A 57,671-nucleotide genomic window follows, 5' to 3' on the forward strand; every position below is an offset into this window, starting at 1 on the left:
GGCATCCAAGCGCTTTACGCCGCTTTTGCCTCCGGAGAACACCAGGTCATGGTGGCAGAAGGCGACGAAAAACGGATCCGCAGCCATATTTTCGATCTGGGCGAAGAACAAAGCGCCGCCGGACAAGCTCCGGCAGTGGCAGATGCAAGAGATCTGAAAGATCAGGTTCAAGAGAAACTAAAGCGGCATGTATCAGATCTTTTAAAGGTAAGCATGAAAGATATTGAGGCTGACAGCGAACTGACGGAATACGGATTTGATTCGATCATCTTCACTGAATTTACCAATCTATTAAATCGGTCTTATCAGCTTGAGCTCAGCCCGACTATCTTCTTTGAATTTCCGACATTGCGCAAACTGAGCGGCCATTTGATATCTGAATGGAAAGAAGCATTCAGCGGCTTAGAAGGAGAGCGTTTAAAAACCGCTCCAAAAGCCGGAATAAGAAAAGCTGAAGCTCCGGCGGCCGTTCATGTCAAGCGGGAAACGCCCGTATCCGTAAAAGGAAGATCAGAAGAAAAAACCGAACCGATAGCCATTATCGGAATCAGCGGTATTTTTCCGCAAGCGAAAGACATAGATGAATTCTGGACACGTTTACAAAAAGGAGAGCATTGCATCACAGAAATTCCACGAGATCGCTGGGATTGGCGCGAATATTACGGCGATCCGGCAGCGGATGCAAATAAAACGTCAATTAAATGGGGCGGTTTTATAGATGGAATCGCCGGGTTTGACCCGCTGTTTTTCGGGATATCTCCGAAAGAAGCTGAAATGATGGATCCTCAGCAGCGTCTATTAATGATGTATGTGTGGAAAGCCATTGAAGACGCGGGGTACTCAGCAAAACGGATTGCCGGAACAAAAACCGGCATTTTCACCGGCACACTGGGAAGCGGATATCAAACTTTAATCAATAAGGCGGGTCTTCCTGTCGAGGGGTATACGATGACCGGAATCGTGCCGTCCGTCGGGCCGAACCGAATGAGTTATTTTCTTGATATCCACGGGCCGAGCGAGCCGGTAGAAACCGCTTGTTCAAGCTCTTTAGTCGCCATTCACCGCGCGGTAAAAGCCATTGAAACGGGAGATTGTGATATGGCGGTCGCAGGGGGCGTCAACACGATCGTCACGCCTGAAGGGCATATCGGTTTTCAAAAAGCAGGCATGCTCAGTGAAGACGGGCGCTGCAAAACATTTTCTGATCAGGCTGACGGTTATGTCAGAGGAGAGGGTGCCGGCATGATTGTCTTGAAAAAGCTTTCAGAGGCTGAGCGTGACAGGGATCACATCTACGGCCTCATCCGCGGTACAGCGGAAAATCACGGCGGACGCTCAGCGTCACTTACCGCGCCGAATCCGCAGGCTCAGACGGATGTGCTGAAAAGCGCTTATCAAAAAGCCGGTATTCACCCGTCAACGATCACTTATATAGAAGCGCACGGAACAGGAACGGCACTCGGCGATCCGATTGAGATCAATGCATTGAAAAAAGCTTTCCAAACAGACGGGGCGCCGGGCGGATATTGCGGGATAGGCTCAGTGAAGACAAATATCGGACATTTGGAGCTCGCAGCAGGTATTGCGGGCGTTATCAAAGTATTGATGCAGCTGAAACATCGGACGCTCGCCAAAAGTCTGCATTGCGAGAACATCAATCCCCATATCAAATTGAAGGACAGTCCGTTTTACATTGTGACAGAAACAAAGGAGTGGGAAGCGCTGCGTGATGAAAACGGCCGGGTCCTGCCCCGCCGGGCGGGTGTAAGCTCATTCGGTTTCGGAGGTGTCAATGCGCATATCGTTATTGAAGAATACATGGGCAGAAGTGAGACGGAACAGCAGGAAACCCGTGAGAAAGCGTCATCTCTTTTTGTTTTGTCGGCTAAAAATGAAGAGCGGCTGAAAGAAAGAGCGCGTCTCCTTCGCGATTTTATCCAAAACGGATCATCCCGCGATATCGATCTTGCAGATGCCGCATACACACTGCAGACCGGACGGGATGCGATGGAAGCGAGGCTGGGAATCATTGCAGGCTCCGCAGAGGAACTGACTGAAAAACTGAACGCGTTTCTGATGGGAAAAAACAGCGAAGATATCATCAGCGGCCGTAAAAAACGCGAGAATAACACGATCTCCATGTTCTCAGACGATAAAGACGCTGCTGACCTCGTCAGCGCCTGGCTTGAGAAAAAGAAATACAGGAAAGTGCTGCGGCTCTGGGCAAACGGATTTGACACGGATTGGGAGCAGCTGTATACGGACAGTAAGCCGCGCCGCATCAGCCTGCCCTCCTATCCGTTCAGAGCCGACCGCTATTGGGTGCCGAAACGGGAGCAGCTGCCGCTTTCGAATCAAAAAACAGTATTATTGCAGAAAACATGGGAACCGTGCGAGGCAGTGTCTTCATCCGAGCCGTTCAACAACAAAATAGCGCTCATCGTCTCTGAAGATACAAAAGACCTTGCCGCCGAGGTGAAAAAACAGCTGAATGATGCTGACATTGTGCAGGAAAATCAGCTCATCTCTTTCTTACAGGGTCCGAACGCGGCCATCTATTCCGGGTTTATTGACTTCACCGGCTGCGGCTCCCGACAAAAGCGGCAGGACATCAGCTGGGTGGCATCGCTGCAGCAGCTGATTGAATACGGCCGCGGACTAGAAAACATGAAAATGCTTTATCTTACAAAAGGGCTTGAAGCCTTCAAAAATAAGGCTGCCGTTATGCACGGTATTGAAAAAGCGGGACTTTATCGCATGCTGCGGCATGAATACAGCCAAATTCTCACCTGTCACGCCGATATTGATCCTGAAGAGCCGCTGGAGCAGACAGCCGCTTTTATTAAACAAGAAATTGAATCAGACTTAACGGAGTCTGCTGTTTGCTATAGGGACGGCATGCGCTTCAGCTATGTTCTTCGGCAGACTGATCAGATTGAACCAGAAGCCGTGCAAACAGACCGGACTGCGTTTCCAAATGACGCCGTCCTGATGATAACCGGAGGAACGCGCGGACTCGGCGCTTTATGCGCCAAGCATTTCGTTTCCGCATACGGTGTGAAGAAACTGCTTCTGACAGGCAGAAAGGAGCTGCCGCCGAAAACCGAGTGGGATCTTGAGCAAACAGACCCTGTCGTTTCGGAAAAAATACAGCTTATCCGGCAGCTGGAATCACAAGGCGTAAAAGTGTGCGTCTCAGCAGTTGATCTGACGGATAAGCAGGCCGTCGGACGGCTTATAAAAGAGGTAACCTCAACGCTCGGACCTGTCGGAGGCATTCTGCATTGCGCGGGAATTGCGGACCGTGAAAACCCTGCTTTTCTCCGTAAATCCAAAGACAGTATTGCGCGGGTGCTCGCGCCGAAAGCAGACGGCCTTCACAGTCTGTATGAGAGTGTAAAGGATGATACGCCGGCATTTTTCGTTCTGTTTTCATCTGTCTCGGCATCCGTCCCGATTCTTGCGGCGGGTCAGAGCGATTATGCGATGGCTAATTCTTATATGGACTATTTTGCAGAAAACAATGAGAGCGGCATCATTAGCATACAATGGCCGGCATGGGATGAGACGGGCATGAGCAGGGATATAAAAAGCGGGATTTATGAGCAAACGGGATTGCTGCGGCACTCTGACGCTGAAGGTCTCAAGATGCTTGATTACATTTTAAGAGAAAGACCCGGAGCTGTCGTGCTGCCGGCACAAGTGAAACATGATTGGGACGCCAAAGCGCTGGAAAATGCCAAGCCAGCCGCCCATAAAGGAATGAGAACAGCTTCCAAACCTCCTGAAACAAAAAAACGGGAACATAACCGGATTGATATTCAATCTTGGCTGAGGTCGCTTTTGGCAAAAGAGCTGAGTATCGATGAAACGCATATGGATATCGATGTGCCTTTTCAGGAATACGGAATGGATTCTATCTTTCTGGCGCAAGTGCTGACAAAGATCGATCAAAAACTGCCGTCCGTTTCAATTGATCCGACTGTCCTTCTGGAACACCCTACCATAGAACAGCTCGCGGATTATTTAGCCGCACATTGTCCGGAAGCTTTTTCGGCAGATGCAGCAGTTCCCGCGGAGAAGGTCCCTTTGCAGAAGACGCCGAAACGGAGCAAAAAAACGGCAGATAACCCCGGGAAACGGGGAAAGGTTGCGATCATCGGCATGGCCTGTCATTTTCCGAAAGCGGGGGATATAAAAGAATTTTGGAAGAATCTCCGCAGCGGAACGGATGCCGTCACTGAAGTTCCGCCGGACAGATGGAACGCCGGGGAACACTATCAGCCGGGTGAATATCAAGAAGGAAAAAGCATCAGTAAATGGGGCGGTTTTATTCACGATATTGATCAATTTGACCCGGAGTATTTCAATATTTCAGAAACGCTGGCACCGATGATAGACCCGCTGCAAAGGCAGTGGCTCGAAGTGAGCGCGGAAGCTTTGGCCGATGCCGGTTATCAAAAAGAGGATCTCTGGGGCCGCCGTATCGGCGTTTTTGCCGGTGCAAGGGCAGGTGCGTTCCATCAGAAATTTCAATATTTGCAAAAAGACGCGATTATTGGCGCGGGGCAAAATTTTATTACCGCACACATGGCGCACATTTATAACTTTACAGGGCCCAACCTGGTCGTGGATACGGCCTGCTCCAGTTCGCTTACGGCAATTCATTTGGCCGTACAGGCTATTCAAAATGGAGAAGCGGAAGCGGCCTTTGCGGGCGGGGTTGACATTTTGCTTGATGAAAAACCTTTTCTCACAATGAGCGCGGCGAGAATCTTATCGCCAAATGGCCGTTCAAAATCTTTCGATGCCGATGCGGACGGAACAGGAATCGGAGAGGGCTGCGGTGTGCTGGTGCTGAAGCCGCTTGAAAAAGCGATAGAAGACGAAGATAAAATATACGGCGTTATTGACGGCTCTGCGATTAATAATGACGGCAGCACAATGGGCGTGACGACGCCGAATCCCCGGGCGCAGCAGGACTTGATTGAGCAGGCGGTTCAGTCAGCGGAAATCGATCCGGACACCATGACATACGTAGAGACGCACGGGACCGGTACATTGATCGGCGACCCGATTGAATTAAAGGGATTAACCAACGTCTTGTCTGCTTATTCCGATGAAAAACAATTTTGCGGTGTAGGAAGCGTCAAAAGCAATATCGGCCACTTGCTGAGTGCGGCGGGCGCGGCGGGAATCATCAAAGTTTTGCTGGCGATTGCCAATGAAGAACTGCCGCCGACTTTGCATTGCCATAAACCGAACCCCCGCTTCCAATTTAAAGATTCTCCGCTTTATCCTGTGCTTGAGCTGAAGCGGTGGAACGGAAAAAAAGAGATACTCAGGGCCGGGGTCAGCGCGTTCGGTTTGGGCGGGAATAACGCCCATATCATTGTCAGCAACGAAGGAATTCCGAAAGAGCGAAAAGCGGCCATGGAACCGAAAGGCGGCCAGACAGTATACCGAAAACAACGGTATTGGCCTGAAAAAGCACAGTTGTCCGAAGCGGAAGAAAATGAGGCGGGCACAGAAGCAATGTTTGAAATAAGCGAGGTGTGATAGATTGGCAGTTGCCACCGATCAAGTCAAAACGTTCCTGCAGAAAATCAGCCATACGAATTATATCGTCCGGGATCATCGCGTTCATCAAATCCGCGTCCTCCCGGGCGTGACTTTAATAGATATGCTGTATCGGCTCGCCGCCGGGTATCTCGGTGAAAGGCCTATAGAATTAAGACAGATTATTTTTAAGCAGCCTGTTGTAACATCTGAAGAGTTTGATAAACACCTGTATGTGACCTTTACGCCGGCGCATAACAGCTGGAAAGTTGAGATTACTAGCGAAAAAGCAAAAAACGGCACACCGCTTGGCGGAAACCGGGATGAGAATATGGAATGCCAGCTTTATTTGCAAGAAGACACGCCCCGGGCAAAAGAACTGAATATTGAAGCGTTCATGAAAAACGCAAGCCGAAAATGGGACATGCATGACATTTACGGAATTGCAAGAAGAAGCCATATTGAGCATGGCGAGTTTATGAAAAATGAAGGGGCCGTTTATCAGCTTCAGGATAAAGAAGAATTAATGGAGCTTACTCTGAGTGATTTGGCTGAAGGATTCCGGGAGAAATTTAAGGCGCATCCGGCTTTTTTAGATGCGTCCACCCTTGCCGGCTCTTCCTTTGCATTGTCGGCCCAAAAGCAGAATGACACACCTTATATTCCTTTTATGATCAATCGTTTTTGCATGTATCAGCCGTTTCCGAAAACGATTTACACTTATTCTGCGAAAAACAGCCGCACTGAAAGCGGCGCATCAGATAGCGAACCTGATGTTTATTCGGCCGACTTCACGATTTACGACAGGGCAGGGAACGTATTGGCCGAATGTGAGAAACTGACAGTAAAAAGGGTCAGACAAGCGAATATGATTACCCATCTGATAGACAAAGAGAAGCCGCCTCAGCAGAACAGAAGCGGCCGTGGTGAGTCGGAAAATTCTGTGGCCGCAGAAGACGTGTCTGAACAGCAAACGCCGGAACAAAACATGGTGACTTACATAAAGTCGGAAATCGCCAGGTTGATCAATCGTCCGGCACAGGATATTGATGTGCGGAAAGGCTTTTATGATATGGGGCTTGACTCGGCGCATTTGCTGAAGCTTGTAAAGATATTAGAGCAGACTTTTCAGCAGCAGTTTTATCCGACACTGCTTTTTGAATATTCCTCTGTCCGCCGCCTTGCGGATTACCTTATCAATGAAGCGGGCTGTGTGCTGAAAGATTCGGCCGAAGAACGGCATACATCAGACGCTGACATTGCTGAAGAGGTTCTGTTTTTTGAACCCGCCTGGAAAGATCATCCGCTGGAAACGGCGGTGCAGAACGGGCAAAAACACACCCGTCATCTCATTATCGCTGCCGATGCAGGACCCCGTCTCACCGGTGAACTCGGCATACATTGCCCGGAAGCGGAAGTGATAGAACTGAAAAGGGAGCATGAGGCTGCAGATGAGCAGTTTGGAGCAGATGCCGAGCGCATATTTCGTATGCTCAAACGGGAACTGACAGACCATCCGAAAGAACATACATTGATTCAGCTTGTATGCGCCGTTGAGAATGGAGCGGCATTGTCTTCCGCTCTCGGGGCTATGCTGAAAACGGCACATCTGGAAAATCCGGCTCTTCGCATTCAGGTCATCACCTTCTGTGAAAAGAATGAGAGATTGCCAAGTGAGACGGCCGCAATCATTAGAACAGAAGCAGACTGCTCTCATGCAGGATGCACAGACATTCGGTATAAAGACAATATGCGGCAGATCAGATTGTTCGAACGTATTGAGAAACTGGACGGGCAGACACAGTCTCCCTGGAAACAAAACGGCGTATATGTCATTACAGGAGGCCTCGGCGGTCTTGGATTTCTGCTTGCCCGTCACCTTGCAGAAAAAGAAAAAGTGAAGCTCGCACTCATCGGCCGTTCGCCGGAACAGTCTGAGAAGATCAGCAGACTGAAAGCATTGGGCGCAGAAGTTCTTTACGTTCAAGCGGACATCGGCAGCAAAGCCGAAACAGAGCGGGCATTTGCTCAGATTACAGAAACCTTCGGCCGGCTGACGGGTATTTTTCATTGCGCCGGTGTTTTAAAAGATCAATTTATCATCCAAAAAGACAGTTCTGACTTGAAACAGGTGTTCCTGCCGAAAATCAGCGGCCTGATTCATGCGGACGAAGCTTCACGGAATGAACCGCTTGAGTTTTTCGCCGTATTTTCCTCATTCTCGGCGTTGGCCGGAAATGCGGGCCAAATAGATTATGCCGCAGCGAACGCTTTTATGGATGAATATATGAAATATCGCGATTGCAGAGCGGAAAAAGGCGAACGGACCGGGGCTTCTATGACGATCAACTGGCCGCTTTGGGAAGATGGCGGCATGCAGGTTGACAGCTTGATGAAAGAGATCATGAATGATACAACAGGCACCAGCCCGCTACCGGCCGGGGAAGGGATGGCTGCACTTGAATATATGCTGCGTCTCGGCAAGCTGCAATCCGTTATTTTATACGGGAAAGAGCCGGCTGTAACTGAAAGCATGGGCCGATTGGGTCCAAAGGGAGACAAGAACGGATCTTCATTATCCAACGCAGCTGTCAAGAGAAGAAGCCGAAAACAAGAGAGACATACAGAAGAGCACGATATTGCGGTAATCGGATTGGCGGGAAGATATCCGCAGGCGGGAAGCATCGATGAATTTTACCAAAATCTGCGCTCAGGGAAAGACTGCATCACAACAATGCCGAAAGACAGATGGAAAGGTTATCCTTTCTCATATGAAGCAGATCAGTTCTACCGTTACGGAGGATTTTTAGATCGCATAGACAGCTTTGATCCGCTGTTTTTCAATCTGACTCCGCGCCAGGCTGAAATGATGGACCCGCAGGCGCGGCTGTTTTTAGAGACGGCTTGGGAAGCTTGTGAAGATGCCGGTTTTTATCAAGACAGAACGGCGCGCGGGCCATCTTCACAAAAAAGAAAACGCGTCGGGGTATTCGCAGGTGTGTTTTGGAGCCATTATGAGCTGTTCGGCGCTGAAATCACACAGCGGGGCACACCGCTGTCTATGGGCGTGACGCCTGCCTCTGTTCCGAATATCGTGTCTCACTGCCTGAACTTTACAGGGCCGTCAATGGCTGTTGATACGATGTGCTCTTCTTCGCTCACATCCATACATTTGGCATGTGAAAGCATTAAAAGGGGGGAGTGCGAATTCGCCCTTGCCGGCGGTGTGAATGCGGTCACACACCCGCATAAATATGCGTTTTTGGCGAATGCCGGATTTCTGTCTTCAGAAGGCGTCTGCAAAAGCTTCGCCGACGGCGGTGACGGTTATGTGCCGGGAGAAGGCGTCGGCGCGGTGTTACTGACAACCGTTCAAGAAGCGGAAAGAATGGGCTGTCCGATATATGGCGTCATAAAAGGCTCCGCTTTAAACCATGTCGGAAAAACATCCGGTTTGACCGTGCCTGATCCGGCATCACAGGCGGAAGTCATTACAGATTCTTTTCAGGGTGCCGGCATTGATCCGGAGACACTGAGCTATATTGAAGCCCACGGAACAGGCACGTCTTTGGGTGATCCGATTGAAATTGAAGGGCTGAGCCGCGCTTTCCGCAAATGGACAAACAAGAAGCGGTTTTGCGCCATCGGCTCTGCCAAATCAAATATCGGCCATTTAGAAGGAGCAGCCGGAATCGCCGGATTAACAAAGGTGCTTTTGCAGCTGAAGCATGGAGAAATCTTTCCGTCATTGCATGCGGACACGCTGAATCCCCATATTCCATTTTCGGACACGCCGTTTTATGTGGCGGACCGGCTGGAAGAATGGGAACGGCCGTCACATCCTGACCAGCCGAGAAGAGCGGGTTTAAGTTCTTTTGGCGCCAGCGGGAGCAATGCCCATTTTGTCATAGAAGAATATCTGCCGCCGCAGGCTGAAAAGAAACCGGTGAGTATACGGGAAGACGAGCCTGTTCTGTTTCTGCTTTCGGCAAAAAATGAAGAACGGCTATTGGAATATGTCAAACGGTATGACCGCTTTTTACGGGAAAAAGAAGTCAACCTTAAAGACCTGGCCTACACGCTTCAAGCTGGCAGAGAAGCGATGCCTGAACGGCTGGCATTTATCGTTACATCCGTTTGCGGCCTGCAAGCGAAACTGAAGGATGTGCTTGAACGGAAAACAGAAATTGAAGGGTGTTTCCGCGGACATGCTCAAAATGATATTTCATCAGCAGGAATGGCCGAGCTGTTGAAAAACAAGCAATATTCCAGATTGCTCACTGAGTGGGCAAAAGGAGCCGCCGTTGACTGGAGCCTGTTATACGAAGGAGAGAAGCCGAAACGGGTCAGCCTTCCTGTATATCCGTTCGCGAAGGAGCGATATTGGGTGCCTGTGCCTGCGGATATCCGGAAACAGACAGACGAACCGGCGGAAAACCAAAAGATCATTCTTCAAAAAGACTGGAAGCAGCAAGATCCGGCGGAGTCTGAAGCATTATCAGGAACAGTAATGATACTTGCAACTGATAAGACGAGCCGATTGGCCGATGCTCTTTTTAAAGGAAACGGCCATATTGAAACGATCCGCTTCATCCATCAGGCAAAAGACGGCGCCGATTATTACGCCGCCGCATCGGGGCGAAACCTTTACGGCAGAGTGCGGGAGTCTCTTCAAAACAAACAGATACTCGGGGTCGTCGACATAACCGCATATGACGCGGAATATGAACGGCAGGAAGAGATAGAACACGGAAAGCTTGCCTTTTTACAGCAGGCTCTTGAATCATTCCGTCATAGCGGCGCTGTGTTCAGCCAAGTGACACACCGCCTCCAGCCTTTCAAGGAAAGTAAACCTCTGATGCAAGGGGCGAAAACGGCGGGGCTGTACCGGATGCTGGGCGCTGAGTATGCCAACATTCATTCTTTTACGATAGATAGCGATTGTGAGATTGAGCATACAGAAGAATTAAGCAGACAGATTGAGACTGAATTTTTACAGCCGCGGGCCAAAAGCGGCAGTGAATGCTGCTACAGGCTGAATCGCCGTTATGTGCCGTTTCTGAAGCAGGGTATGAATGTTTCGGCGGCGCCTGAGCTTTCCTATTCGTCTGATGATGTGCTGTTAATAACGGGCGGATCGCGCGGGATCGGCGCAATTGCGGCGGAGCATGCCGTTTCACGCGGATGCAGGAAACTGGTCATCATGGGGCGGGAGCCGCTTCCTGATTCCTCAGAGTGGGCAGACATGAAAAAGGACGGCATTCTCCCGGAAAAAGCCGAGCGGATGCAGAGGTTAGCCGAGCGGGGCGCGGAGATCCGTTATTACAGCGTTTCTCTTACGGATCAAAAGGGGCTCCGGAACATGACGGACGGCATCCGCGGCACGATGGGGCCGATTACCGGCGTTTTTCATTGCGCGGGTGCAATGGGAGAACACCCCGCTTTTTATAACAAAACCGAAACTGAAATCGAAAGCGTTTGCACGCCGAAAGTAACAGGGCTTCGCGGTCTCTATGAAGCTGTTCAGAATGAGCCGCTGTCGTTTTTTATTTTGTTCTCATCCGTTTCGGGTCTGATCCCTTCGCTTGCTGCGGGGCAAAGTGACTACGCGATGGCTAATTCATTTATGGACTCTTTTGCAAATCATCAAGCAGGTAAAGGAAACGTGTTTGTTAAAGCCGTTCAATGGCCCGTCTGGAAAGAAACCGGCATGGCTGAAGGCCTGCCGGAAACACCTGCTTATCAAAAATCAGGACTTTCCAGGCTGTCTGCTGAAGACGGACTGAAGTTTTTAGATTACATCATTTTAAACGGACAAAGCTGCGGAATTCCTTATGTTCCCGAAGACAGTGAGGCTGATTTTGGTGATCTTCTGCAGGTGAAGAAATCTGAAGCTCCCGTGAAAAAAAGCACTGCCGGTGACCAAAAGGTGAAGGACATGATTCGTCAATGGGTGCGCACCGTTTTCAGCGAAGAACTGAAAATGACGGATGAGCAGATAAAAGATGATATGCCGTTTGATGAATACGGGATTGACTCAATACTCTTTGCGGAATTGGTTCAATCATTGCAAAAACGGATCAGCATTAAGTTAACACCGTCCTTAATGCTTCAATATCAAACGATTACAGAAATGGTTGACTATTTCGCAGCGCATCATGAAGCCGATTTTGTGACAAAAGAAAATGGTTTCGTTCAAGACAGGGACGTAGAGCCTGATTTAACCGCCGCCGCTGAAGAGAGAACATCCACGAAGCCGAAAGCGGATACCGAAGACGATATTGCCGTCGTCGGCATGTCCTGCCGTTTTCCGGGGGCGGGCGGAACGGATGCTTTTTGGGAGCTGCTGATGAAAGGAAACACCGCCATCCGGCCTGTCCCCGCATCGCGCTGGCATGCAACAGCAAATGCAAAGGATTATGCGGGGTGGATTGATGATATCGACATGTTTGATGCGGGATTTTTCGGCATCTCTGAAAAAGACGCGGCAATTATGGACCCGCAGGCGCGGATCATATTAGAAGAAGCGGTTCATTCCGTTTATGATGCCGGGTACGGCCAAAAGGATTTATCGGGCCGGAAAGTCGGCGTGTACATCGGCGGCAGGGCGCAGCCTTCAGCCGGTATGGAACATATCCTGCAGGCGCCTAACCCGATTTTGGGGGCGGGGCAAAACTATTTGGCGGCCAACATTTCACGATTTTTGAATGTCACAGGGCCGAGCCTTGTCGTGGATACAGCATGTTCCTCAGGGCTGATCGGGCTGTCCTTTGCAAAAGACGCCCTTTTGGCCGGAAGGATTGACGCGGCCTTAGTCGGTTCGGTGAGTCTGCTCTTATCTCCGTCCGCGCACCGGTTATTCGGAGCGCGCCATATTTTAAATGAGAACGGCGTGTTTCATATATTCGACCGTGAATCAGCGGGAGAAGTGCTCGGAGAAGGAGCGGGGGCGGTTTTTATCAAACGATTGAGCGATGCGGTGCGGGACGGAGACCGTATTTACGGCGTCATAAAAGCCGTCTCGGTAAACAATGACGGCCGGACGCTCGGTCCCGGTTCACCGAATATAAGAGCGCAGAGAGACGCCATTCAAACTGCGCTTGACATGGCGGAAAAGTCGCCCGAAGACATTGGATATATAGAAGTGAACGGAGGCGGTTCCCCAATCGTTGATTCGGTGGAAATCAAGGCACTCTCAGATGTCTATCAGCTGAACCGGAAAACGCTTCTGCCCTGCCGGATCGGATCGGTGAAACCGAATGTAGGGCATTTGCTTCTGTCTTCAGGTCTTGCGGGCTTCATCCGTTGTGTGCTGAGCGTCTATCACAAGCGGATTCCGCCTTTCTTATCAGCGCGTGAGCCATTTGAACATTATGACTTTAAAGCGTCGCGTATTCATTTTAATCGTGAACCCGTTGATTGGCATTCAGAGAAGAAACCCCGCGTCGCAGCTCAGAGTTCATTTCCTGACGGCGGGACAAATGCTCATATCCTCGTTGAAGAATACAGAGGTGAAAGGCAGCGGGAACATCACCTGGCGCCTCAGCCGCCGGAATTCAGAAAAAAACACTACCCGCTTTTGGGCGGCTGGAACAGCACGGAGAATGAAGCGGAAAAAACAAGTAATGAAAAAACAGACATTGCGGATCTTTTAAAGAAATATGAGAAAAAAGCAGAGACAAGCACTGCACCTGCAGACTCGTTTTGGCAGGTGACAACGTGACGTTTTTAAAAGGGGACTAACCATGAAAAAAACAGTGAATCTGCGCCTGACGGCAGAACATCCCATTATGAAACACCATCTTGTTCACGGAGAATCTGTCATGCCCGGTCTGGCCTATATTGATATGCTGTATCAGCTGGCAAAGCAAAGCCTTGATCTTTCATTCCGTTCCATCTGTCTGAAACGGGTGACCATTTATCATCCTTTATCAGTGAAACGGTCAGAGCGGCTTGATGTGAGTGTCATGTTCAGTAAAGAAAAGGAGTTCTGGACTGCCTCGATTTGCGGGGCGGATTCCGGGACGGTTTTCTTATCAGCGGAGGTGCATGAAGGGGTTTTCTCATCAGATAAGCGCCTTGACGCGGAAGAGAAAAAACAAGTTGCGCTTCCATCAGTCTCCTTGCATACGGTTTACGAAGACGCGAGAAGCCGCGGACTGTCGCATGACGGGCTGATGAAGCCGGAGGGAGAGATCTATGCAAATGAAGAGGAATGTTTCCTTGATATTCGGCAGTCTGATTCATGCCAGGAAAATCTCCCCGGCGCTCTCTTTCATCCCGCGCTGATGGACGGTGCCGCCATGGCCTCCGGCGTATTGCAGACAGCTGCAGGCGCCGGTTTGTTTTTACCGATTTATTATGATTCGTTTAGTGCCGCTGAAACCGTTACGGAGCGCTGTTACGCGGTGATTTCGAAAAAATCCGGCATGCCTTCTGAAATGGTGAAAATGGATATTGACTTTTACAACCTCAGCGGTGCGCATATTGCTTCACTGCTCGGCCTGACAGCCAAAAAGGTGCGGACAGACCGGCAGCTGATACCAGGCGTTCAGCAGATGGAGGAAACCTTATACCGCATTTTCTCAACATACGTAGGCCGTCCTGTCACAAGAAATGATGCGCACACCGTGTTTTTTGAATTAGGTCTTGAATCGTCACAGCTTCTGGCCATTATTAAAGACATCGAAGGGGCGTTTGATCTGCGGCTGAATCCGACTCTTTTATTTGAGTGCAGCAGCATATCCGAACTGCTTGAAGACATAAAAACAAAAGGAACAGATGAATCTCCCGGCCTTGTCGAGGATGCAGCACCGGTCTCTGAAACACAATCGGGCAGTCAGACATTTACTTTCTATGAACATGAAGCATTCCTTCAGGATCATCTGGTTTTCGGCAAACCGGCACTGATGGGTGTAGTGTATCCGTGTCTGGTGCTTGAAGCGTCCGGAGCGTCTCATTCCGGCACGTATCCCGCCGAGCTGAAAGATATCCGCTTTACGGGCGGGCCCGTCACGCTGGAGCCGGGAGAGGCCGCACAGATTGACATTTCATTTGCGGCAGAAAAGAGTGCCGAACGCTTTACCGCAAGCTGCACTGTTTCCGGTAAAGAAAGCCGGAAGACGTGTGCCGAAGGAGAAATAAGCAGATATACAGAGGCACCCGTAAAAAAATCGTATGACGTTGAACAAATGAAGGCGCATGCACAAAAGGTGGCGCCGGATGTTATTTCCCGTCTGTACGATTCGGTTGCCGGCTTCACGATAGGCCCGATGCTGAAAACGGTAACGGCGGGATACAAAATGAGTGAGAGCTCCTTTTTATTGCAGCTGGACTTATCAGGAAAAAAAGAAAAAGGCGATCTGCGTCACTTTGCATTTGACCCGCTTATATTGAATTCTTGTTATATGTCGCTCGGTGAAGAAGAATTGCAGCTGAAAAAGCGGATTCACGTCCCGCTCATGATTGAGAGGCTGACGCTGTACGGACCAGTCATGTCTGATACCGCCTATGTGGTGAATACAATCAAACATAAAAAAGACGGGTTTCTCTCATTTGATGCCGCAGTCCTCAGTCATACCGGGGAACAGCTGGCGGAATTGAAAAACGCGTCTGTGAAAGAAGTGCTTCAGCCAAATCGGCTTGAAAATGCGTCTTTTGCCCCGTCCGGGAATCAAAGCCGTCAGAAAACGAAAGGAAAACCGCTGGATATTGCCATTGTCGGGATTTCCGGCAAGTATCCGCAGGCCGATGATATCAATGCGTTTTGGGAAAATCTCAAACAAGGAAAGGATTGTATTACCGAAATTCCGAAAGACCGCTGGAAATGGGAACATTACTTTTCCGAGGACCGGACGGCGCCGGGAGCGATTTACAGCAAATGGGGCGGATTCATTGACGGGATCGCCGATTTTGATCCTGAGTTCTTTAAGATTTCCCCCCGTGAAGCGGAACACCTTGATCCTCAGGAACGGCTGTTTTTAATGCATGCGTGGATGGCCATGGAGGATGCGGGATATACGAGGACATCACCTGAACTTGGCCGTCAGGTAGGTGTGTATGCCGGTGTCATGTATCAGGAATACCCGCTATTCGCGGCTGAAGCGGGAGTGAAAGGACGGCATATCGGGCTCCCCGGCGGGATTTCATCCATTGCTAACCGTGTCTCCTATTTTTGTGATTTTCAAGGGCCGAGCATTTCGGTCGATACGATGTGTTCGGGTTCGCTGACTTCATTGTACATGGCGTGCCGGGATCTGCGGGATCATCGGATTCGCGCGGCGCTTGCCGGCGGAGTGAATCTCACCGTTCATCCTAACAAGTACTTCATGCTGAGCCAGGGGCAGTTCATCTCATCTAAAGGACACTGCGGGAGTTTCGGCGCCGGGGGTGACGGCTATATTCCGGCAGAAGGGGTCGGGGTGCTGCTTCTTAAACGTTTAGAAGACGCCGTACAAGACGGAGATCGGATTTACGGCGTCATTAAAGGAGCTGCCATTAATCATGGCGGGAGAGCGAGCGGTTACACCGTACCGAACCCCAAGGCGCAAAGCGAAGTCATTTCTCAAGCTTTACAGGAGGCGGGGGTATCTCCGGGCCAGATCAGCTATGTGGAAGCGCACGGGACAGGGACGAAATTAGGCGATCCGATTGAAATCCGGGCTTTAACCGATGCATTCGGTGATGTTTCTGAAACATGTCTCATCGGGTCTGTCAAATCAAATATCGGACATGGGGAATCTGCAGCGGGCATCGCCGCTGTCACAAAAGTGCTGCTGCAGATGAAGCACAAACAAATCGCCCCATCTTTGCATGCGGATGTTTTAAATCCGAATATCCAATTTGACGAAGGGCCGTTTTCCGTCTGCCGGGAATTAACAGATTGGAAACGGATTTCAGCAGACGGAGCAGAACAGCTGCTCAGGGCGGGGGTCAGCAGCTTTGGGGCGGGCGGTTCTAACGCGCATATCATTATTGAAGAATATGAGGCTCCTGTCAAACAAACAATCAGCAGCCAAGAGCCGGCTGTCATTCTGCTGTCTGCGAAAAATGGGGAGCGTCTGACAGAATATGCGGAGCGCCTTCTTGCTTTTCTTCAAAAGAAGCATACGGATAAGCCGGACTTATTTGATGTCGCGTACACTTTACAAGCGGGGCGGGAAGCGATGGACGAGCGGCTGGCTTTCATTGCGGACTCTCTTAAGGAGCTGGAGGACAAGCTCAGATCGTACTTGGAAAATGAAAACGCACCGCATCTTTACAGGGGGCGGGCGAAGCGAAATCATGAGACAGTGGCTGTGTTTGAATCTGATGAAGATTTGCAGGAAGCCATGGTCAAATGGCTGAAAAAGAGAAAGTACGGTCATTTGCTGAACATGTGGGTGCAGGGAGTCGATGTGGACTGGAACTTGTTATATTCGGGACAAAAACCCCGGAGAATCAGCCTTCCCGCCTATCCGTTTGCAAAGGTCAGATGCTGGATTCAAGATGAAGCCGAGGCGGTTTCAAAACGGAATGACGGCAAAACGGTGATCCATCCGCTGCTTCATGAAAACACATCCGATCTGTGGGAGCTGAAATTCACCTCTGTTTTTACCGGACGGGAATTCTTTTTCACTGATCACACAGTCAATGGACAGAAGGTGCTCCCGGGAGCCGCCGTGATCGAAATGGCCAGGGCGGCCGTTGAGCGTGCCGCATACGCTGTGCCGGACGGACGTAAAGGAATGTATTTGAAAGATCTCATATGGATGAGGCCTGTCGTTCATAAGGGGACGGATGTAGAAGTCCATATCAGCCTTATTCTTAAGGGAAATGAAGACATTGAATTTACGATTTACAGCCTATCGGAAGAACCCGGGGGAGAACGGATTATATACAGTAAAGGCACCGCGGTATCAGGAGAGATAGCAGCGGTTCCGTCAGTTCACTTAGAGGGCTGGCTGTCCGGCTGCAGCCAATCGGTTATGACGTCTGATGAGGTTTATCAGGCTTTCCGGCATGCGGGTATGATATACGGGCCGAGCCATCAAGGAATTGATCAGCTGATGATCGGAGAGAGGGGAGCTGCAGCCCGGCTGTCGCTGCCGGAATCGGCAGACAGTACCGCCGATCAGTTTGTCATCCATCCGAGTCTTCTGGATGCCGCGTTTCAGGCGTCACTGGGTGCCGGTTCAGATACTGCCGGAGACACTCCGATGCTGCCGTTTTCCCTGCGGCAGGCAGAAATATTTCAGCCGACTCAGAAAACGATGTGGGCGCTTGTCCGCAAACAGAGCGATCGGTCAGATAACGGAGCGCTGACGCTGGATATTGATTTATGTGATGAAAACGGCGCTGTTTGTATGAGATTAACAGGCTTCTCCTGCCGGGCTGTCCGGCAGACAAACCAAACCGAAAGCAAACGGCAGGAAGTTCAGACGGCGATGCTTGCCCCTGTTTGGGACAAAACTTTCTTTTCTCTGGAAGAAAATCGAGCGGTTGAGGAACAATTGCTGATCATCGGAAAGCCGGGAAATACCATAAAGGCTGCGGCAAAAATGTGGCCCCGCGCCCATCTGGCGGAGACGCCGGATCATTCAAGCGAGCAAACATTACGTGAATTGACAGCCGGGTATCAGGATATCCGCCATTTCTTATGGATTGCGCCGGATCGTTTCGCACCCGCATCCGTCAGTCAGGAAATGCTTGATGAGCAGGAGAATGGGGTGATTCAATGTTTCCGTTTCATCAAAGCGCTGCTGTCACTCGGGTATGGAAACCGAAACATCAGCTTTACGGCGGTGACCCGGCAGACACAGTCCGTGTATCCGGGTGATCTGCCGCAGCCTGAGCATGCAGGCGTACACGGTTTGATCGGTTCATTGGCAAAAGAATATCCGAACTGGGACATCAGGCTGATTGATGCAGAAGAAGGCAGTGATTCGTCTGAGATGAAAAACATCTGGCGCCTTCCTCCAGATCCGGACGGAAATGCTGCCGCGTACCGTAACGGAGCTTGGCACAAGCAAAAAACAGTCCGGGTGCTGACAAGTTCCGCTCCGCGTATGTCGTACAGAGAAGGCGGTGTTTATGCTGTCATCGGCGGAGCGGGCGGCATCGGAGAAGCATGGAGCAAATACATGATCACCCGTTACAAGGCACGGATGATATGGATCGGCAGGCGGCCGAAGGATCAGGAGATTCAGAGCAAAATAGACAGGCTGGCGCTATCAGGCCCTGCGCCGCATTATATACAGGCTGATGCCCAAGATGCCGCAGCGCTTAAAGCGGCCGTCCGTTCCGTAAGAGAGCAATACGGCAATATAACGGGAGTCATCCATTCCGCGATAACGCTTGCCGACAAAAGTATAGCGAATATGGATGAAGCTTCTTTCAGAAACGCTTATTCAGCTAAGGTGAATACGAGCGTCCGAATGATCGAAGCTTTTAAGGAAGAACCGCTTGATTTTGTGCTGTTTTTCTCATCCGTAAATTCTTTCACAAAAAATGCCGGGCAAAGCAACTATGCGGCAGGGTGTACATTTCAAGACGCCTTTGCCCGCCATATCGCTTCCTTGCTTGATTGTGAAGTGAAAGTCATGAATTGGGGATATTGGGGCAGTCTGGGTGTTGTATCAGACCCGTCTTACAGAAAACGGATGGAGGCGTCAGGGATCGGTTCTATTGAACCCGATGAAGCAATGGAGGCGCTGGAAGTCTTACTATCAGAACCGTTCAGCCAAGCGGCATTCATCAAAGCTGCTCCGCACGGCTTAGCCGCGCTGACGGATCAAGATGCAATGTCGGTTGTATCCGGCCCGAAGCCTTCATTTATGGAAAGCGTCAAGCGGCAAAATCCGGATCGGAATGAACGGCTTGAGACTTTAAAACGAGAAATGGAGTTGCGCATATGAACAGCCTTCTTTGCAAACTGCTCTTTTACCAATTACAGTCAATCGGTTTTTTCAGCGAGCCTGTCACTACACCTGCAGCATCCATGCGGAGCGCCGGCGTGATCGGCACATACGGCAGATGGCTGGAAGAAAGCTTGAATCTATTAAAAGAAAACGGATATATCGCGTATGACGGATACACGGTCACTCTTCTCACGGATCAGCGCCCGGACGGCCGCACAGTCTGGAATGAGTGGAATACCCATAAACGCCTGCTTCCCAATGGGGAGCTTGCGCAAGCTGAATTGGCCGAGGCGACGATAAAAGCGATGCCTTCCATTTTAAAAGGAGAACGTCCGGCTACGGATATCGTATTTCCCGATTCATCAATGCGGCTCGTTGAAGGTGTTTATAAGCATAATCCTGTCGCGGATTATTTTAATGAAGTGTTAGCAGATTCCGCGGCCGCTTACCTGAAAGCCTATCTTACAGAACACCCCGATGCCCGCATCAGGCTGATAGAAGTAGGGGCCGGGACGGGCGGAACGAGCGCCATGCTGTTTACAAAACTGAAACCATTTGCAAAACAGATTGCGGAATATTGTTATACGGACGTTTCTAAAGCTTTTTTAATGCATGCCGAACAGGAATACGGACCTGATGTGCCGTATTTGACAACAGCCTTGTTTAATGCGGAGGAGCCTTGCGAATCACAAAATATCAAAACGGGTGTTTACGATATTGTCATCGCCGCCAATGTGCTTCACGCCACAAAAAATATCGGTTTGACACTGCGCCGTCTGAAAGCGCTCCTGAAATACAACGGGATGATTTTGATAAACGAAATCAGCGATCGTTCTGTTTTTACCCATTTAACCTTCGGGCTGCTTGACGGCTGGTGGTCCTATGAGGATGCTGAGCTTCGGATTCCGGGAAGTCCCGGCTTATATCCAAAATCGTGGGAGCGTGTGCTGCATTCGGAAGGATACAGAGCGGTTTGTTTCCCTGCTGAAACGGCTCATGATTTAGGCCAGCAGATTATCGCAGCTGAGAGTGACGGACTCGTCCGGATGCAAGGGATCAGAGACGGCAGAAAGCCATACGCCGCCCCGGCCGAAGTTTTCCGAAAGCCCGCACAGCCTGTTTCCCGCAGCCGCGCGCCAGAGGAGCATCAAGCTGTTAAGGCTGATGGGGAATCGGTCGTTTCCCATGTCCGCTCTGTCATCAAAACAAGTATTGCCGATGTATTAAAAATGAAAGAAGAGGATATTCAGGAAGAACTGAATTTCTCTGAATACGGCATTGATTCCATTTTGGCCGTCAATGTGATTAACGAGATTAATAAGCGATTGAATCTTACACTGCAGACAACGATTTTATTTGATTACTATCATGTGAAACTGCTGACCGGTTATATCTCGGCAGAATATGAAACCATCATAGCCTCATCTCTGGAGACCGAAAGAGCGAAAATCCGCCCGGCGCTTCAGGAAGAACGGCCTGCTGAAAAACCTCTGCAGCCGGAAAGAAAGGAAAACGGTTATCAGAAACCGAAACAAGAACGTATGCCGCCTTCTTTCGCAAAGTCCGATGACTCGGGAATGTTCCGGGTTGTGATTGACCGTCCGGGCGGCATTGAAGATCTGACGATTGCCCGCAGTGAAGTGCCCGAGACAAAAGATGACGAGGTTCAAATAGCCGTCCGCGCCTTTTCTTTAAACTTCGGAGACTTGCTTTGTGTCAGAGGGCTGTACCCGACGATGCCGCCTTATCCGTTCACTCCGGGATTTGAAGCAAGCGGCGTCGTGATCAAGACAGGGAGGCATGTAACATCCGTCATTCCGGGTGATGAAGTGATTGTCGGCATGGGAGAGGAATTTGGATCTCAGGCGAATCTCATCACATGTAAAGAACATCAAGTCTATCATAAACCGGCCCGGCTGACCTTTGAAGAAGCATGCGCTCTTCCCACCGTGGCGGTGACCATGATAGACGCCTTCCGGAAAGCCGGACTTAAAAAAGGCGAAAAAATATTAATTCAGACCGCGACGGGAGGAACGGGGCTGATCGCGGTGCAAATGGCCCGGCATATCGGCGCGGAAATATATGCCACGGCCGGATCACAGAAAAAAATTGAGTATTTGCATTCGCTCGGGGTCCGTAATACCATTTGCTATTTAGAAGAAGATTTTGAAACGGAAATCATGCGAATGACCGGCGGCCGTGGGGTGGATGTTGTCATTAATACCCTGGCCGGTGATGCCTTGCAAAAAGGAATGAATTGCCTGGCGCCGGGCGGAAGATATATCGAAATTGCCATGACTGCGCTGAAATCCGCTAAATCAGTCGACTTGTCCGTCCTTCATAACAATCAATCGTTTCACAGCGTGGATTTGCGGAAGCTGTCCCTTCAAAATCCGGATCAGGTCAAGGACTATCAATTGGAACTGCAGCGGCTGGCGGAAGAGGGAGTCATTCAGCCTGTCATCTCAAAAATCTTTTCCTTTGAAGACATAAAAGAGGCGTATCACTGTCTGGATGACCGCGGAAATATCGGGAAAATCGTCATCAGCGTTTCTGAGCCGTATCAAATGACGTACCGCCCCGAACAAAAGGATCCGGCCGATACAGTAAAATCAGCAGCTGTGTTACATGAAAAAGAACCGATCGCGATTATCGGGATGAGCGGGCGGTTTGCTGAATCGGAGAATCTCCATGAGTTTTGGGAACACTTAGCCGCCGGACGGGATCTGATTAAAAAAGCAGACAGATGGGATGTCTCTGACAGCCAATGCCAGTATGGCAGTTTTATAGAGGACATTGAATGTTTTGACCCCGTTTTCTTTCATATATCGGGACGTGAAGCGACCTATATGGACCCTCAGCAGCGGCTGTTTTTGGAAGAATCATGGAAAGCGCTTGAAGATGCGGGATATGCGGGAGACTCGGTAAGAGGCCGGGAATGCGGCGTGTATGCCGGCTCCTGCGGCGGAGATTACCAGGCCATTTTTAAACAGCAGGGGCCCGCGCAGGCTTTTTGGGGCAATCACAATTCCGTCACTCCGGCAAGGATCGCCTATCACCTTAATTTACAAGGGCCGGCGATCACTGTTGATACAGCATGTTCCAGTTCACTGACAGCCATTCATTTGGCATGTCAGGGGCTCTGGACGAAAGAAACGGAAATGGCGGTGGCGGGCGGGGTTTTCATTCAATCCACTCCCGCTTTTTATCAGTCGTCAAATAAGGCGAATATGCTGTCACCGACCGGACGCTGCCATACGTTTGATCAAAGCGCGGACGGGTTCGTGCCGGGTGAAGGCGTGGGAGCGGTGGTGCTGAAACGTCTTAGCGACGCCGTTAGTGACGGAGATCATGTGTACGGCGTCATAAAAGGATCTGCAATGAATCAGGACGGCGCTACAAACGGAATCACCGCTCCAAGCGCGCTTTCTCAAGAACGATTGGAACGTCATGTCTATGATACTTTTCACATTGATCCGGAAACCATTCAAATGGTGGAAGCTCACGGAACGGGCACTGCACTGGGCGACCCGATCGAATTCGGCGCCTTAACGCGCGCTTTCCGCCGCTATACGGATAAAAAAGGATATTGCGCCATCGGCTCTGTGAAAACCAATCTCGGACATGCCGCTGCGGCCGCGGGGATGGCCGGACTGTTTAAAATCCTGCTGTCGCTGAAGCATCGGCAGATTCCGGCTTCCCTGCATTTTCACCAAGCCAATCAGCATATTCAATTTGCGGACAGCCCGTTTTTTGTGAATGAAAAGCTGATACCGTGGGAACGGAATCCGGATGCACCGCGCAGAGCCGCCATCAGTTCATTCGGATTCAGCGGAACAAATGCCCATCTTGTGATTGAAGAGGCGCCGCAAACCGTGCGCCGGTCGCCGGCAAAACCGGCCTGCTTCATTCCTTTATCTGCGCGGACGGAGCGTCAGCTGGAAATTCAGGCAGAACGCCTGCTGGATTCACTCAGCAAGAACAAAGACAGCGATCTGGGAAATATAAGTTATACGCTCCTGCTCGGCAGAAAGCATTTACATCACCGGTTTGCCTGTATCGTAAGCAGTGCGGACGAACTGAAGCGGGTATTGTCGGAGTGGCTTGTAAAAAGAGAGCTTCCGGGTGTGTTTGTGTCCAATTTGAAGGATCAGAAGCCGGCAGAAGAAGCCGGAATGAAAACATTCGGAATGGAATGCATTGAACAGTGCCGCTCAGCGGCTTCGCCAGCACAGTACAGAGAAAGCCTGGCACATATCGCTGACCTTTTTTGCAGAGGGTATGATCTTCCTTTTACACGGCTTTTTGACGGAGGGCAATATTATAAAACGCCGCTGCCTGCCTACCCGTTTTTAAAAGAAAGGTATTGGGCGGCTGATGTAAACAGTTCTTTACCAGGACAGGCCATGAAAAAGTCTGAAACGCAAACCGTTCTCCCGTCTTCGCCGCAGCCTGAACATGAAGGGCTGATTTCTCTGAGTCCTTTAACTGAGATCGAAATGACAGCGTTTGAACCGGAGACATTGCAAAAACCGATCGTGTTACAGCCTTTGGATTGTACTGTTTCTGTCCAACAGCCAGAAAAAGCCGTTTCCGAAGACAATAGAACATTGCTTGAAGAATTGAGGACAAGCCTGGCAGATATTTTATTTTTGTCACCGGAAGATATTGATGCTGATGAGCCTTTCAACGACATGGGTCTTGACTCCATTATCGGGGTTGAATGGATACAAACAGTAAATAAAACGTACCACACTGAGATTACTGCCAATAAGGTGTATGAACACCCGACGCTTGAAGAGCTTGCGGAATATATAGCGGGACAAATAAAGAAACCCGAGTATGCTGAAGCGGAGGAAACAGCAGTACGTCCGCAAATCCCGGAAGCAGAAACTCCCCTTGCCGGCATCTCTGACGGCACTTTGCGCAAAGAGCTCAAAGAAAGCCTTGCGGACATCCTGTTTCTGAAGCCGGAAGATATTGATGAGCATGAGGCATTCATTGAGATGGGGCTGGATTCTATTATCGGTGTGGAATGGGTTCAGTCCATTAATAAAACCTATCAAGCGTCTATTACGGCAAATCTGGTCTATGAATATCCGACAATCGCAACATTAGCCGGGTATCTGACCGGTTCTGTCCAAAAAGACACCGAGGAAGTACATGGGGAACATACGAAACAAAACGATATATCAGAAGAGACAGATGATCAAGAACCGCCCGAGCTGATCTGTCTTAACCCGGGTGGAAAGGGAAGACCGATTTTCTGGTTTCATTCCGCGCTGGGGGCAGTGGAGCTGTACCAGCCTGTTGCCGAACGGACCGGGCGTCCTTTTTACGGAATTCAGGCAAGAGGGTGGATGACAGACCGGGAACCGATCCGCGGCATTAAAAACATGGCGGAATATTACGTTAAGCTCATACGTACCGTGCAGCAACGGGGTCCTTACGATGTAGGCGGCTATTCATTAGGGGGCATGCTCGCTTATGAAGTCACCCGGCAATTGCAGCTGGCTGGAGAAACCGTTGAGTCAATCGTCATGCTCGACTCCTTTGACTCGGCGGGTGCGCGGGAAATAAACATTCCTGATGAATTATTTGATAAAAATATGATGCTGCAGACGGTGAACATGGCTTTATTTGCACCAATCTATCAACATCCGGAACGCATTTCTAAAACCTTGATTCACCGTGATGAACTAGATGCCGATCTTCATGAAGACATATTTTTAGAGCAATTAATCGCAAAAGCCAAACAGCGGGGGTTAACGAAGACGGACGCGTTGGTGAAAAATCTGATCAGGCAGAATATAAATGTTCAGGACGCTTACGAAATCACTGATTACGAACTCCTGCCGCTTCCGGATCCGAACGGGGTGACATGCTATTATTTCCGAAATAAAAACGGTATTTTCTTGGGTGAGCTTGATCCGTATTTTACAATCAGGGCTGATATTTTATCCGCTGATTTCGTCAACTATTGGAGCCAGTGGGAAGAGCATATGACAAACATCGCCATCATGGATGTGGCGGTATCCAATCATATGACGTTATTGGCTGAAGACAGCGCAGCCGAAACGATTTCTGAATTTTGCGGCGTTTTATATTCGGCAGACGGAATGACAGAATACAGCTTTCTGCAGCTGCAGGAAAAGATACTGAACGTGCATGGTGAGATGCTGAAGCAGCCCGCCAAAACAAGACCGTAAATTCACATATCCGCCCGCCGGGTTTACTCGTAAGCTTTGGCGGGTCATTTCAAATCTTGAACACATCTTGGAGGAATGAAAATGACCAGTTTAACAAAAATCAGACAGCAGCAGCCGTACAAGTGGTACCAAACGATGAGAGAAACCTCTCCCGTTCATTACAATGAAAAGGAAGATTGCTGGGAAATCTTCACCTATGATGAAGTGAAGCGGGTGATTTCTGACTACAGTCATTTTTCTTCCGATCATAAATACTTAAGTGCGGACAAACAGGAAAAAATGATCCGGCATATTAACAAAGACAGCCTTTTGAAAATGGACCCGCCCGAACACACCGTCTTCAGAAAATTGGTCAATCAGCCGTTCATGCCGAAATCGGTTGAGTCTCTTGCACCGCGTATAGCCGCTATCGCTGATGACCTGCTTCAGGCCGTCCGTTCAAAAGGCAGGGTGGACATTATTGAAGATTACGCATTTCCGCTTCCGATTATCGTGATCGCAGAGCTTTTAGGATTCCCTCCGAAAGACAGAGATATCTTTAAAAGCTGGGTCGACCAAAGCCAGAATGTAAAAGATGAAAAGAAAATGAATGAAGTGCAAAAGCAGATGATCGGATACTTCATGCAGTTTATTTTACAGCGGAGAAAACAGCCGCAAAATGATTTAATCAGCCATTTAATTTCAGCTGATTTAGATGGAGAGCCGCTGTCAGACAAGCAATTAATCGGTTTTTGCGGCTTGTTGATTGTCGCGGGGCACGTAACGACGGAAAATGTGATCGGAAATTCATTTCTCAGTCTCAAGGAGTTCCCGCACATTCTGCCCCGGCTGCTTGAAAATAAGGCGCTCCTTCCTGACTTTATTGAGGAAGTCATCCGCCTCAGACCTTCCATTCAGCGGGTAACCCGCTACACTGCGGTTGAGAGCGAGATTGGCGGAAAAACGATTCCGACCGGAGAAAAAGTGTATGCGTGGATTGGATCGGCGAACAGAGATGAAAAGAAGTTTGAAAATGCCGATCAGATTGACTTGGGACGAAAGCCGAATCAGCATCTGTCATTCGGTCAGGGCAGCCATTATTGTTTAGGAGCGCCGCTGGCCCGGCTTGAAGCGAAAATCGCGCTTTCCCACTTTTTTGAACAGATGCCCGCATGGCGTTTTACTGAGGATCAAGAGCCGAATCTGGTTCCGAGCCCTGTATTTCACGGCGTTGACAGGCTGCTTGTTGAGTTTTGAACGGAAAAATAAAAGAGGCTTCCACAGGAAGCCTCTTTACTCTGGGGGCTTGGAGAAATGAATGTAGGAATCGAAGCAATGAACGTGTTTGGCGGAACCGCGTATGTAGACGTCATGGAGCTTGCGGAACATCGGAACTTGGATAAAAAAAGGTTTGAGAACCTGCTGATGAAAGAAAAAGTGGTGGCGCTTCCGTTTGAAGATCCGATTACGTTCGCCGTAAATGCCGCAAAACCGATTATCGACTCTCTGTCAGAAGAGGAACGGAATCAGATTGAAATGGTGATCACCTGTACGGAATCCGGGATTGATTTTGGCAAATCCATCAGTACATACGTCCATGATTATTTGCAGCTGAAGCGGAATTGCCGGTTATTTGAGGTGAAACAGGCTTGCTATTCTTTAACGGCCGGGTTTCAAATGGGCGTGAATTTCATCTTATCGCAAACATCGCCGGGAGCGAAAGCGCTCATCATCGGAACGGATATTTCCCGCTTTTTGGTGGCTGAAGGCGGTGACGCGTTGACGGAGGAATGGTCCTATGCCGAACCGAGTGCGGGGGCGGGAGCTGTGGCGCTTTTAGTCAGCAGCACCCCTCATGTCTTTTTGCTTGATCAAGGCGCAAGCGGGTATTACGGGTATGAAGTCATGGATACCTGCCGTCCGATTCCGGATAGTGAAGCGGGGGATGCTGATCTGTCGCTCATGTCTTATTTGGACTGCTGTGAAAAATCATTTCAGGAATACCGAAAGCGTGTGAGCGGGGCGGATTATAAGAATACATTTCAATACCTTTCTTTTCATACTCCGTTTGGCGGAATGGTAAAAGGAGCGCATCGGACGATGATGAGAAAATTGGCAAAGGCTACGCCGCAAGACATTGAAGCGGATTTTCAGCAACGCGTGCTGCCTGGGATTCAATACTGTCAGCGCGTCGGCAACATCATGGGGGCCACCGTATTTTTATCTCTTGCCAGCACGATTGATAACGGCTCTTTTGAAACGCCGAAACGAGTCGGCTGTTTTTCATACGGTTCGGGCTGCTGCTCTGAATTTTACAGCGGTGTCGTTATGCCGCAAAGCCGTACGCGGCAGAATCAATTTCAGATCAGCCGGCATTTGGATGAACGCGTCCGTTTATCGATGGCTGATTATGACCGGCTGCTCCAAGACAGCGGCATCGTAAAATTCGGCACAAGAAATGCCGCGCCCGCAGCAGACATCCCGAATGCGCATCAAGGAAAAACGCGATTGGTGCTGACTGAAATAAAAGAGTTTCACAGAAAGTATGAATGGACGACCTAGTATAAGAGCCGGAAAGGCTTGAGTATTTTTAAAGAAACGGAGAATAAACATGAATCCAATGATTGATGTACAGGAAACAGAACCGGGCATTGTGCAGGTCACAATGCAGGATACGGCCGGGAAAAACGGGCTGTCAGAAGAGTTTGTCAGAGAGCTGCACCGGGTATTCCAAGACATCAATGCCCATCCGTCCTATAAAACCGTCCTTCTGACGGGTTACGGAAATTATTTCTGCACGGGAGGAACGCAGGAGGGGCTTTTGACCATTCAGAGCGGAAAGCTCCAATTTACAGATTTAAAGCTTCACAGTCTTTTATTGGATTGCAGGATCCCTGTGATTTCCGTCATGCAGGGGCATGCGATCGGAGCCGGCTTTACGATCGGTCTGAGCGCGGATTTCGTGATTTTAAGCAGAGAGAGTTTTTATTCTTGTAATTATATGAAGTACGGATTTACACCGGGAATGGGCGCGACGTATATTGTGCCTGAAAAACTGGGAATTGTCCTCGGGGAAGAAATGCTGTTTACTGCCGCGAATTTCAGCGGCGCCGCTCTGGAAAAACGGGGAGTTCCGTTTGAAGTGCTGCCGAAAAAAGACGTCCTTCAAAGAGGCCGCGAATTAGCCCGGCTGCTGGCGGATAAACCGAGAGCCTCACTGGTTGCGCTGAAAACCAATGTGACCGCACGGATCAAAAGAGAGCTGACAAAAGCGGTTGAGGAAGAGGTGAACATGCACGAAGCCACATTCCATCTTCCTGAAGTAAAAGAGAGAATCAGCCGCTTATACGGCAGTTAAACAGAATGAAAAAAGCATGGGAAGCCCCATGCTTTATCACTGGTCCGTCTTTTGCAGAACGGAGCCTGCGAATTGTTCTTTAATTTCGGCGCTCCGTGCTGCGGTTTCTGCGATGCAGTGCATGATGGCTTCTTCAAAGCGGCGCTCTTCTAATGCGCGAAGGCCTGCTTCAGTCGTGCCGCCCGGGCTTGTGATTTCCTTGCGCAGGCGTTCAGGCCGTTTGCTGCTTGTTCTGAGCATTTCCGTCGCCCCGGCCATTGTTTGTAAAATCAGCTCTTTTGCCGTTTCTTCCGGCAGGCCGGCTTGAAGGGCGGCTTTTTCCATTGCTTCGACATACCGGTACACATAGGCGGGACCGCTTCCGGCAATGGCTGTGACGGCATCAAGGTGTTTTTCTTCAAAGCGCGTCGCTTCTCCGATGGTTTCCAGAAGCTCTTTTGCCATCCGGATTTCAGCTTCACTCGCCTCGGAGCTTGCGGAAAAACCGGTCGCCGATTGCTGAATGGCCGCGGATGTATTCGGCATCGCCCGGATGATGGTGAGCTTTCTGCCGAAATATTGCTGAATCGTGTGAATCGTCAGCCCTGCGATGACAGAAATCACAAGCTGATCTTTCACGTATTCGCGAATGTTCTCAATGCTTTCTGCCGCATCTTTCGGTTTAAAGGCGAGAACGAGAATGTCGGTATTGCTGAAAAACTCTTCTTTATCCCGGCAAGGTTTTACTCCGTACGTTTTTTGGAGCTCTTCAAGCCGGCTGTCATTTGACCGGTTTGTCATATATATATGTCCGGGGGCTGTCATTCCGCTTTGCAGCAGTCCGTTCACCATTGCTTCCGCCATTGATCCGGCCCCGATAAAACCGATTTTCTTCATATAAATCCTCCTTCTTCTCAAAACACAAAAAAACCTTCCCGTCAAAAAGGACGAAAAGGTTTCGCGGTACCACCTTACATTAGCACGAATCAGCCGTGCTCAGCTCAAATCCCGTAACGAGGGGATACGTTTAGGTTTTCCTAACCGCTCTGAGGGCAGGTTCTGTAAACAAGAGGGCCGCAATGTCTTTCAGCCGGGGACATTGCTCTCTGCTGCCGTTGTTTATATACTAGTTCCTCGTCATCGCGTTCCGTGTTTTCTAGTTTGTTGTTCATTATGCTATGCGCAAGAGCGGGATGTCAATCTTTTTTTCCGATATGCGGCAATAATGACACAGTGAAAAGAAAACGCTAAAATATGATTATTCAGGAATGAAAAGAACGAAGGAGCGTAAACATGGCAGCGAGAAAGATCATTCCGATACGTGTGCCGACTCCGTTTGCAGTCGGCGACGTTATCGTTTATTTAGTAAAAGATGAAGCCCTAACCCTTATTGATTGCGGCCCGAATACAAAGGAAGCGGCTGAATCGCTCTCATTGCAGCTTAAGGAACACGGGGTTTCTGCGGCGGATATAGAACAGGTGGTGCTCACTCATCATCACGCAGATCATTCAGGTCTGCTGCACCTTTTTTCCGACGATGCGGAAGTAATAGGGCATCCGCTGAATGACAGGTACATTACTCAGGATCAGTCGTATATCGCCCGGCAGGAGGACTTTTTTCTGTCGCTTATGACTGAAATGGACGTTCCCCTGACGCCTGAAGACATACATAAAACAGTTAAGCTGTCATACTTATTTTCTGCAAACCGTCCGTTAACGAAAACAGTGAGGGAAGGCGGAAAAATTGACGGGCTTAACGGCTGGACGGTGCTCGAAATCCCGGGTCATGCCGCTTCTCACATTGCGCTCTACCATGAAAAAAGCGGTGAAATGTTCAGCGGCGATCTGCTTTTGTCCAACAGCTCCACCAATCCGATTCTGGAAGCTCCGGAAAAGGGGGGCGTGCGCGCGGCCCCGATGCTCGACTACTTGAACTCAATGAAGCGGCTGTATGACGTAAACCCGTCCTTTTTATATCCGGGACACGGCGATCTGCTGACAGACGTAAAGCCTGCTTTTGACAGGCGGCTTGAAAAACAGAGAAACCGGTCGGAATATGTGCTGCGCCTGTTGTCAGAGGAAACACTGACGGCTTTCCAGGTATGCCGGCGGCTGTTTCCGGCTGTGTATGAAAATGAATTGTTTTTAACGATGTCAGAAACGATCGGCCATCTTGACGTGCTGGCCGCCGAAGGGAAGGCTGTATCCTTTCAGTCGGGGAACACTCTGAAGTTTAAAGCTGTGAAGGGGTGAAGGAAATGGGCAGATTAACGGATAAGCGGATTTGGATCACCGGAGCATCCGGCGGACTCGGAGAACGGCTTGCATATTCCTGCGCGGCAGAAGGGGCTCATGTTTTTTTATCCGCCAGGCGGGAGGACCGCTTGCAGGAAGTGAAAAAGACGATTACCGCGCGCGGCGGACAGTGTGATGTCGTTCCGTTTGACGTCCGGCATGCAGAAGAGGCTGAAAACGTAAGGCGTTTGATCGGTCATGTTGACGTATTAATCAACAACGCCGGCTTCGGCATTTTTGAAACGGCCGCTGATTCATCTTTGGATGATATGAAGGCAATGTTTGAAGTCAACGTCTTCGGATTAATCGCCTGTACGAAGGCCTGTCTTCCTGTGATGCTTCATGCGAAAAGCGGCCATATTATCAATATCGCCTCACAGGCCGGCAAATTGGCGACGCCGAAATCAAGCCTTTATTCCGCAACGAAGCACGCCGTGTTAGGGTATTCCAATGCGCTGCGGCTTGAGCTGGCCGGTACGGGTGTAGCCGTGACAACGGTTAATCCCGGTCCGATCAAAACAGACTTCTTTACAATTGCAGATAAAGAGGGCGGTTATGTGAAAAGCGTCGGCAGATGGATGCTTGATGCCGACCATGTGGCAGAGCGCATTACATCCGTGATTCTGACGGATAAACGGGAAATGAATCTTCCGCGATGGATGAGCCTCGGGACGAAGCTGTATCAGCTTTTCCCATCGTTTACAGAAAAACTGGCCGGCCGCGCATTAAAGAAAAAGTAACAAGGGGGAAAAAGGAATGTCCGACCGGGATATACACAAGGCATTGATGGCAGAGCCTTTAGTCAGGCAAATGGCGGAGGCGCGTGAAGTATTTTGGATCAATCCGCATAAAACCGATGATCCAGTAAAGCATGGCGCTGAATGGAAAAAGGAGATTGCCGAAGCGGAAGAAAGGCTGCGCCGGTTTGCGCCTTATATCGCGTCGGCTTTTCCGGAGACGGAAGCGGAGGGAGGCCTCATTGAATCTCCGCTTGTCTTGATTAATGAAATGAAGAAGCATCTGGAACACAGCGCCGCTCAGGCTTTCCCCGGGCGTCTGCTTTTGAAATGCGACGACGAACTTCCGATTTCCGGTTCCATTAAAGCGCGCGGCGGGATTTACGAAGTGCTGAAGCATGCCGAAGATCTCGCGGTAAAAGCGGGAATGCTCTCAGCAGACGACGATTACAGCATATTGACTGAAGAACGGTTTACCGCTTTTTTCTCAAAATACTCTATAGCCGTCGGCTCTACGGGCAATTTAGGTCTGAGTATCGGCATAATCGGCGCGAAGCTCGGCTTTTGTGTGACCGTTCATATGTCCAGTGACGCAAAGCAGTGGAAAAAGGAGCTGCTCCGGGAAAAGGGGGTTCGCGTCATCGAATATGAAGCAGACTACAGTCTGGCTGTCAAAGAGGGGCGCATGCAGGCGAAGCAGGACCCTTATTGTTATTTTATTGATGATGAGCATTCCCGGGATCTGTTTTTGGGGTATGCCGTTGCGGGAAGCCGTGTGAAAAAGCAGCTCGACCAAATGAACATAAAGCCTGATGCAGATGAACCGCTTTTCGTTTATTTGCCGTGCGGGGTCGGAGGAGGCCCGGGCGGCGTCGCGCTTGCGCTAAAGCTGATCTATGGCGAGCATGTCCATATTTTTTTCGGTGAGCCGACGCATTCACCGTGTATGCTGTTAGGACTGTTTTCCGGCTTGCATGACGGAATCAGCGTGCAGGATATCGGTCTTGATAATCAAACGGCCGCCGACGGACTCGCGGTGGGAAGGCCGTCCGGACTGGCCGGCCCTCTGATGGAGCCTATACTAAGCGGCTGTTATACCGCCGATGACGGCACGCTTTTTTCGCTGCTTTATCAATTAAGGGCGGCCGAGAATAAGAGCCTTGAACCCTCTGCACTCGCCGGACTGGCCGGGGCCGTCAAGGTCGTTCAGACCGAAGCCGGAAACCGTTATATAAAAGAGCGGGGGCTTGAGATGGAAAATGCCGTGCACCTTGTGTGGAGCACCGGCGGAAGCATGGTTCCGGAGGAGGAAATGGAAGAGTACAGCCGGATCGGTTCCTCATTTTTGAAAAAAATGGGCAGACAGTGAAGCGGTTTTCCGTTACAATCTTTGTAAGCGTTTGTTTTTTTATCGGAAAGCCATACAGAGAGATTGGTGTGAATTGTGAAAAGTAAAGAATTGAACTTACATACATTGTATACGCAGCACAGCCGCGAGTCGTGGGCCGGATTCGGCGGCCATCTTTCCATTGCCGTTTCAGAGGAAGAAGCCAAGGCGGTAGAGGGGCTGAATGACTACCTGTCGGTGGAAGAAGTAGAAACGATCTACATTCCGCTTGTGCGCCTTCTCCATCTTCATGTCACGTCTGCCGCAAGACGGAATCAGCATGTCAATGTGTTTCTGAAGCATCCGCATTCAGCGAAAATCCCGTTTATCATCGGAATCGCGGGCAGCGTCGCCGTCGGCAAAAGCACGACGGCGAGAATTTTGCAAAAGCTTCTTTCCCGTCTGCCGGACAGGCCGAAGGTGAGCCTGGTGACAACCGACGGTTTCTTGTATCCGACGGCGGAATTAAAAAGGAAAAACCTTCTGTCCAGAAAGGGATTCCCGGAAAGCTACGACGTGAAAGCGCTGCTTGAGTTTCTGAACGATATAAAGTCGGGGAAAGAGAGAGTGGAGGCGCCCGTATATTCCCATCTTACGTATGACAGGGAAGAGGGCGCCGTCGAGGTTGTCGAAGGTGCGGATATCGTTATTATCGAAGGAATCAATGTCCTGCAGTCGCCGACCTTAGAGGACGACAGGGAAGATCCGCGGATTTTTGTATCGGATTTCTTTGATTTTTCGATCTATGTGGATGCCGAAGAAAGCCGGATTTTCACGTGGTATTTGGAGCGTTTCCGCCTCTTAAGAGAAACCGCTTTTCAGGATCCGGCTTCTTATTTTCATAAATTTAAGGATTTGTCTGATGCAGAAGCGGATACCATGGCCGCCTCCATTTGGGAGAGCGTCAACCGTCCGAATCTGTATGAAAATATCCTGCCGACAAAATTCAGATCGGATTTGATTTTGAGAAAAGGTGATGGCCATAAAGTTGAAGAGGTGCTGGTAAGGCGGGTGTGATGGGAGGAGGAAGCGAATATTATGATGCATCATATTGAGTTGTATGTATCTGACTTGAAAGCCTCCGCCCGGTTTTGGGGATGGTTTTTAGGTGAGCTCGGTTATAGAGAATTTCAAAATTGGGACTCCGGCATCAGCTGGAAAAACGCAGGATTTTATGTTGTGCTTGTACAGACAGAGGAGCGTTTTTTAACACCGGAGTACCACAGATGCCGGGTCGGGCTGAACCATCTGGCTTTTCATGCTGCATCAAGAGAGCAGGTTGACGAGATGACAGAAAAGCTGCTTGCCAGAGGATGCCCCGTGCTTTACAGGGACCGCCATCCATATGCAGGCGGAAGCACGCATTACGCCGTATACACGGAGGACCCGGATCGGATAAAAGTGGAGCTCGTTGCGCCTGCTTCTGAATGAACTATAACTTTTCGTTTTTTTCTTCGCGCAGCGCGTCGAGTTTCTTTTCGATTCTGTCCAATTGTATGCGGCGCTTGTTCAAGCTTCTGAATACGTATATCACGGCAAACAGGAAAAATGCGGCTGCAATAAATGAAATCAATTGAAAAATGACATCACCGATGTTCATCTTTTTTACCTCCGTGTGCGGCGGGTTTCTTCAGCCCGCCGTTTTTTCATTTTGACCGATGTGAAGACATGGGGGATGAATCATTTCTCTCCTAGCTTTGTTTTTTTTCTGAGAATGAATAGTTTCTGCATGTGGCTTATGACCACTTTTGCGGCCGCATATCCCGGAATGGCCAGAAGCATCCCGGCAATTCCTGAGAATTTGCCGGCGGCAAGCAGAAGAAAAATAATGGTCAGCGGGTGAATGTCCAGCTTCCGTCCCATAATTTGCGGGGAAATCAGCTGGCTTTCAAGCTGCTGTACAATGACGACGACCGTAATCACCAGCACCGCCTCGGTCGGTGAATCGAACAATCCGACAATGACTCCGGGAAATGTGCCGATCCAAGGCCCGATAAACGGAATCAGGTTTGTCACCATGGCGAACGCGCCCAGAACGAGCGGATAATCGAGCCCGATTATAAAATAGCCGATTGTGACGAGTACGCCGACACAAAAACTGACGAGCAGCTGTCCTTGTATGTATGAACTGAGAGCTTCATCCATGTCCTGAAGGATTTGTTTTCCTTCTTTTTTATGTTTTTCCGGAAGAAGCCGCAGCAGTCGCCGGGGGGCTTTGTTTCCTTCTTTTAACATGTAATACAGCGCAAACGGAATAATGGCTGCGGTGATGGCGGCATTGGCAGCCGTACCGGCCAGGCTGCTGAGAGAATCAGCGATTGAACCGGAATAATTTGCGGCTTTGTCTGCTAATTTTTTAAAGGAATCCCCATGCTGAAGCCGGGAAAACCATTTGCTGTCCTGAAGATGCCCGATCCAATTTTCAGCTTTTGCGGAAAGCTCCGGAATATGATCTGTGAAGGCTGTAAACTGTTTTTGAACGGCAGGGCCCGCCGTATAAAGGAAGAGGACAAAAAGGCCGGCTGTTCCCGCATAAATCGCTAAAATCGCGATTCCTTCGGGCAGCTTTAATTTCGCATGCAGCACTCTGACGAGCGGGCGGCACAAATAGTAAAGGACGCCCGATAATACAATGGGCGGAAACAAGGTTTTAACCGTAATCACAACAGGCTGGAACAAAAAGTCTATTAATGTTCCGAGATAAATGATGAGAAATAACAGAAGAACGGCATAGCCGATCCTGAAATAAGGCCCGACAGGCATATCCTGCACCACGCAATCTTTAAGGGTTTACTCTCGGACATTTCCCTTATCGCCCGGTGCATAAACGTCGTGTCAGGAAAACTGCCCCTGATTGGTGACGTAATCGTAGATAATATCTTCTACATGGGCATGGAGATCCTCATCGGGTTCTTCATTCCTTCTTTCTTCTAAAGCTTTTTTTAAACTCTGTTTTTCATAGGGGCTCAGCGGATCTGTCGACACATTCCGTCCATACTGGCGGAGGGCTTGTCCCAGCATTTTTTCTATAAATTGATCCATTATATATTCTCCTATTCTTGTCATTCATCTTTATTCTACTAAATATCATGTGATCCTCCCACTCTTCTATCATATTTTCTGTCAGGGCCGGGTTAGGATTTTTATTCCAATTCAGCTGAGAGAATACGATGAAACGGCAGCGTTAACGCATCTTCATCGTTTATGATTTTTAAACGCTTTTCGTCATGCCTCACTTGTTTTACCCAGCCCCAAAAGCGGCGGGGGCCGTGTGCGGAAGCGTAGGTGACCGAAATGGCCCTGCCTTCTTCAATCGACGCCGCAATGATGCGGTTCATGTCGTTCAGTTGCTCTTCGCTCAGTTCCGGAGGCCGGAATTCCCGTTCTTTTCGTTTTTTCGCAAGCAGCTGCTCCCGATGTTCGGGCAGCATCATCCGGCTTGATTCCCACATGACATTATACCCGGGTGTTAATTTGTTCGGATTCATGTATATCACCTCAAATTATTTGTAATGCCCGCCGATTTTTTCAGCCCGGTGAAAGGCTTGGCCGGCCTCTGTCAGTGAAGCGGCATGGAGGAGCGACGCAGGGCCGTACCGCTCATGAATATCATCCAATACTTTGCCGAGACTGATCTTTTTTTCCTGGGCATCGAACAGGCTCAGCTGAACATAATCACAAGGCTCCAGCTGGGAAAGGGAGACGCCGGCGCTGCGGACGGGCGCACCGTTCCAATGCTCTTTGAAGAGCTTGACCGCCGTTTTAAAAATATCCATTCCGAAATTAGTCGGTGACACCAGCTTTCTCTGTCTGTGAAAACCTGAAGGGAATTCAAAATCAGCGCCTCTGATGCTGACCGAAACCGTATGGCCGATGTATTGTTTGAAACGGGCGCGGCGGGCCACTTCTTCGCTTAACTCCAGCAGCACGACTTTGATATCCTCAAAGCGGCTGTAGTCTCTCGGGAGGGTCATGTTATGGCCGATCGCTTTTTGCCGGCTGTGCGTGTTGACGGTGACCGGAGAGGGATCGATGCCGCGGGCTGTCCGCTGAAGCAATTCGCCGTTAATGCCCCAGCGTTTTTTCAGCAATTCGGCGGGGTGTCCGGCAAGCCCGCCGATTGTGCTGATACCCATCCGTCTTAAATGATGCTCCATCCGTTTTCCGATGCCGAATAATTTTCCGATCGGCAGCGGCCACAGATCCTGCCTGATATTTGACATATCCAATCTGTGGATGCCGGATGCGTTTTTTTTGGCAAAATGGTCGCAAGCCATTTTCGCGAGCGCCTTATTCGGCCCGATGCCGACACGGGCATAAATTCCGAATTCACGCATAATCGCTTGCTGAATGCTTTCGGCAATTGTAAAAGGATCACCGAACAGCCGCCTGCTTCCGGTCACGTCGAGAAACTGCTCATCGATGGAGTAGGGTTCTACAAGATCGGTATACCGTTCAAACAGTTCGGTAATCATGACGGATACATCAATATACCGCTGCATCCGCGGACGGACAATAACGGCGTCGGGACATTTGGCCTGCGCTTCCCACAGCCGTTCGGCATTTTTTACGCCGTATCGTTTGGCGAGCGGACAAGCCGCAAGCACGACGCCGCTGCGTCTTTCGGGATCTCCCGAGACAATCACGGGCCGGCTTTTGAGATGAGGCGCTTCCGCTTTTTCCACAGACGCATAAAACGATTGCATATCTACAAGAAGAATATCAGCCATAAAAAAACCTCCGGGAACATTTGTTCTGTTTTTCATTGTACCCGAACAATGATCACGTTTATACTGGTAAATCATTCCCCGGCTGGAAGACGTGCTGATTCGTTCGCTTGAAAAGAAATCATTTACAATTGCAAACAACCCACATATAATTTTTTATATTCCAATGAGAAGAGCTGACATTCATTTTGCCGGACGAAAAGGAGAGTCAATCGATAATGGATATTCGAACAATTACCTCTGAAGACTATGAAATGGTTACGTCTGTTTTGAATGATTGGTGGGGCGGCAGGCAGATGAAAGACAAACTGCCGCGCTTGTTTTTTGAACATTTTCAGGACACAAGCTTTATCACGTACGGGCCGGAGGGAATGACCGGTTTTTTAATCGGTTTTCAGTCACAATCAGACCCTGAGACAGCCTACATTCATTTTTCCGGTGTGCATCCGGATTTCAGAAAAATGCAAATTGGAAAACAGCTCTACGATCGATTTATGGAGACGGTGAAAAAAAGGGGCTGCACAAAAGTCAATTGCGTGACGGCACCTGTCAATAAAGTATCAATCGCTTATCATACAAAATTAGGCTTTGAAGCTGAAAAAGGAACCAAAACCGTAAACGGAATCCCTGTTTTTGCGAATTATGACGGTCCGGGAGAAGACCGGATTCTGTTTGTGAAATATATGTAGAGGGGGATGAATATGGGTTTTTTAGCTGACACGCCCAAACCGCCTTATTATGCGGTCATTTTTTCATCAATAAAGGGAAAATATGATGAGGAATATGAACATACGGCAGAGCGCATGATGAATTTGGCAGGCGGACAGCCGGGCTTTTTAGGCGCGGAAAGCGTTCGGGAGGAAAACGGCTGCGGCATCACGGTTTCCTACTGGGACAGCCTGGAGGCGATTAAAAGGTGGAAAGATCATACTGACCACCAGGCGGCAAAACAAAAAGGAAAAACCGCCTGGTATGAAGCGTACGCGGTCCGCATTACGAAGACGGAGTCACAGCGGATGTTTGCGTCAAAAGGGGCGGAAGATTGATTACATTTTTACAGCATACACAAGAACAGACCGCGCGGGAAATTGCGGCGGTTCAGCGGTGCGCTTATCAAAAAGAAGCCGAGCTGATCGGCTTTTTCGGCATTCCCGCCTTGCATGAAACACCCGATGATATACAGCGGTCACGGGAGACGTTTGCCGGTTTCAAGGAAAAAGATCAGCTTGCAGGCGTCATTTCGTATGAAAAAAAGGGATATGACCTTGTCATATGCAGGCTGACGGTGCACCCGTCCGGCTTTCGAAAAGGAATCGGACGGGCGCTTATTCAATTTGTGATAGATCAAAACCGGGACGCCCAAAAAATAGAGGCGGCTACCGCCAGCCAAAACGTTCCGGCAGTCTCTCTCTATTTAAAAACCGGGTTCACAGAAGCCGGACAGATAGAGACGCCGGAAGGGCTGACCCTCTCGTTTTTTCATCTTTATCCGAAGAGGAAAGCGGAAGTTGTTCCGTACAAGCCGGAATGGAAAGAAACGTTTGAAAGAGAGAAGGCGGACTTGATCCGAATCTTCGGCCCAGCACTTCATTCTGTCAGCCACATCGGCAGCACCTCTATCCCGGGGATGGCCGCCAAACCCGTCATCGATATACTGGCGGAGGTTAAAGATATTTCGGACGCTGACCGATTCAGTCCGCAGCTGGAAGCACTCGGCTATGAGGCGAAAGGGGAAAACGGGATAGAGGGCCGGCGTTTCTTTCAAAAAGGCGGCAACAAGCGCACACACCACGTTCACATATACGAAACAGGCCATCCGGACGTGAAGCGTCATCTGCTGTTCCGGGATTACCTCACCGCAAAGCCTGAAAAAGCGGCTCAATACATGGAACTGAAACGGCACCTCGCTGAGACATACCCATACGATATGGCAAAGTATAGTGAAGGGAAAAATGACTGGATCAAGGCGGCTGAACAAGAGGCAAAGGACTAAGGAGAGCGGGCTGCTGTAAAGAAAGCAGAAACAATGCATACAGCGGCTCGGTATGCTACAATGGCGAAAATGAAAAACGGAGGATCATCTATGCAAATACATGTGACGGATGCGGCGAAACACACACTTCAGCAGGCGATGGACGCCAACCCGGGGAAAAAAGCGCAGCTCCGCTATGATGCAGAAGGCTGCGGGTGCGCGGTGAGCGGCGTGCCGACCATCTGGCTGGCGGACGAATTAACGGGACAATGCGAAGCCATTGAAACCAACGGACTTCCGCTTTACATCCAGACCTCACAAAAAGTGTTTTTTGACGAGGAAATGACAATCGATTACAATGAAAAGGCAAAAACGCTCGTCTTAAAAAGCCCGGCAGAGATGCTGAGCCCGAGAATGAGCATATTAGTAAAGCAGGGAGAAACGGAAAGTGAATCAAAAGCTGAAAGCCATTAAACAGACGGCACAGCATAAAACGTGGGTATCCTTTCTGAACAACAACCACCCGTACAGTCTGCTGCACTGGTCCATCGGAGGCGCTGAATCCGTTCAGAAGGATGTCTGGCTGCTTCAGGATGAGATGACCTTCAAAGCGCAGGAGTTTATGACAATCGACCTCGCCATTGACTGGATCGGAGAAAATATGGACGGGATTACCGACGTTTTATGACGGGAAAGCGAAAGAACCAGCATACGTTCTTTCGCTTTTTTACGTTTGCGTCATGGTATCTAAAAAGGTTTGAACGGCTTTACGGTAGCTCTCCGGATTTTTGGTGTATGACATGGCATGCCCGCCCGATTCGGCCAGATAGAGCATCTTAGGGCCGCGTTTTCTGCGGTGCAGCAATTCGGAACAAGCGGAGGGTATATAATCATCTTCCTTACTGTGAATAAACAGCACGGGCTGCCGGATGCGGCTGATAACCGATAAAGGCGATACATCACGGATACGGTATCCTTCTCTCATCCGCAAAAAGAAATCAGCCAAAGGCAGAAGCGGCCACGGAGGCAGCCGGAACTCCCGCTTCAGCCTGTAGGCGAGCTGATCGCGAAAGCTTGCGAACGGACAGTCCGCAATATAAAAATCAGCGCCGTTTTCATCCTGATGCCCGCCCGCGTATAATAAGGCCGTCACCGCCCCCATCGATTCCCCGTGGATGCCGATTCGACCGCCGTCTCCGGTTTTGTGTCTCACCCAATTCACGGCTTCTTCCAAATCATCTTTTTCAAAATAGCCGTAGCTCGTCGTTCTGCCGCCGCTTTTTCCGTGCCCGCGGTGGTCATATACGAGCACATTCCATCCTAAATCTAAAAATAAATCCATGTATTTCAATGAATTGAACGAATTTACGGTAACGCCGTGACAAATAATCATGGTGTTTGCCGTATGATGCGGGGCGACGTAAAAGCCTTTGATCTCATACCCGTGGCGTGACAGGATGACGGCTTCTTCTTTTTCCATGGCCTGAAAGGAATCAAATCTATCATGCCCGTCCGCCGTTTCTTTTTTCATGATATCTTCATCCGTCTTTTTCTTCATAAACATAATCAGATTCGTAAAAGCGAATCCGGCAGCCAAAAAGACTGCGCAAGCCGAACCGAACACCGCCAGCCATTTTTTCACACAGGCACCCTCCTTTCATATGAAAAATCCTTCCTCCGGCTTTTCAGGACCGTGAACGTTGCCGGCCTCCGGCGCTCCGTGGTACACTTGCTTCACCATATTCAGATACGGGGGGCGTCATGATGAAAAAGCAGCTGCCTAACGAAAAACACAGCTTAAAAGACGATCTGGGGGAAGATCTGAAGGCCAGGCTTTTGCAAATGAAAAGTGAGCTGAAGGAAGAAGACGAGAAAAAACAGGCGCAGCAAAAGGCGGAACAAATCAGAAAGCGAAAAGAAAAAGAAAAACATAAAAGCTTTGAAGAGCTTCTGAATGAAAGCAGTCTCGATTGGCACAAATATAAATAAACCGGCATCTGACAAGGTGCCGGTTTTATTGTTTAAGAACGATGGGCTTCGTATACGTCCCGTTTTGTATGGTATTGCAGGGCTTTGATTTCCTGGCTGCTTAAACGCCGGGCCTCTGCAGCCGAACAGTTTTCTCTCAGCTGCTCAAGTGAGCTGGCTCCGGTGATGACAGAAGCGACGGCCGGCTGTGACAGTAAGTATTGAAGAGAAAGCTCCGTCATGCTCAAGTCAGGTGCGGCAGCGCTGATCGCTTTTTTGGTTTCTGCCAGTTCTGCAAAAGAATATGTTAAATAGCCGTTCTCTTTTACGCTTGCGGCCGCTTGATCAAGCGGTTTTTCCGTAAGAAGCCCTTTAGCGACAGGCCCTCTTGCGACTACGCTGATTCCGTTCTCCTCTAAAAGGGGAAGCCACTCCTCGGGACGCCGGTCCAGCAGGCTGTATTGCATCATAACGCTGGTGATATTTGATTTTTTCACATATTCTTTAATAACATTCGGACGAATCGAGGAAATGCCGTAATACCGGATGACACCTTCCTGTTTTAAGTCCTCAAATGCTTCGATCGTTTCGTCAATATGGTCTTCCATCGTGCCGCCATGCAGCTGATAAAGGTCGATATAGTCCGTTTTCAGCCGGCGCAGGCTGTTTTTGACCGCTTCTTTTATGTAGCCCTTGGAAGCGTCCCAATGCCAGCCGTCTTTATCATCATTCCAGCGGTTTCCGGCTTTCGTGGCTAAAATGATGTCGTGCCTGCGGTTTTTGACGGCCTCCCCGACAATTTCCTCATTTCTGCCGAAATCATAAAGATCAGCGGTATCTAAATAATTGATTCCAAGCTCGATCGCTTCATCTAAAATAGACAGCGCTTTAGCTTTATCCGTGCCCAGCGACATACAGCCGAGCCCGATTTCGCTTATTTCTAAATCAGAATGTCCCAGTGTGCGTTTTCTCATCGTTTCGCTCCTTTTTATAGTCTTTTATTGACCGTAATATAAAGGCGCGAAGTTTTCAACTGTTAAGGCCCGGTGATCCAATCTCCGATATAGCGGAATGTCCGTCCGTATTCTTTCAGTTTAGCCCGCACTTCCCACGCCTTTCCGACCAATACGATACTCTTATCCTTCCGGTACACCTTCAATCGAAAAGCACCTCCCTCTCATGCATGTATGATAAAATATATGAGGCATAATAGAGAGACAGAACGGGAGATGAAATGATGAAACATTTAGAAGAAAAAACACTTGCGAAAAAAAAGCTGTATGACGGGAAAGTCATAGATCTTTACTTAGAGGATGTAGAGCTCCCGAACGGAAAAACAAGCAAGCGGGAAATCGTCAAACATCCGGGAGCGGTGGCCGTACTTGCGGTGACCGAGGAAGGAAAAATCATTTTGGTGAACCAGTTCAGAAAGCCGCTGGAACGGACAATCGTTGAAATTCCGGCCGGGAAGCTTGAAGAGGGGGAAGAGCCGGAACATACGGCGTTAAGAGAGCTCGAGGAAGAAACGGGATATACGGCGGAAACCTTGACGAAAATCACCGCTTTTTATACATCACCCGGGTTTGCTGATGAAATCGTGCATCTCTTTCTTGCGGAAGGGCTTTCGCTGCTGGAAGAAAAACGAGAGCTGGATGAGGATGAATTTGTCGAAGTCATGCAGGTCACGCTTGAAGAGGCCGTGAAGCTGATTGAATCCCGCAGGGTGTATGACGCAAAAACGGCGTACGCGATTCAGTATCTCCAGCTGAAAGAAGCGCTGAAGGAAAAATGATGAAAACCATCTATGCGGATCTGCATATTCATATCGGCCGCACCTATACGGGAAAACCGGTCAAAATCACCGGGGCCAAAACGTTGACGCTGCACCGGATTTTAGAAGAAGCCAGTGAGGGGAAGGGAATTGAACTATTGGGCATCATCGACTGCCATTCCCCGGAAGTCATAGAAGAAATCGAGCGCGGAATTGATGAAGGCGGATACCGTGAGCTGAAAGAAGGCGGCATCCGGTATCGGAATACGACGCTTCTGTTGGGCAGTGAGCTTGAAATCTATGATCACACATGCCGCGGGCCGATTCACGTTCTCGTCTTTATGCCGGCTCTTGCCGAAATGAAGATGTTTTCTGAGTGGCTCGCAAAAAGGCTTAAAAATATCCATCTCAGTTCCCAGCGCATTTATGAAACCGGTTTGAATCTACAAAGGAAAACAAAGGAATTGGGCGGGCTGTTTATTCCCGCCCATATGTTCACCCCGCATAAAAGCCTGTACGGAAAAGGGGTCATATCTTCTTTGAGAGAAGTTTTCGACCCGTCGCTCATTGACGCGGCGGAACTCGGGTTAAGCTGTGACACCGACATGGCTTCGCGGGTAACAGAACTTGATCCGTATACATTTTTAACAAATTCTGATGCGCATTCCTTAGGAAAAATCGGCAGAGAATATAATGAAATGCTTCTTAAAGAAGCGAATTTCACGGAATTTTCGCTGGCTTTAAAAGGGAAGGACGGAAGAAAAATCACGGCGAATTACGGGCTGAACCCGAAGCTCGGGAAGTATTACCGGACGGCTTGCGACCGCTGCGGCAGCCCGGTTGAAAAAGGAGCTTCCGCATGTCCGGAGTGCGGGGGGAAAACAATGACAAAAGGGGTCAGTGAACGGCTGGAGGAACTGAGCGGCCCGAAAAAAAGCCGCGTGCCGCGGCCGCCGTATATTCATCAAATCCCGCTGCAGTTCATTCCCGGGGTCGGGCCGAAAACGTTAGAAAAACTGAAGCGGGCTTTCGGGACAGAGATGGCGATTCTTCATCAGGCGCAAGAAGAGGAATTGGCGCGTGTCGTCCAGCCTAAAATAGCGGCTGTCATTCATAAAGCGCGCACCGGGCAGCTCGTCCTTGAGGCCGGGGGCGGAGGGACGTACGGCAGAATCAAGCCGTAAAAGCCGGTTTTTAGCGGAGCTCCTCCTGCACCTTCTTTTTCGTGCGGACAAACGCAATCAATTCGATGATTTCATCCTGATTCAGCGGCTGTCCGTCAACGGTCAGTGTGCCGCGGCCTTGTGCGGCGTTTGTTAATTCGATGGTCTGGGCAAACGGCTCCGCCTTTTTTTCAGTGCGCCCCAGTAAATCGTCGCACGTCGTGTCAAACAGATCGGCAAGCGTGCCCAGCGCCTCGAATGACGGACGCCGGTATCCTGATTCATACCCGGCGTACGTGCTTTTGGCGATGCCGAGACGGTCAGCCGTATATTGAAGAGACCAATTTTTCTTTTTTCTCAGTTCAGTTAAACGATCTAAATTCATATTCAAAACCGCTCCTTTTCACTTGAGCAAATTATATCATATCGATATGCAAAAGTGTACGCGAATTGAATAATAATCACTTGATTAATTTCATTCGTCTGTCTATAATTTGATTAAAAGTATGCGAAAAGCGAATGCTTAACACATCTTGAGAAATGGATGAAGAGGTGCAGGGTATGAAAAAATTATTGCTGTTAACAACCGGAGGAACAATCGCCTCAGTCGAAGGAGAAAACGGGCTTGCACCCGGGGTGAAAGCAGACGAATTGTTAACCTACGTATCAAAACTTGATAACGATTACACGATGGAAACCCATTCGTTAATGAACATCGACAGCACAAATATGCAGCCTGAATACTGGGCCGAAATCGCAAATGCTGTCAAAGAAAAATATGACGCATATGACGGGTTCGTCATTACGCACGGGACAGACACAATGGCTTATACATCAGCGGCACTGTCTTATATGCTTCAGCATGCTGATAAACCGATCGTCATTACGGGTTCGCAAATCCCGATTACATTTCAAAAAACCGATGCCAAAAAAAATATCACGGACGCGATCCGCTTCGCATGTGAAGGGGTGGGCGGCGTATACGTCGTATTTGACGGCAGAGTCATTCAAGGCACACGCGCCATTAAATTAAGAACGAAAAGCTATGATGCATTTGAGAGCATTAACTATCCGTATATCGCGTTTATTACCGAAAACGGAATTGAATACAACAAACAAGTGCACATGCCAAAAGACGATGCTTTTACGGTCAATACTTCACTTTGCACGGACGTGTGCCTGCTCAAGCTACACCCGGGGCTGAAACCGGAAATGTTTGACGCATTAAAGGGCATGTACAAAGGAATCGTCATTGAAAGCTACGGCAGCGGCGGCGTGCCGTTTGAAGGAAGAGACATTCTCGCCAAAGTCAATGAAATGATTGAAAGCGGCATTGTCGTCGTCATTACGACACAATGTCTTGAAGAAGGAGAGGACATGAGCGTCTATGAAGTCGGCCGAAGAGTCAATCAAGATCTCATTATCCGCTCCAGAAATATGAACACGGAAGCCATCGTGCCGAAATTAATGTGGGCGCTCGGCCAGTCTCACAACTTGGCTGAAGTCAAAAACATTATGGAGACACCGATCGCAGACGACGTTGTACTGTAAAAACATGACTACCACAAAGAGAAAGTAGGGTTTTAGCATGACAAACGCGCAAAAAGAATATCGTCAGGAAAAAGATTTCCTCGGAGAAAAACAAATTGAAGCTGATGTGTATTACGGAATACAAACGCTGCGCGCGAAAGAAAACTTTCCGATTACCGGCTACCGCATCCACGAAGAAATGATTAATGCGCTCGCCATCGTCAAAAAAGCGGCGGCGCTTGCCAACATGGATGTAAAACGGCTGTATGAAGGAATCGGAAATGCGATTGTACAGGCCGCAGATGAAATTCTTGAGGGAAAATGGCATGACCAATTTATCGTCGATCCGATCCAAGGGGGAGCCGGAACGTCCATGAACATGAATGCCAACGAAGTAATCGGCAACAGGGCTCTTGAAATCATGGGGCATAAAAAAGGTGAATACATTCACCTCAGCCCGAACACACACGTCAACATGTCACAATCGACGAACGACGTGTTCCCGACGGCAATCCATATTTCAACCTTGAAACTTTTGGATAAGCTCCTTGATACGATGGCGCATATGCTCAGTGTCTTTAAAGATAAAGCGAAACAATTTGATTCTGTCATTAAAATGGGGCGCACACACCTTCAGGACGCTGTGCCGATCCGTCTCGGACAGGAATTTGAAGCATACAGCCGCGTGCTTGAGCGTGACATAAAGCGAATTAAACAATCCCGCCAGCATCTGTATGAAGTAAACATGGGGGCAACGGCCGTAGGTACGGGACTTAACGCCGATCCGCGCTACATAGAACAGGTTGTGAAGCACCTGGCTGACATCAGCGGACTGCCGCTTGTCGGCGCCGGCCATTTGGTTGACGCCACGCAAAACACTGATGCGTATACGGAAGTTTCAGCCGCGTTGAAAGTATGCATGATGAACATGTCTAAAATCGCCAACGATCTGCGCTTAATGGCTTCAGGTCCGCGCGCGGGACTTGCGGAAATTTCATTGCCCGCCCGTCAGCCGGGATCATCCATTATGCCTGGGAAAGTCAACCCTGTAATGGCAGAGCTGATCAACCAAATCGCCTTCCAGGTCATCGGGAATGACAATACGATCTGCCTCGCTTCAGAAGCGGGCCAGCTGGAGCTTAACGTAATGGAGCCGGTACTCGTATTTAACCTGCTTCAATCCATCAGCATCATGAATAACGGGTTCCGTTCATTTACCGATCATTGTCTGGCGGGAATTGAAGCCAACGAAAAACGCCTGAAGCAATACGTGGAAAAAAGCGTCGGCGTCATTACAGCGGTCAATCCGCACCTCGGGTATGAAGCGGCTGCGCGAATTGCCCGTGAAGCAATCATGACGGGGCAATCTGTAAGAGATCTTTGCCTTCAAAATGATGTACTGACAGAAGAAGAATTGGATATCATTTTGAATCCATATGAAATGACAAAACCGGGGATTGCCGGAAAAGATCTATTAGAAAAATAAATTTTAAAGCAACAACAGCCGCCTTTTCACGTTTTTTAGTGAATAGGCGGTTGCCATACAAAGGGATGAGGCAGTATAGTATAATTTGTTATATCATTTGATGAAAGCGTTTTAGCTTTTTTCTTCTAGGGGGATTTTCTTGTGAAAGAGGTCAGATTGCCAAATTTATTGGAAATTATTATCTTATTATTCGGGTTTTTAGCACTTGTCTTATCGTTCACAGTGTTTTTAGACCTGCCGATCCAGCTAGCTCTATTAATATCCTGGTTTTTCGCTATTATTCTCGGAGTCAGGCTGGGATATTCATATAAAGACTTGCAGGATTCGATTGTCACCGGGATATCAAACGGTCTTGAAGCGGTGTTGATTCTCGTTTCGGTCGGTGCGCTCATCGGGACATGGATTGCCGGCGGCGTTGTGCCGACGTTAATTTATTATGGTTTAGAGTTTATTAATCCTCATATTTTCCTTCTGGCTACACTGGTTATTTGTTCCGTTATGTCCGTTGCGACCGGAACGTCGTGGGGAACCGTGGGAACCGCGGGGATCGCCATGATTGCCATCGGAGAGGGAATGGGTATACCGCTTCCGATCGTAGCGGGAGCCGTTTTGTCCGGCGCTTACTTCGGAGACAAGCTTTCACCGCTGTCTGACAGTACGGTGCTTGCCTCCACGCTTTCTAAGGTGGATGTGCTGTCACACGTCAGAGCGATGATGTATCTGTCAATTCCGTCCTATATTATTACGGCCATTCTATTTACCGTAACGGGATTTATATACGGCGGAAAAAATATTGATCTCGGCAAAGTGGAATTTTTAAAATCTTCATTGCAGAAAACGTTTGACATTCATATATGGATGCTCATTCCGGCTGTTGTCGTCGTTGTCCTTCTGATTTTGAAAAAGCCGTCTATGCCCGTTATCATCATCGGTGCTTTGCTTGGCGCAATCTGGGCTTCCGTCTTTCAGGGAATGAATTTTGCCAGTGCCATCGCGACTGCTTATAATGGTTTTTCTATTAAAACGGACGTCGAATTTTTAAACGGCCTGTTAAACCGCGGAGGCATTACCGGTATGCTGGATACGTTAGTCGTTATCCTGTTCGGTCTCGGTTTTGGAGGAATTCTCGAGAAGCTCGGCGTATTAAAAGTGATTGTCTCAACTTTTGAGAAAAAGCTGACCACACCGGGAAATGTAACGCTTTCGACATTGATCGTCGCCCTTTTAGGAAACATTTTCGGCTGTGCGATGTACGTGTCATTGATCCTGACGCCGAAAATCATGGAGAACAGTTATGATAAACTGAAACTTGACAGAAGAGTTTTATCCCGGAACGCAGAGGTGGGCGGCACGCTTACTTCAGGGATGGTGCCGTGGTCTGATAACGGCATCTATATGGCCGGCATTCTCGGCGTATCCACATTTTCTTATCTGCCGTTCATGTGGCTCAGTTTTGTATCTATCGGACTGGCAATATTGTACGGATACACGGGGAAATTCATTTGGTACACGAAAGAAAAATCCTTGCAATCTCAAAAATTGGGTTAGGAGGTTCATTTCATGATTACAAAGCATATGATTCGGACGTTAATGATTGAAACGCCGACTGTTCCCGGAAATCTCGGAAAAGTGGCAACCGCCATCGGAGTGATGGGCGGAGATATCGGGGAAGTTGAAACCGTTAAAGTCGGCCCGAACTACACAATGCGCAACATCACGGTGCAGGCCGAAAATGAAGAGCAGCTGCAGGAAATCATTCAAGCCATTGAAGCTCTCGGTGAAGGCATCCGGCTTCATACAGTCTCAGATGAAGTGCTCTCTGCTCATGAAGGCGGCAAAATTCAGATGAAAAGCAAAATGCCGATCCGGACACTGGCTGAGCTTGGCCGTGTTTATACGCCGGGCGTCGCCGATGTGTGCAGACTGATTGAAAACGAGCCTGAAAAAGCGTCCATCTATACGACAATCAGCAATTCTGTCGCCATTGTCACCGACGGAACGGCGATTCTCGGCCTCGGCAATATCGGCTCTGTCGCCGGAATGCCCGTAATGGAAGGGAAAGCCGCGCTTTTTGACCAGCTGGCGGGTATCAGCGGAATTCCGATTTTGCTCGATACCTCTGATCCGGAAGAAATCATTCGCACGGTAAAACATATTTCCCCGGGGTTCAGCGGAATTCTGCTTGAAGATATCGGTTCGCCCCACTGCTTTGACATTGAAGACCGCCTGAAAGAAGAACTGGACATTCCGGTTATGCACGATGACCAGCACGGCACGGCGGTCGTCACGCTCGCCGCCGCCATTTCCGCTTGTAAAAGCGCCGGTCTTGATTTAAAAGAAGCGAAGGTCGGTCAGATCGGTCTCGGCGCGGCAGGCGTCGCCATCTGCCGCATGTTTATGGCATACGGAGTCAAAGCGGTCTGCGGAACGGACAAGTCAGAAGACGCAATGAACCGCCTCGCTCAGTACGGAGGTCAGCCGCTTGGAAGCATCAAAGAATTAATGGACACGTGTGACATTGTGATCAGCACCACAGGAGTTCCGGGTCTCATTAAAAAAGAGGATGTCAGAAAAGGACACGTCATTCTGGCTTTATCTAATCCGAAGCCGGAGATTGAACCGGAAGAGGCATTACAAGCCGGAGCCGCTTATGCAGCTGACGGCCGTTCGGTCAATAATGTTCTCGGCTTCCCGGGGATTTTCCGCGGCGCGCTGAACGCCAAAAGCAAGAAAATCGACCATGAAATGCTTGTGGCGGCCGCAGAAGCCATCGCCTCTTGCACGAAACACGGCGATCTCGTGCCTCAGCCTTTGGATGCGGACGTGCATCAAGCCGTATCAGCAGCCGTAGAACGGGCCGCGGCAGGGAAATAAACAACTCTTACAGTACCGGACATGTGCCGGTGCTGTTTTTTTATCATGAATAGGAAGCGGAATTCTTAGGCAGGCTAACAGATAGCAAAAGACGGAATAAAGAGGTGTCGATGTGGATTATTTTCCGCTGATCCATACAAATATTTGGGATGCTGTGATCGGCGTGCCGGTCGTCTTATGCGTCACACAGCTGATCAAAGTGTTCTGCCGGGTTCCGGGCATATTCGTTCCCACGATTGCCCTTGCTGCCGGAAATGTTGTGTCTATCGTTTTCGGTCATCATGAACACGTGTATGCGGGGATTTTTATGGGGTTTTTTTACGGATACGCCGCAATGGGGAGCTATTCATCTGCCAAAACGTCTCTGCGCGCTTACCGGTCGAAACATGAGCCGTATTCATGAACACATCTGGATTTTTTTGTTATGATAAAGAAAAGGGAAAAAGGAGCGGTTGGCACATGGCGAAGAGCAAAACGAAAAAAATGCGGGAGCATCTCAAAAGAAACGGGATGCGTGACGCAGTCCTGTCAAGGGGGACAGCGCCGTCTTTCAGCACCCATGAAAGAGTGACGAAAACCAAAAAAGACAGGCTTGAAAGAATAAAGCATAAAAAAAGGAACCCCTATGATCACCGGAGTGATGACGGGGGTTCTTTTTTTATGCCTGAATCTCGCGCCTTTCTATGATTTCTCTGTCATGTTTTCTCTTTTCTTTCATACAATCTACTAAATCAAGTCAATAGATTAGCGGGAGGAAAGCGGTATGAGAAAACAATCGTACAAAGAACTGTTTTTTCGCCATGTAAAGGATCATCTGTCACTTTATATATTTGTGTTCGTCTTGTTTTTGATGGGGGTCATTTTCGGGGCGATCATCGTCAACAGCATGACCATCACGCAGAAAGAAGATTTGTATTACTATTTAAGCAAGTTTTTCGGACAGCTGTCTGACGGAAAACATGCCGGCGCTTCAGAAATGTTTTGGCAGGCCGTCTTTCATGATGTGAAATATTTGGGGCTGATGTGGATTCTCGGTATTTCCGTGATCGGTCTTCCGGTTATTTTCATTATGGTGTTCTTAAAAGGAATCGTCGTCGGCTTCACGGTCGGTTTTTTAGTGAATCAAATGGGGATGAACGGGTTTTTCCTGTCATTTATTTCGGTTCTGCCGCAAAACATCGTTCTCATTCCGGCGTATCTTATCATGGGGACATGCTCTATCGCTTTTTCACTGAAACTGATCCGGCAGCTGTTTGTCAAACGCAGCCTTCATGACGCGCCGATCCAATGGTTCGGACGTTACGCCTTCGTGCTGATTCTCATCGTTTTCTTCTCGGTCATCGCCTCGCTGCTCGAGGCGTACGTGTCTCCGCTGTTTATGGAAAAGCTGTCATCACGCATATTTTAGAATTATTATCACAAAATAATACTTTTATTTATCAGTTTATAATAATTATAGTTGGAACTCTGCGCGTATTTTGTTATAATGAGTCATGGAATGCGGCGTAGGAGGGAAAGACATGGAAAACCGTATTGATCGAATTAAAAAGCAGCTGCACTCGTCAAGCTACAAGCTTACGCCACAGCGGGAAGCAACGGTAAGAGTGCTGCTTGAAAACGAAGAAGACCATTTAAGCGCAGAAGATGTATACCTCCTCGTAAAAGAGAAATCTCCTGAAATTGGTCTCGCTACAGTATACCGTACATTAGAATTATTAACAGAATTAAAAGTCGTTGATAAAATTAACTTCGGGGACGGCGTATCCCGCTACGACCTTCGCAAAGAAGGCGCGGCTCACTTTCATCACCATTTGGTGTGCATGGAGTGCGGAGCCGTCGATGAAATTGAAGAAGATCTGCTTGAAGACGTTGAAGAAGTGATTGAACGTGATTGGAAATTTAAAATTAAAGATCATAGATTGACTTTTCACGGAATCTGCCACCGCTGCCGCGGGGATGAAACAGAGTAAAAGCCTACGAACCTTTTCTGCCAGGAAAGGGTTTTTTGCTGTCTTTATGTATAAAAGCCTTTGAAATTGGCATAAGGTGTACTAACAGCCGCCAAAAGAAAGGGTCGATCGAAAGATGGGCAGATTCCTAAAAACAGCCGCGGATACGATCAAAGTGTTTATTCTGTTCACAGGTTTTACCGCGCTGTTCTATTATGCTATGATATGGGTGAATTCAGAGTATGAAAACTATCATCGGTACGATAAACCGGAAGGCTCCGCCGTCAAAGTGGCCAAAACGGAACATGAGGAGAAAGACGGCTGGTTCGGCCGATTGATCTTTTTTTACCAAAACGGGGAGTAGATCAAGAGTGAAGGATCAAATTAAGGATTTCATCCATTATGTGAGGGTTGAAAGAGGGCTGTCCCAAAATACGATGATGTCCTATGAGCGTGATCTGAAAAGTTATTCTCTCTTCTTAACTGAAACCCTTCAGATCACTTCATGGAATGATGTGACCCGTCTTCATATTATTCAATATTTAAAGCATATAAAGGACTCCGGGAAATCCGGCAAGACGTCTGCGAGGCATTTGGCGTCAATCCGGTCTTTTCATCAATTTCTGTTAAGGGAAAAAGCCGCGGATAAAGATCCTTCGGTACATATTGAAACACAAAAAACAGAGCGGACGCTTCCGAAAGTATTGGCGCTTCAGGAAGTTGAGCGGTTATTGGACACGCCTAAGCTTGACAGCCCGTTCGGCCTCAGGGATAAAGCCATGCTTGAACTGCTGTACGCGACCGGCATCAGGGTCAGCGAGATGATCGAGCTGAAATTATCCGACGTCCATTTGACGATGGGATTTGTCCGCTGCTTCGGAAAAGGGCGGAAAGAGCGGATTGTGCCGATTGGTGAAGCCGCTTCTCATGCGATAGAAGCATACATTGAAAAAGCCAGAGGGAAATTATTAAAGAAAAACGTAACCGAAGCGCTTTTTCTGAATCATCACGGCAGGCAGATCAGCCGTCAGGGATTCTGGAAAAACCTGAAAAAAATCGCACTTGAAGCGGGGATTAAAAAAGAGCTGACACCGCACACGCTCCGGCACTCCTTTGCAACGCACCTGCTCGAAAACGGGGCGGATCTGCGCGCCGTGCAGGAGATGCTCGGACATGCCGATATTTCCACGACGCAAATTTATACGCATGTGACGAAAACAAGGCTGAAGGACGTGTACAAACAGTATCATCCGCGCGCTTAGGAGCCGCTGCCAGAGGGGCCGCGGCTTTTTTTGCCGGATTGGCGGAATACAGAGAAGGTTCTAATTATTTGAATCGGCATTGTCAACAAGAATGTAAACGGTTTATACTTGAGTTGTCTGACCTCTGTAAGCTACAATGGACAGATGGAAGAAAAGGAGGCTTTTATGATGTCTGAATACAAATATAACCGGGTATTTTTGATCGTAATGGATTCTGTCGGAATCGGTGAAGCGCCGGACGCCGCCGATTTTAATGATATAGGCGCAAATACGCTCGGACACATCGCAGAGCACATGAACGGCTTACATATGCCCCATATGGCGCAGCTCGGTCTCGGACTGATCGGAGACATTAAGGGCGTGGAAAAAACGGAGCACCCTCTTGCGTACTACGGAAAAATGCAGGAGGCGTCAAACGGGAAAGATACGATGACGGGGCACTGGGAGATTATGGGCCTCTACATTGAAAAACCGTTTAAAGTGTTCCCGGAAGGATTTCCGGATGAACTTCTTCAGGAACTTGAGCGGCGTTCAGGACGGAAAATCATCGGAAATAAGCCGGCTTCAGGCACGGCGATTCTGGACGAGCTCGGAAAAGAACATATGGAAACGGGTGCGCTGATCGTTTATACATCAGCAGATTCCGTACTGCAGATTGCGGCTCACGAAGATGTCGTTCCGCTGGAAGAGCTGTACAGCATCTGTGAAACGGCCAGAGAACTGACGCTTGATCCGAAATACATGGTCGGCCGGATTATCGCAAGACCGTTCGTCGGAGAACCGGGCAGCTTCAAACGCACGCCGAACCGTCATGATTATGCGCTCAAACCGTTCGGCCGCACGGTAATGAACGGAATGAAAGACAGCGGATTAGACGTCATTTCCATCGGCAAAATTTCTGATATTTATGACGGAGAAGGCATTACATCTTCCCGCCGCACGGTATCTAATATGGATGGCATGGACAAAGTGATTGAAACGCTCGGTGAAGAGTTTACGGGTCTGAGCTTTGCCAACCTCGTTGATTTTGACGCGCTGTACGGACACCGCCGCGATCCGGAAGGGTACGGTAAAGCGCTCGAGGAATTCGACGCGAGGCTTCCGGAAGTGTTTGAGAAAATGAAAGAAGACGATCTGCTTATCATCACTGCGGATCACGGCAATGATCCTGTCCATCACGGCACAGATCACACGAGGGAGTATGTGCCGCTTCTTGTGTACAGCAAAAAGCACAAACACACTGAACAGCTGCCGCTTGCGGATACATTTGCCGATATCGGCGCAACCATTGCGGATAATTTCAAAACGGAAAAGCCGGAATACGGAAAAAGCTTTTTATCAAGATTACAGTAGGGGGACTTTTTTTGAAACAAAAGATCGAACGTGCTGCTGCATTTATTAAAGAACACGTGAAAGAAACACCAAAGATCGGTCTGATTTTAGGGTCAGGGCTCGGCGTATTGGCCGATGAAATTGAAGGAGCTGTCAAGCTTACATATGAAACGATCCCTGATTTTCCGGTCTCAACGGTAGAAGGCCATGCCGGCCAGCTTGTGATGGGAACGCTTGAAGGCGTGCAGGTCATCGCGATGCAGGGCCGCTTTCATTACTATGAAGGCTACTCAATGGATCAGGTCACATTTCCCGTCCGCGTGATGAAGGCGCTCGGCGTTGAATCTCTTGTCGTGACGAACGCAGCCGGCGGTATCAACACTGAATTCCGCGCCGGCGATCTGATGATTATTACAGACCACATCAACTTTACGGGCACCAACCCGTTAATCGGGCCGAACGAAGCTGAATTCGGACCGAGATTCCCGGACATGTCAGAAGCCTATGACAAAGAGCTGTCAAGCTTGGCTGAAAAAACGGCCGATGAGCTTGGCATTCCTGTTCAAAAAGGGGTGTATACAGCTGTTACGGGGCCGTCTTACGAAACGCCTGCTGAGGTTCGGTTTTTAAGAACGATGGGTTCTGACGCTGTCGGCATGTCGACCGTGCCGGAAGTCATCGTCGCCAACCACGCGGGGATGCGCGTGCTCGGCATCTCATGCATTTCCAACGCGGCGGCAGGTATTCTTGACCAGCCGTTATCCCATGAAGAAGTAATGGAAATGACGGAAAAAGTAAAAGGCGGCTTTTTGAAGCTTGTAAAAGCCGTAGTCGCACGATCTCAAAAATAAGTCAGCATCAGTCAGCTGTTTCTTCGGAAGCAGCTGTTTTTTTGTGCCCTCAACACGAAACATTTTCCAGATGAGGCGTATAAAACCACCGGATTTGGAAAAAATAAAAAGGATTATGAAATGGAGGGCTTTGGAGATGAAACGTCTTATATCCACTTTGTTGATTGGCATTTTATTAACGGCATCAGCACCGTCCGCTTTTGCAAAGCCGGACGGAAAACATACATCGGAGCTCGCTCATGAAGCCAAAAGCGCCGTGCTGATTGAACGCGATACGGGAAGCATTCTTTATAACAAGAACAGCCGGGAGCGTCTGGCGCCGGCAAGCATGACAAAAATTATGACCATGCTTTTAATCATGGAAGCGCTTGACAAAGGGAAAATAAAGATGAGCGATAAAGTCAGGACGAGTGAACATGCCGCGTCCATGGGCGGATCACAGATTTTCCTTGAACCCGGAGAAGAAATGACGGTAAAAGAAATGCTCAAAGGAATTGCGATAGCTTCCGGAAATGACGCATCCGTCGCAATGGCGGAGTATATTGCCGGTTCAGAAGAGGATTTCGTCAGCCGGATGAACAAAAAAGCAAAAGAATTGGGATTGAAAGATACCTCCTTCAAAAACCCGACGGGACTGCCTGAAAAAGACCATTACAGCTCTGCTTATGACATGGCGAAAATGGCGAAGGAATTATTGAAGTATGATAAAATCACTCAATTTACGGGAACGTATGAAGATTATTTAAGAGAAAACACAGACAAAAAGTTCTGGCTCGTCAATACAAACCGGCTGATCAAATTTTATCCGGGTGTAGACGGCGTGAAGACGGGCTTTACAGGCGAAGCGAAGTATTGTTTAACCGCCACCGCTAAAAAAGGAAATATGAGGGTCATTGCTGTTGTTTTCGGAGCCAGCACTCCGAAAGAAAGAAATGCCCAAGTGACCAAAATGCTTGATTACGCCTTCAGCCAGTTCAAAACACACCCGCTGTACAAACGGGATCAAATCGTCGGAACGGTAAAAGTGAAAAAAGGAAAACAGAAACTGATCAAGCTGACCACATCTGAGCCGATTTCTCTTCTGGCCAAAAAGGGAGAGAACATGGACAAAGTAAAAAAAGAAGTGAAAATCAACGGCAATGTAACGGCTCCGGTTAAAAAAGGAGAGGTGCTCGGCAGCCTCGTTCTGAAAAAAGACGGAAAGGTGCTCGTTGAAAGCCCGGTCACGGCAAAAGACGACATGGAAAAAGCGGGTTTTCTCACTTTTCTGAAGCGGACGATGGGAGATTGGACTAAATTTAAATAATCGTGGCGAACGGGCACTAGTTTTGTCATAGTGAAGGAATTGCTTTCCCGAAAATCGAAACACTCATTATCCGATCATA

43 protein-coding genes are annotated in these 57,671 nt (G+C 49.1%); 33 read left to right on the top strand and 10 right to left on the bottom strand.

Features of this window, described 5'->3' with window-relative positions:
• From AC3WTF_RS01915 to AC3WTF_RS01945, 7 genes are all read left to right on the top strand, one after another.
• Window positions 1-5,559: type I polyketide synthase (locus AC3WTF_RS01915; protein ID WP_492314166.1), on the top strand; the 5,559-nt coding region annotated here is incomplete at its 5' end.
• Window positions 5,560-5,563: 4 nt separating this feature from the next.
• Complete coding sequence (locus AC3WTF_RS01920; RefSeq protein ID WP_492314167.1) at window positions 5,564-13,282, top strand: type I polyketide synthase; 7,719 nt, start codon at window positions 5,564-5,566, stop codon at window positions 13,280-13,282.
• Between the two features lie 22 nt (window positions 13,283-13,304).
• Window positions 13,305-19,454, top strand: a complete 6,150-nt coding sequence (locus AC3WTF_RS01925) for a type I polyketide synthase (RefSeq protein ID WP_492314168.1) — start codon at window positions 13,305-13,307, stop codon at window positions 19,452-19,454.
• Window positions 19,451-25,666 carry a beta-ketoacyl synthase N-terminal-like domain-containing protein gene (locus AC3WTF_RS01930; protein ID WP_129003156.1) on the top strand — a complete coding sequence of 2,072 codons (6,216 nt, stop codon included), beginning with the start codon at window positions 19,451-19,453 and terminating at the stop codon, window positions 25,664-25,666. Before AC3WTF_RS01925 ends, AC3WTF_RS01930 begins: the two co-directional genes overlap by 4 nt.
• Before the next feature lie 81 nt (window positions 25,667-25,747).
• Window positions 25,748-26,902: a cytochrome P450 gene (locus tag AC3WTF_RS01935; protein WP_129003158.1), complete on the top strand. Its 1,155-nt coding sequence runs from the start codon at window positions 25,748-25,750 to the stop codon at window positions 26,900-26,902.
• 57 nt (window positions 26,903-26,959) lie between these two features.
• Entirely contained in the window at window positions 26,960-28,207 is a 1,248-nt protein-coding gene (locus tag AC3WTF_RS01940) for a hydroxymethylglutaryl-CoA synthase family protein (protein WP_033574755.1), read from the top strand.
• A 49-nt stretch (window positions 28,208-28,256) separates the two neighbouring features.
• On the top strand, window positions 28,257-29,003 hold the full coding sequence (locus AC3WTF_RS01945) for a polyketide synthase (protein WP_129003160.1): 747 nt from the start codon (window positions 28,257-28,259) through the stop codon (window positions 29,001-29,003).
• Window positions 29,004-29,039: 36 nt separating this feature from the next.
• Here the strand turns inward: AC3WTF_RS01945 and proC are convergent, their stop codons facing one another.
• Window positions 29,040-29,879: a pyrroline-5-carboxylate reductase gene (gene proC / locus AC3WTF_RS01950; protein ID WP_038464059.1), complete on the bottom strand. Its 840-nt coding sequence runs from the start codon at window positions 29,877-29,879 to the stop codon at window positions 29,040-29,042.
• Window positions 29,880-30,275: 396 nt separating this feature from the next.
• Here proC and AC3WTF_RS01955 point away from each other — a divergent pair, with 396 nt between their 5' ends.
• The 5 genes from AC3WTF_RS01955 (at window position 30,276) to AC3WTF_RS01975 (ending at window position 34,832) form a co-directional block, all read left to right on the top strand.
• Complete coding sequence (locus tag AC3WTF_RS01955) at window positions 30,276-31,235, top strand: MBL fold metallo-hydrolase (protein ID WP_015417764.1); 960 nt, start codon at window positions 30,276-30,278, stop codon at window positions 31,233-31,235.
• Between the two features lie 5 nt (window positions 31,236-31,240).
• Window positions 31,241-32,017: an SDR family NAD(P)-dependent oxidoreductase gene (locus AC3WTF_RS01960; protein WP_039063282.1), complete on the top strand. Its 777-nt coding sequence runs from the start codon at window positions 31,241-31,243 to the stop codon at window positions 32,015-32,017.
• Window positions 32,018-32,033: 16 nt separating this feature from the next.
• Window positions 32,034-33,383 carry a D-serine ammonia-lyase gene (gene dsdA, locus AC3WTF_RS01965; RefSeq protein WP_038464056.1) on the top strand — a complete coding sequence of 450 codons (1,350 nt, stop codon included), beginning with the start codon at window positions 32,034-32,036 and terminating at the stop codon, window positions 33,381-33,383.
• 75 nt (window positions 33,384-33,458) lie between these two features.
• The gene (gene coaA, locus AC3WTF_RS01970; protein WP_003153290.1) at window positions 33,459-34,418 is read left to right on the top strand and encodes a type I pantothenate kinase; all 960 of its coding nucleotides are present in this window, start codon (window positions 33,459-33,461) and stop codon (window positions 34,416-34,418) included.
• 24 nt (window positions 34,419-34,442) lie between these two features.
• Window positions 34,443-34,832, top strand: coding sequence for a VOC family protein (locus AC3WTF_RS01975; RefSeq protein ID WP_029973629.1), 390 nt, complete (start codon window positions 34,443-34,445; stop codon window positions 34,830-34,832).
• 1 nt (window position 34,833) lies between these two features.
• Here AC3WTF_RS01975 and AC3WTF_RS01980 read toward each other — a convergent pair whose 3' ends face one another.
• The 5 genes from AC3WTF_RS01980 to AC3WTF_RS02000 form a co-directional block, all read right to left on the bottom strand.
• Entirely contained in the window at window positions 34,834-35,001 is a 168-nt protein-coding gene (locus AC3WTF_RS01980) for a DUF4083 family protein (protein ID WP_007409388.1), read from the bottom strand.
• 80 nt (window positions 35,002-35,081) lie between these two features.
• A complete protein-coding gene (locus tag AC3WTF_RS01985) occupies window positions 35,082-36,164 on the bottom strand; it encodes an AI-2E family transporter (protein WP_020956036.1) in 1,083 nt (360 codons plus the stop codon).
• A gap of 72 nt (window positions 36,165-36,236) precedes the next feature.
• Entirely contained in the window at window positions 36,237-36,443 is a 207-nt protein-coding gene (locus tag AC3WTF_RS01990) for a YqzH family protein (RefSeq protein ID WP_003153294.1), read from the bottom strand.
• A gap of 101 nt (window positions 36,444-36,544) precedes the next feature.
• Window positions 36,545-36,889: a YolD-like family protein gene (locus AC3WTF_RS01995; protein WP_076851372.1), complete on the bottom strand. Its 345-nt coding sequence runs from the start codon at window positions 36,887-36,889 to the stop codon at window positions 36,545-36,547.
• A 15-nt stretch (window positions 36,890-36,904) separates the two neighbouring features.
• Window positions 36,905-38,131, bottom strand: coding sequence for a DNA polymerase IV (locus tag AC3WTF_RS02000; RefSeq protein ID WP_076851373.1), 1,227 nt, complete (start codon window positions 38,129-38,131; stop codon window positions 36,905-36,907).
• Between the two features lie 215 nt (window positions 38,132-38,346).
• On the opposite strand from AC3WTF_RS02000, the gene AC3WTF_RS02005 reads away from it, so the two are divergent.
• The 5 genes from AC3WTF_RS02005 (at window position 38,347) to AC3WTF_RS02025 (ending at window position 40,788) form a co-directional block, all read left to right on the top strand.
• Window positions 38,347-38,817, top strand: coding sequence for a GNAT family N-acetyltransferase (locus AC3WTF_RS02005; RefSeq protein ID WP_007409392.1), 471 nt, complete (start codon window positions 38,347-38,349; stop codon window positions 38,815-38,817).
• A gap of 12 nt (window positions 38,818-38,829) precedes the next feature.
• Window positions 38,830-39,174: an antibiotic biosynthesis monooxygenase family protein gene (locus AC3WTF_RS02010; protein ID WP_015240143.1), complete on the top strand. Its 345-nt coding sequence runs from the start codon at window positions 38,830-38,832 to the stop codon at window positions 39,172-39,174.
• Window positions 39,171-40,121, top strand: coding sequence for a GNAT family N-acetyltransferase (locus AC3WTF_RS02015; protein ID WP_020956033.1), 951 nt, complete (start codon window positions 39,171-39,173; stop codon window positions 40,119-40,121). The genes AC3WTF_RS02010 and AC3WTF_RS02015 overlap by 4 nt, the downstream gene beginning before the upstream one ends.
• 90 nt (window positions 40,122-40,211) lie before the next feature.
• On the top strand, window positions 40,212-40,574 hold the full coding sequence (locus AC3WTF_RS02020) for an iron-sulfur cluster biosynthesis family protein (protein WP_014305346.1): 363 nt from the start codon (window positions 40,212-40,214) through the stop codon (window positions 40,572-40,574).
• Complete coding sequence (locus AC3WTF_RS02025; protein WP_020956032.1) at window positions 40,549-40,788, top strand: DUF2552 family protein; 240 nt, start codon at window positions 40,549-40,551, stop codon at window positions 40,786-40,788. Before AC3WTF_RS02020 ends, AC3WTF_RS02025 begins: the two co-directional genes overlap by 26 nt.
• A 39-nt stretch (window positions 40,789-40,827) precedes the next feature.
• On the opposite strand, the gene AC3WTF_RS02030 is transcribed toward AC3WTF_RS02025, so the two are convergent.
• Window positions 40,828-41,742 (bottom strand): alpha/beta hydrolase, encoded by a 915-nt coding sequence (locus tag AC3WTF_RS02030; protein WP_020956031.1) that lies wholly within the window; start codon window positions 41,740-41,742, stop codon window positions 40,828-40,830.
• 122 nt (window positions 41,743-41,864) lie between these two features.
• On the opposite strand from AC3WTF_RS02030, the gene AC3WTF_RS02035 reads away from it, so the two are divergent.
• Entirely contained in the window at window positions 41,865-42,089 is a 225-nt protein-coding gene (locus tag AC3WTF_RS02035) for a YqkE family protein (protein ID WP_076851375.1), read from the top strand.
• 32 nt (window positions 42,090-42,121) lie between these two features.
• On the opposite strand, the gene AC3WTF_RS02040 is transcribed toward AC3WTF_RS02035, so the two are convergent.
• Together AC3WTF_RS02040 and mciZ are read right to left on the bottom strand one after the other, a co-directional pair.
• Window positions 42,122-43,042: an aldo/keto reductase gene (locus AC3WTF_RS02040; protein ID WP_007409397.1), complete on the bottom strand. Its 921-nt coding sequence runs from the start codon at window positions 43,040-43,042 to the stop codon at window positions 42,122-42,124.
• Between the two features lie 62 nt (window positions 43,043-43,104).
• Window positions 43,105-43,227, bottom strand: a complete 123-nt coding sequence (gene mciZ, locus AC3WTF_RS02045) for a Z-ring formation inhibitor MciZ (protein WP_041482451.1) — start codon at window positions 43,225-43,227, stop codon at window positions 43,105-43,107.
• 78 nt (window positions 43,228-43,305) lie between these two features.
• On the opposite strand from mciZ, the gene AC3WTF_RS02050 reads away from it, so the two are divergent.
• Both AC3WTF_RS02050 and AC3WTF_RS02055 read left to right on the top strand, forming a co-directional pair.
• Window positions 43,306-43,860 carry an NUDIX domain-containing protein gene (locus tag AC3WTF_RS02050; protein WP_061046644.1) on the top strand — a complete coding sequence of 185 codons (555 nt, stop codon included), beginning with the start codon at window positions 43,306-43,308 and terminating at the stop codon, window positions 43,858-43,860.
• Complete coding sequence (locus AC3WTF_RS02055) at window positions 43,860-45,023, top strand: TIGR00375 family protein (RefSeq protein ID WP_076851376.1); 1,164 nt, start codon at window positions 43,860-43,862, stop codon at window positions 45,021-45,023. Before AC3WTF_RS02050 ends, AC3WTF_RS02055 begins: the two co-directional genes overlap by 1 nt.
• Window positions 45,024-45,033: 10 nt before the next feature.
• On the opposite strand, the gene AC3WTF_RS02060 is transcribed toward AC3WTF_RS02055, so the two are convergent.
• Window positions 45,034-45,387, bottom strand: a complete 354-nt coding sequence (locus AC3WTF_RS02060; protein WP_007409399.1) for a helix-turn-helix domain-containing protein — start codon at window positions 45,385-45,387, stop codon at window positions 45,034-45,036.
• Between the two features lie 176 nt (window positions 45,388-45,563).
• Between AC3WTF_RS02060 and AC3WTF_RS02065 the strand changes: the two genes are divergently transcribed.
• The 13 genes from AC3WTF_RS02065 (at window position 45,564) to AC3WTF_RS02125 (ending at window position 57,592) form a co-directional block, all read left to right on the top strand.
• On the top strand, window positions 45,564-46,553 hold the full coding sequence (locus tag AC3WTF_RS02065) for a type I asparaginase (protein WP_003153321.1): 990 nt from the start codon (window positions 45,564-45,566) through the stop codon (window positions 46,551-46,553).
• Window positions 46,554-46,590: 37 nt separating this feature from the next.
• Complete coding sequence (aspA, locus tag AC3WTF_RS02070) at window positions 46,591-48,018, top strand: aspartate ammonia-lyase (protein WP_003153322.1); 1,428 nt, start codon at window positions 46,591-46,593, stop codon at window positions 48,016-48,018.
• Between the two features lie 141 nt (window positions 48,019-48,159).
• Complete coding sequence (gene nhaC, locus AC3WTF_RS02075) at window positions 48,160-49,566, top strand: Na+/H+ antiporter NhaC (RefSeq protein WP_061046645.1); 1,407 nt, start codon at window positions 48,160-48,162, stop codon at window positions 49,564-49,566.
• A 12-nt stretch (window positions 49,567-49,578) separates the two neighbouring features.
• Window positions 49,579-50,892 carry an NAD-dependent malic enzyme gene (locus AC3WTF_RS02080; protein WP_007409402.1) on the top strand — a complete coding sequence of 438 codons (1,314 nt, stop codon included), beginning with the start codon at window positions 49,579-49,581 and terminating at the stop codon, window positions 50,890-50,892.
• 112 nt (window positions 50,893-51,004) lie between these two features.
• Window positions 51,005-51,295 carry a hypothetical protein gene (locus AC3WTF_RS02085; RefSeq protein WP_003153325.1) on the top strand — a complete coding sequence of 97 codons (291 nt, stop codon included), beginning with the start codon at window positions 51,005-51,007 and terminating at the stop codon, window positions 51,293-51,295.
• A gap of 56 nt (window positions 51,296-51,351) precedes the next feature.
• Entirely contained in the window at window positions 51,352-51,579 is a 228-nt protein-coding gene (gene brfA / locus AC3WTF_RS02090; RefSeq protein WP_012117898.1) for a ribosome rescue factor BrfA, read from the top strand.
• Window positions 51,580-51,655: 76 nt separating this feature from the next.
• Window positions 51,656-52,300, top strand: coding sequence for a stage II sporulation protein M (gene spoIIM, locus AC3WTF_RS02095; RefSeq protein ID WP_007409404.1), 645 nt, complete (start codon window positions 51,656-51,658; stop codon window positions 52,298-52,300).
• A gap of 112 nt (window positions 52,301-52,412) precedes the next feature.
• On the top strand, window positions 52,413-52,862 hold the full coding sequence (gene fur / locus AC3WTF_RS02100) for a ferric iron uptake transcriptional regulator (RefSeq protein WP_003153330.1): 450 nt from the start codon (window positions 52,413-52,415) through the stop codon (window positions 52,860-52,862).
• A gap of 115 nt (window positions 52,863-52,977) precedes the next feature.
• Window positions 52,978-53,205, top strand: a complete 228-nt coding sequence (locus AC3WTF_RS02105) for a YqzK family protein (RefSeq protein ID WP_003153331.1) — start codon at window positions 52,978-52,980, stop codon at window positions 53,203-53,205.
• Between the two features lie 7 nt (window positions 53,206-53,212).
• Window positions 53,213-54,103, top strand: a complete 891-nt coding sequence (xerD, locus tag AC3WTF_RS02110) for a site-specific tyrosine recombinase XerD (RefSeq protein ID WP_020956024.1) — start codon at window positions 53,213-53,215, stop codon at window positions 54,101-54,103.
• Window positions 54,104-54,271: 168 nt separating this feature from the next.
• Entirely contained in the window at window positions 54,272-55,456 is a 1,185-nt protein-coding gene (deoB, locus tag AC3WTF_RS02115) for a phosphopentomutase (RefSeq protein ID WP_003153338.1), read from the top strand.
• An 11-nt stretch (window positions 55,457-55,467) separates the two neighbouring features.
• Window positions 55,468-56,286, top strand: a complete 819-nt coding sequence (locus tag AC3WTF_RS02120; RefSeq protein ID WP_007612343.1) for a purine-nucleoside phosphorylase — start codon at window positions 55,468-55,470, stop codon at window positions 56,284-56,286.
• A 136-nt stretch (window positions 56,287-56,422) separates the two neighbouring features.
• Window positions 56,423-57,592, top strand: a complete 1,170-nt coding sequence (locus AC3WTF_RS02125; protein WP_007409410.1) for a D-alanyl-D-alanine carboxypeptidase family protein — start codon at window positions 56,423-56,425, stop codon at window positions 57,590-57,592.
• Window positions 57,593-57,671 lie beyond the last annotated feature (79 nt).

It is taken from the genome of Bacillus sp. EB106-06-01-XG163 (assembly GCF_058791615.1).

What these genes read in the sequence shown, in the direction of transcription:
- AC3WTF_RS01925 (WP_492314168.1), top strand. Translation starts at nt 13,305, where the DNA reads ATGAAAAAAACAGTGAATCTGCGCCTGACGGCAGAACATCCCATTATG.
- AC3WTF_RS01930 (WP_129003156.1), top strand. Translation starts at nt 19,451, where the DNA reads ATGAACAGCCTTCTTTGCAAACTGCTCTTTTACCAATTACAGTCAATC.
- AC3WTF_RS01935 (WP_129003158.1), top strand. Translation starts at nt 25,748, where the DNA reads ATGACCAGTTTAACAAAAATCAGACAGCAGCAGCCGTACAAGTGGTAC.
- AC3WTF_RS01940 (WP_033574755.1), top strand. Translation starts at nt 26,960, where the DNA reads ATGAATGTAGGAATCGAAGCAATGAACGTGTTTGGCGGAACCGCGTAT.
- AC3WTF_RS01945 (WP_129003160.1), top strand. Translation starts at nt 28,257, where the DNA reads ATGAATCCAATGATTGATGTACAGGAAACAGAACCGGGCATTGTGCAG.
- proC (WP_038464059.1), bottom strand. Translation starts at nt 29,879, where the DNA reads ATGAAGAAAATCGGTTTTATCGGGGCCGGATCAATGGCGGAAGCAATG.
- AC3WTF_RS01955 (WP_015417764.1), top strand. Translation starts at nt 30,276, where the DNA reads ATGGCAGCGAGAAAGATCATTCCGATACGTGTGCCGACTCCGTTTGCA.
- AC3WTF_RS01960 (WP_039063282.1), top strand. Translation starts at nt 31,241, where the DNA reads ATGGGCAGATTAACGGATAAGCGGATTTGGATCACCGGAGCATCCGGC.
- dsdA (WP_038464056.1), top strand. Translation starts at nt 32,034, where the DNA reads ATGTCCGACCGGGATATACACAAGGCATTGATGGCAGAGCCTTTAGTC.
- AC3WTF_RS01975 (WP_029973629.1), top strand. Translation starts at nt 34,443, where the DNA reads ATGCATCATATTGAGTTGTATGTATCTGACTTGAAAGCCTCCGCCCGG.
- AC3WTF_RS01980 (WP_007409388.1), bottom strand. Translation starts at nt 35,001, where the DNA reads ATGAACATCGGTGATGTCATTTTTCAATTGATTTCATTTATTGCAGCC.
- AC3WTF_RS01985 (WP_020956036.1), bottom strand. Translation starts at nt 36,164, where the DNA reads ATGCCTGTCGGGCCTTATTTCAGGATCGGCTATGCCGTTCTTCTGTTA.
- AC3WTF_RS01990 (WP_003153294.1), bottom strand. Translation starts at nt 36,443, where the DNA reads ATGGATCAATTTATAGAAAAAATGCTGGGACAAGCCCTCCGCCAGTAT.
- AC3WTF_RS01995 (WP_076851372.1), bottom strand. Translation starts at nt 36,889, where the DNA reads ATGAATCCGAACAAATTAACACCCGGGTATAATGTCATGTGGGAATCA.
- AC3WTF_RS02000 (WP_076851373.1), bottom strand. Translation starts at nt 38,131, where the DNA reads ATGGCTGATATTCTTCTTGTAGATATGCAATCGTTTTATGCGTCTGTG.
- AC3WTF_RS02005 (WP_007409392.1), top strand. Translation starts at nt 38,347, where the DNA reads ATGGATATTCGAACAATTACCTCTGAAGACTATGAAATGGTTACGTCT.
- AC3WTF_RS02010 (WP_015240143.1), top strand. Translation starts at nt 38,830, where the DNA reads ATGGGTTTTTTAGCTGACACGCCCAAACCGCCTTATTATGCGGTCATT.
- AC3WTF_RS02020 (WP_014305346.1), top strand. Translation starts at nt 40,212, where the DNA reads ATGCAAATACATGTGACGGATGCGGCGAAACACACACTTCAGCAGGCG.
- AC3WTF_RS02035 (WP_076851375.1), top strand. Translation starts at nt 41,865, where the DNA reads ATGAAAAAGCAGCTGCCTAACGAAAAACACAGCTTAAAAGACGATCTG.
- AC3WTF_RS02040 (WP_007409397.1), bottom strand. Translation starts at nt 43,042, where the DNA reads ATGAGAAAACGCACACTGGGACATTCTGATTTAGAAATAAGCGAAATC.
- AC3WTF_RS02050 (WP_061046644.1), top strand. Translation starts at nt 43,306, where the DNA reads ATGAAACATTTAGAAGAAAAAACACTTGCGAAAAAAAAGCTGTATGAC.
- AC3WTF_RS02055 (WP_076851376.1), top strand. Translation starts at nt 43,860, where the DNA reads ATGAAAACCATCTATGCGGATCTGCATATTCATATCGGCCGCACCTAT.
- AC3WTF_RS02060 (WP_007409399.1), bottom strand. Translation starts at nt 45,387, where the DNA reads ATGAATTTAGATCGTTTAACTGAACTGAGAAAAAAGAAAAATTGGTCT.
- AC3WTF_RS02065 (WP_003153321.1), top strand. Translation starts at nt 45,564, where the DNA reads ATGAAAAAATTATTGCTGTTAACAACCGGAGGAACAATCGCCTCAGTC.
- aspA (WP_003153322.1), top strand. Translation starts at nt 46,591, where the DNA reads ATGACAAACGCGCAAAAAGAATATCGTCAGGAAAAAGATTTCCTCGGA.
- AC3WTF_RS02080 (WP_007409402.1), top strand. Translation starts at nt 49,579, where the DNA reads ATGATTACAAAGCATATGATTCGGACGTTAATGATTGAAACGCCGACT.
- brfA (WP_012117898.1), top strand. Translation starts at nt 51,352, where the DNA reads ATGGCGAAGAGCAAAACGAAAAAAATGCGGGAGCATCTCAAAAGAAAC.
- spoIIM (WP_007409404.1), top strand. Translation starts at nt 51,656, where the DNA reads ATGAGAAAACAATCGTACAAAGAACTGTTTTTTCGCCATGTAAAGGAT.
- fur (WP_003153330.1), top strand. Translation starts at nt 52,413, where the DNA reads ATGGAAAACCGTATTGATCGAATTAAAAAGCAGCTGCACTCGTCAAGC.
- AC3WTF_RS02105 (WP_003153331.1), top strand. Translation starts at nt 52,978, where the DNA reads ATGGGCAGATTCCTAAAAACAGCCGCGGATACGATCAAAGTGTTTATT.
- deoB (WP_003153338.1), top strand. Translation starts at nt 54,272, where the DNA reads ATGTCTGAATACAAATATAACCGGGTATTTTTGATCGTAATGGATTCT.
- AC3WTF_RS02125 (WP_007409410.1), top strand. Translation starts at nt 56,423, where the DNA reads ATGAAACGTCTTATATCCACTTTGTTGATTGGCATTTTATTAACGGCA.